The sequence below is a fragment of the Brevundimonas sp. GW821-FHT09G01 genome (assembly GCF_059416065.1).
On the sequence record NZ_JBWKOL010000007.1, the window covers coordinates 1 to 54,678 of the forward strand.

General features: G+C 67.9%; 56 protein-coding genes (1 of these 56 only partly in view). 26 read left to right on the forward strand and 30 right to left on the reverse strand.

Going from position 1 to position 54,678, the window contains the following annotated elements:
• Positions 1-450 (forward strand): hypothetical protein (locus AC07NB_RS13345; protein ID WP_494571904.1); only part of this gene is annotated, 450 nt, incomplete at its 5' end.
• A gap of 126 nt (positions 451-576) precedes the next feature.
• Positions 577-1,335, forward strand: a complete 759-nt coding sequence (locus tag AC07NB_RS13350; protein ID WP_492313593.1) for a DUF6065 family protein — start codon at positions 577-579, stop codon at positions 1,333-1,335.
• Here the strand turns inward: AC07NB_RS13350 and AC07NB_RS13355 are convergent, their stop codons facing one another.
• Entirely contained in the window at positions 1,336-1,863 is a 528-nt protein-coding gene (locus AC07NB_RS13355; RefSeq protein ID WP_494571905.1) for an EF-hand domain-containing protein, read from the reverse strand.
• Positions 1,864-2,032: 169 nt separating this feature from the next.
• Between AC07NB_RS13355 and AC07NB_RS13360 the strand changes: the two genes are divergently transcribed.
• From AC07NB_RS13360 to AC07NB_RS13380, 5 genes are all read left to right on the forward strand, one after another.
• Positions 2,033-2,995, forward strand: coding sequence for an ArsR/SmtB family transcription factor (locus AC07NB_RS13360; protein ID WP_494571906.1), 963 nt, complete (start codon positions 2,033-2,035; stop codon positions 2,993-2,995).
• Positions 2,992-3,942 (forward strand): methylenetetrahydrofolate reductase [NAD(P)H], encoded by a 951-nt coding sequence (metF, locus tag AC07NB_RS13365; protein WP_492312886.1) that lies wholly within the window; start codon positions 2,992-2,994, stop codon positions 3,940-3,942. Before AC07NB_RS13360 ends, metF begins: the two co-directional genes overlap by 4 nt.
• Before the next feature lie 112 nt (positions 3,943-4,054).
• Positions 4,055-5,134, forward strand: a complete 1,080-nt coding sequence (locus AC07NB_RS13370; RefSeq protein ID WP_494571907.1) for a homocysteine S-methyltransferase family protein — start codon at positions 4,055-4,057, stop codon at positions 5,132-5,134.
• On the forward strand, positions 5,134-7,800 hold the full coding sequence (gene metH / locus AC07NB_RS13375; protein WP_494571908.1) for a methionine synthase: 2,667 nt from the start codon (positions 5,134-5,136) through the stop codon (positions 7,798-7,800). The genes AC07NB_RS13370 and metH overlap by 1 nt, the downstream gene beginning before the upstream one ends.
• Complete coding sequence (locus tag AC07NB_RS13380) at positions 7,797-8,363, forward strand: hypothetical protein (protein WP_494571909.1); 567 nt, start codon at positions 7,797-7,799, stop codon at positions 8,361-8,363. Before metH ends, AC07NB_RS13380 begins: the two co-directional genes overlap by 4 nt.
• A 4-nt stretch (positions 8,364-8,367) precedes the next feature.
• On the opposite strand, the gene AC07NB_RS13385 is transcribed toward AC07NB_RS13380, so the two are convergent.
• Together AC07NB_RS13385 and AC07NB_RS13390 are read right to left on the reverse strand one after the other, a co-directional pair.
• Positions 8,368-8,946 carry a hypothetical protein gene (locus AC07NB_RS13385; RefSeq protein ID WP_494571910.1) on the reverse strand — a complete coding sequence of 193 codons (579 nt, stop codon included), beginning with the start codon at positions 8,944-8,946 and terminating at the stop codon, positions 8,368-8,370.
• Positions 8,947-9,098: 152 nt separating this feature from the next.
• Positions 9,099-11,972, reverse strand: a complete 2,874-nt coding sequence (locus AC07NB_RS13390; protein ID WP_494571911.1) for a TonB-dependent receptor plug domain-containing protein — start codon at positions 11,970-11,972, stop codon at positions 9,099-9,101.
• 420 nt (positions 11,973-12,392) lie between these two features.
• Here AC07NB_RS13390 and AC07NB_RS13395 point away from each other — a divergent pair, with 420 nt between their 5' ends.
• From AC07NB_RS13395 to AC07NB_RS13405, 3 genes are all read left to right on the forward strand, one after another.
• The gene (locus tag AC07NB_RS13395) at positions 12,393-12,788 is read left to right on the forward strand and encodes a hypothetical protein (protein WP_494571912.1); all 396 of its coding nucleotides are present in this window, start codon (positions 12,393-12,395) and stop codon (positions 12,786-12,788) included.
• Between the two features lie 2 nt (positions 12,789-12,790).
• A complete protein-coding gene (locus AC07NB_RS13400) occupies positions 12,791-13,204 on the forward strand; it encodes a protein tyrosine phosphatase family protein (RefSeq protein WP_291834875.1) in 414 nt (137 codons plus the stop codon).
• A 209-nt stretch (positions 13,205-13,413) separates the two neighbouring features.
• Entirely contained in the window at positions 13,414-14,319 is a 906-nt protein-coding gene (locus tag AC07NB_RS13405; protein ID WP_494571913.1) for an MBL fold metallo-hydrolase, read from the forward strand.
• On the opposite strand, the gene AC07NB_RS13410 is transcribed toward AC07NB_RS13405, so the two are convergent.
• The 4 genes from AC07NB_RS13410 to AC07NB_RS13425 all read right to left on the reverse strand — a co-directional run bounded on the left by AC07NB_RS13410 (position 14,227) and on the right by AC07NB_RS13425 (position 18,936).
• Positions 14,227-15,372 carry a M48 family metallopeptidase gene (locus AC07NB_RS13410; protein WP_494571914.1) on the reverse strand — a complete coding sequence of 382 codons (1,146 nt, stop codon included), beginning with the start codon at positions 15,370-15,372 and terminating at the stop codon, positions 14,227-14,229. The genes AC07NB_RS13405 and AC07NB_RS13410 overlap by 93 nt on opposite strands.
• Positions 15,373-15,374: 2 nt before the next feature.
• On the reverse strand, positions 15,375-16,493 hold the full coding sequence (locus AC07NB_RS13415) for a YjgN family protein (RefSeq protein WP_291834867.1): 1,119 nt from the start codon (positions 16,491-16,493) through the stop codon (positions 15,375-15,377).
• A gap of 114 nt (positions 16,494-16,607) precedes the next feature.
• Entirely contained in the window at positions 16,608-17,297 is a 690-nt protein-coding gene (locus AC07NB_RS13420; RefSeq protein WP_291834865.1) for a DUF1499 domain-containing protein, read from the reverse strand.
• A 4-nt stretch (positions 17,298-17,301) separates the two neighbouring features.
• Complete coding sequence (locus AC07NB_RS13425) at positions 17,302-18,936, reverse strand: long-chain-fatty-acid--CoA ligase (RefSeq protein ID WP_291834864.1); 1,635 nt, start codon at positions 18,934-18,936, stop codon at positions 17,302-17,304.
• A 147-nt stretch (positions 18,937-19,083) separates the two neighbouring features.
• Between AC07NB_RS13425 and udk the strand changes: the two genes are divergently transcribed.
• Positions 19,084-19,731 (forward strand): uridine kinase, encoded by a 648-nt coding sequence (udk, locus tag AC07NB_RS13430; RefSeq protein WP_494571915.1) that lies wholly within the window; start codon positions 19,084-19,086, stop codon positions 19,729-19,731.
• Between the two features lie 74 nt (positions 19,732-19,805).
• Positions 19,806-20,429 carry a TetR/AcrR family transcriptional regulator gene (locus tag AC07NB_RS13435; protein WP_494571916.1) on the forward strand — a complete coding sequence of 208 codons (624 nt, stop codon included), beginning with the start codon at positions 19,806-19,808 and terminating at the stop codon, positions 20,427-20,429.
• A 3-nt stretch (positions 20,430-20,432) separates the two neighbouring features.
• On the opposite strand, the gene pdxH is transcribed toward AC07NB_RS13435, so the two are convergent.
• Positions 20,433-21,107: a pyridoxamine 5'-phosphate oxidase gene (gene pdxH, locus AC07NB_RS13440; protein ID WP_494571917.1), complete on the reverse strand. Its 675-nt coding sequence runs from the start codon at positions 21,105-21,107 to the stop codon at positions 20,433-20,435.
• Positions 21,108-21,193: 86 nt separating this feature from the next.
• On the opposite strand from pdxH, the gene AC07NB_RS13445 reads away from it, so the two are divergent.
• The 4 genes from AC07NB_RS13445 (at position 21,194) to AC07NB_RS13460 (ending at position 25,011) form a co-directional block, all read left to right on the forward strand.
• Complete coding sequence (locus tag AC07NB_RS13445; protein WP_494571918.1) at positions 21,194-21,919, forward strand: DnaJ C-terminal domain-containing protein; 726 nt, start codon at positions 21,194-21,196, stop codon at positions 21,917-21,919.
• 9 nt (positions 21,920-21,928) lie between these two features.
• Positions 21,929-23,014 carry a chorismate synthase gene (gene aroC, locus AC07NB_RS13450; protein WP_494571919.1) on the forward strand — a complete coding sequence of 362 codons (1,086 nt, stop codon included), beginning with the start codon at positions 21,929-21,931 and terminating at the stop codon, positions 23,012-23,014.
• A 14-nt stretch (positions 23,015-23,028) separates the two neighbouring features.
• Positions 23,029-23,409 carry a hypothetical protein gene (locus AC07NB_RS13455; protein ID WP_494571920.1) on the forward strand — a complete coding sequence of 127 codons (381 nt, stop codon included), beginning with the start codon at positions 23,029-23,031 and terminating at the stop codon, positions 23,407-23,409.
• Positions 23,410-23,508: 99 nt separating this feature from the next.
• The gene (locus tag AC07NB_RS13460; RefSeq protein ID WP_494571921.1) at positions 23,509-25,011 is read left to right on the forward strand and encodes a calcium-binding protein; all 1,503 of its coding nucleotides are present in this window, start codon (positions 23,509-23,511) and stop codon (positions 25,009-25,011) included.
• 18 nt (positions 25,012-25,029) lie between these two features.
• On the opposite strand, the gene AC07NB_RS13465 is transcribed toward AC07NB_RS13460, so the two are convergent.
• From AC07NB_RS13465 to clpX, 3 genes are all read right to left on the reverse strand, one after another.
• Positions 25,030-25,416, reverse strand: a complete 387-nt coding sequence (locus AC07NB_RS13465) for a hypothetical protein (protein WP_492312870.1) — start codon at positions 25,414-25,416, stop codon at positions 25,030-25,032.
• An 82-nt stretch (positions 25,417-25,498) separates the two neighbouring features.
• Positions 25,499-27,892 (reverse strand): endopeptidase La, encoded by a 2,394-nt coding sequence (gene lon, locus AC07NB_RS13470; protein ID WP_492312869.1) that lies wholly within the window; start codon positions 27,890-27,892, stop codon positions 25,499-25,501.
• Positions 27,893-28,281: 389 nt separating this feature from the next.
• Positions 28,282-29,559 (reverse strand): ATP-dependent Clp protease ATP-binding subunit ClpX, encoded by a 1,278-nt coding sequence (gene clpX, locus AC07NB_RS13475; protein WP_492312868.1) that lies wholly within the window; start codon positions 29,557-29,559, stop codon positions 28,282-28,284.
• A gap of 241 nt (positions 29,560-29,800) precedes the next feature.
• Between clpX and AC07NB_RS13480 the strand changes: the two genes are divergently transcribed.
• Positions 29,801-30,397: an HAD-IB family hydrolase gene (locus AC07NB_RS13480; protein WP_494571922.1), complete on the forward strand. Its 597-nt coding sequence runs from the start codon at positions 29,801-29,803 to the stop codon at positions 30,395-30,397.
• Between the two features lie 3 nt (positions 30,398-30,400).
• Here AC07NB_RS13480 and AC07NB_RS13485 read toward each other — a convergent pair whose 3' ends face one another.
• The 5 genes from AC07NB_RS13485 to tig form a co-directional block, all read right to left on the reverse strand.
• Positions 30,401-30,718: a hypothetical protein gene (locus AC07NB_RS13485; RefSeq protein ID WP_492312866.1), complete on the reverse strand. Its 318-nt coding sequence runs from the start codon at positions 30,716-30,718 to the stop codon at positions 30,401-30,403.
• Positions 30,719-30,752: 34 nt separating this feature from the next.
• Complete coding sequence (locus AC07NB_RS13490) at positions 30,753-31,661, reverse strand: hypothetical protein (protein WP_494571923.1); 909 nt, start codon at positions 31,659-31,661, stop codon at positions 30,753-30,755.
• 111 nt (positions 31,662-31,772) lie between these two features.
• Positions 31,773-32,420 (reverse strand): ATP-dependent Clp protease proteolytic subunit, encoded by a 648-nt coding sequence (locus AC07NB_RS13495; RefSeq protein WP_494571924.1) that lies wholly within the window; start codon positions 32,418-32,420, stop codon positions 31,773-31,775.
• A gap of 105 nt (positions 32,421-32,525) precedes the next feature.
• A complete protein-coding gene (locus tag AC07NB_RS13500) occupies positions 32,526-33,479 on the reverse strand; it encodes a hypothetical protein (protein ID WP_494571925.1) in 954 nt (317 codons plus the stop codon).
• 192 nt (positions 33,480-33,671) lie between these two features.
• Complete coding sequence (gene tig, locus AC07NB_RS13505; protein WP_291834462.1) at positions 33,672-35,015, reverse strand: trigger factor; 1,344 nt, start codon at positions 35,013-35,015, stop codon at positions 33,672-33,674.
• A 184-nt stretch (positions 35,016-35,199) separates the two neighbouring features.
• Here tig and AC07NB_RS13510 point away from each other — a divergent pair, with 184 nt between their 5' ends.
• A complete protein-coding gene (locus AC07NB_RS13510) occupies positions 35,200-35,901 on the forward strand; it encodes an MBL fold metallo-hydrolase (protein ID WP_494571926.1) in 702 nt (233 codons plus the stop codon).
• On the opposite strand, the gene AC07NB_RS13515 is transcribed toward AC07NB_RS13510, so the two are convergent.
• The gene (locus AC07NB_RS13515) at positions 35,898-36,170 is read right to left on the reverse strand and encodes a hypothetical protein (protein ID WP_494571927.1); all 273 of its coding nucleotides are present in this window, start codon (positions 36,168-36,170) and stop codon (positions 35,898-35,900) included. The genes AC07NB_RS13510 and AC07NB_RS13515 overlap by 4 nt on opposite strands.
• Before the next feature lie 127 nt (positions 36,171-36,297).
• On the opposite strand from AC07NB_RS13515, the gene AC07NB_RS13520 reads away from it, so the two are divergent.
• Positions 36,298-36,489: a hypothetical protein gene (locus AC07NB_RS13520; protein ID WP_494571928.1), complete on the forward strand. Its 192-nt coding sequence runs from the start codon at positions 36,298-36,300 to the stop codon at positions 36,487-36,489.
• A 128-nt stretch (positions 36,490-36,617) separates the two neighbouring features.
• A complete protein-coding gene (locus AC07NB_RS13525; protein WP_291834454.1) occupies positions 36,618-36,839 on the forward strand; it encodes a con-10 family general stress protein in 222 nt (73 codons plus the stop codon).
• A gap of 70 nt (positions 36,840-36,909) precedes the next feature.
• Here the strand turns inward: AC07NB_RS13525 and egtB are convergent, their stop codons facing one another.
• From egtB to AC07NB_RS13545, 4 genes are all read right to left on the reverse strand, one after another.
• On the reverse strand, positions 36,910-39,066 hold the full coding sequence (egtB, locus tag AC07NB_RS13530; RefSeq protein WP_494571929.1) for an ergothioneine biosynthesis protein EgtB: 2,157 nt from the start codon (positions 39,064-39,066) through the stop codon (positions 36,910-36,912).
• 93 nt (positions 39,067-39,159) lie between these two features.
• Positions 39,160-40,173, reverse strand: coding sequence for a threonine aldolase family protein (locus tag AC07NB_RS13535; protein WP_494571930.1), 1,014 nt, complete (start codon positions 40,171-40,173; stop codon positions 39,160-39,162).
• Positions 40,174-40,176: 3 nt separating this feature from the next.
• Positions 40,177-41,154 carry a mechanosensitive ion channel family protein gene (locus AC07NB_RS13540; protein ID WP_291834445.1) on the reverse strand — a complete coding sequence of 326 codons (978 nt, stop codon included), beginning with the start codon at positions 41,152-41,154 and terminating at the stop codon, positions 40,177-40,179.
• A 50-nt stretch (positions 41,155-41,204) separates the two neighbouring features.
• Entirely contained in the window at positions 41,205-41,573 is a 369-nt protein-coding gene (locus AC07NB_RS13545; RefSeq protein ID WP_291834442.1) for a DoxX family protein, read from the reverse strand.
• Positions 41,574-41,680: 107 nt separating this feature from the next.
• Between AC07NB_RS13545 and AC07NB_RS13550 the strand changes: the two genes are divergently transcribed.
• Positions 41,681-42,118, forward strand: a complete 438-nt coding sequence (locus tag AC07NB_RS13550) for a MarR family winged helix-turn-helix transcriptional regulator (RefSeq protein ID WP_291834440.1) — start codon at positions 41,681-41,683, stop codon at positions 42,116-42,118.
• Between the two features lie 66 nt (positions 42,119-42,184).
• Here the strand turns inward: AC07NB_RS13550 and AC07NB_RS13555 are convergent, their stop codons facing one another.
• The 3 genes from AC07NB_RS13555 to AC07NB_RS13565 form a co-directional block, all read right to left on the reverse strand.
• Positions 42,185-42,628 (reverse strand): RcnB family protein, encoded by a 444-nt coding sequence (locus AC07NB_RS13555; protein WP_291834437.1) that lies wholly within the window; start codon positions 42,626-42,628, stop codon positions 42,185-42,187.
• 151 nt (positions 42,629-42,779) lie between these two features.
• On the reverse strand, positions 42,780-44,594 hold the full coding sequence (locus AC07NB_RS13560) for an ATP-binding protein (protein WP_494571931.1): 1,815 nt from the start codon (positions 44,592-44,594) through the stop codon (positions 42,780-42,782).
• Positions 44,595-44,704: 110 nt separating this feature from the next.
• Positions 44,705-45,001 carry a BolA family protein gene (locus AC07NB_RS13565; RefSeq protein WP_494571932.1) on the reverse strand — a complete coding sequence of 99 codons (297 nt, stop codon included), beginning with the start codon at positions 44,999-45,001 and terminating at the stop codon, positions 44,705-44,707.
• 45 nt (positions 45,002-45,046) lie between these two features.
• Here AC07NB_RS13565 and AC07NB_RS13570 point away from each other — a divergent pair, with 45 nt between their 5' ends.
• A complete protein-coding gene (locus tag AC07NB_RS13570; protein ID WP_291834429.1) occupies positions 45,047-45,718 on the forward strand; it encodes a J domain-containing protein in 672 nt (223 codons plus the stop codon).
• A 168-nt stretch (positions 45,719-45,886) separates the two neighbouring features.
• The gene (locus tag AC07NB_RS13575; RefSeq protein WP_291834425.1) at positions 45,887-46,315 is read left to right on the forward strand and encodes an organic hydroperoxide resistance protein; all 429 of its coding nucleotides are present in this window, start codon (positions 45,887-45,889) and stop codon (positions 46,313-46,315) included.
• On the opposite strand, the gene AC07NB_RS13580 is transcribed toward AC07NB_RS13575, so the two are convergent.
• The 4 genes from AC07NB_RS13580 to AC07NB_RS13595 are packed head-to-tail and all read right to left on the reverse strand — an operon-like array spanning position 46,312 to position 50,022.
• The gene (locus tag AC07NB_RS13580; RefSeq protein ID WP_494571933.1) at positions 46,312-47,439 is read right to left on the reverse strand and encodes an ABC transporter permease; all 1,128 of its coding nucleotides are present in this window, start codon (positions 47,437-47,439) and stop codon (positions 46,312-46,314) included. The two genes, AC07NB_RS13575 and AC07NB_RS13580, sit on opposite strands and share 4 nt — an antisense overlap.
• The gene (locus AC07NB_RS13585) at positions 47,439-48,425 is read right to left on the reverse strand and encodes an ABC transporter ATP-binding protein (RefSeq protein ID WP_494571934.1); all 987 of its coding nucleotides are present in this window, start codon (positions 48,423-48,425) and stop codon (positions 47,439-47,441) included. The genes AC07NB_RS13580 and AC07NB_RS13585 overlap by 1 nt, the downstream gene beginning before the upstream one ends.
• Positions 48,425-49,399, reverse strand: a complete 975-nt coding sequence (locus AC07NB_RS13590; protein ID WP_494571935.1) for an HlyD family secretion protein — start codon at positions 49,397-49,399, stop codon at positions 48,425-48,427. Before AC07NB_RS13590 ends, AC07NB_RS13585 begins: the two co-directional genes overlap by 1 nt.
• Positions 49,396-50,022, reverse strand: a complete 627-nt coding sequence (locus AC07NB_RS13595) for a TetR/AcrR family transcriptional regulator (RefSeq protein ID WP_494571936.1) — start codon at positions 50,020-50,022, stop codon at positions 49,396-49,398. The genes AC07NB_RS13590 and AC07NB_RS13595 overlap by 4 nt, the downstream gene beginning before the upstream one ends.
• A gap of 124 nt (positions 50,023-50,146) precedes the next feature.
• Between AC07NB_RS13595 and cobS the strand changes: the two genes are divergently transcribed.
• Positions 50,147-51,151: a cobaltochelatase subunit CobS gene (cobS, locus tag AC07NB_RS13600; RefSeq protein WP_494571937.1), complete on the forward strand. Its 1,005-nt coding sequence runs from the start codon at positions 50,147-50,149 to the stop codon at positions 51,149-51,151.
• Positions 51,152-51,155: 4 nt separating this feature from the next.
• Here cobS and AC07NB_RS13605 read toward each other — a convergent pair whose 3' ends face one another.
• Complete coding sequence (locus AC07NB_RS13605) at positions 51,156-52,298, reverse strand: PIN domain-containing protein (protein WP_494571938.1); 1,143 nt, start codon at positions 52,296-52,298, stop codon at positions 51,156-51,158.
• Positions 52,299-52,600: 302 nt separating this feature from the next.
• Between AC07NB_RS13605 and AC07NB_RS13610 the strand changes: the two genes are divergently transcribed.
• Positions 52,601-53,818 carry an erythromycin esterase family protein gene (locus tag AC07NB_RS13610; protein WP_494571939.1) on the forward strand — a complete coding sequence of 406 codons (1,218 nt, stop codon included), beginning with the start codon at positions 52,601-52,603 and terminating at the stop codon, positions 53,816-53,818.
• A gap of 3 nt (positions 53,819-53,821) precedes the next feature.
• Here the strand turns inward: AC07NB_RS13610 and AC07NB_RS13615 are convergent, their stop codons facing one another.
• The gene (locus AC07NB_RS13615) at positions 53,822-54,400 is read right to left on the reverse strand and encodes a DUF2239 family protein (protein ID WP_494571940.1); all 579 of its coding nucleotides are present in this window, start codon (positions 54,398-54,400) and stop codon (positions 53,822-53,824) included.
• A 190-nt stretch (positions 54,401-54,590) separates the two neighbouring features.
• On the opposite strand from AC07NB_RS13615, the gene AC07NB_RS13620 reads away from it, so the two are divergent.
• A protein-coding gene (locus tag AC07NB_RS13620) for a CsbD family protein (protein WP_291840743.1) crosses the window boundary here: on the forward strand, positions 54,591-54,678 show its start. Its footprint extends 221 nt past the window's final position; 88 of the gene's 309 nt are visible here — the first part of the coding sequence; the start codon lies at positions 54,591-54,593; its stop codon lies off the right edge, out of view.

Below are 54,678 nucleotides of genomic sequence, written 5' to 3' on the forward strand. Positions count from 1 at the left end.
GGCTGGCGGATCATCGACAACACCGCCGGCCGCGACGGCTCGATCCTGGCCACCAGCATCGAGGTCCTCGAGTTCGGCGACCGCTCCACCCGCGACCTGACCCCGCCCGCCGCCCCCGCCGACTTCGGCGACAAGGCCGGCGGCGCCGCTCTGACCCAGCCCGTCGCGCCGGTGGCGGATACCGCCAAGGCGATGGACGCCGGACCGCAAGTTCTGCCCCGCGACGACGACTTCATCCTCGTGGACGGCCCCGAGGTCCTGCCACCCGCCTCCTTCGACAAGGCGGACGGCGCCTTCCCCCTGGTCCAGCCGGACGACGGGCGCTCGGGGGCCTGGCTTCTGGACGTCCTGATGGAGGATCATGCGCCGGCGCTGCACGAGCCGGACGGGCACTGGATCGCCATCGACAACCCGACGGACACGCCCTTCCCCCGCGATTGGCTCTTCTGACGACGCGCGGGGCGTTCACGGGGCTGGCGGGCCGCCGGATTCTGCGATCAGATGGCCCCTTCGCCATCTGATGTGAGACCCGGCTTGAGCCAGCCTCTGATTGAACCCGCGGCGCCCGCCGCGCCCCTGCGTCTGGAGTGTTTCCCGACCAAGCCGAACCCGCCCCAGCTCGTACCGGGACGGCCGGAGCGCGACTGGATGGACAGCTTCGCCGCCCGCCATCCCTATCGCTGCCTGCCGCTGACCATGGCCAACACGACAGGCTGGGAGCTGCTGTGCCCGTTCGGTTTCGAGGCGGAGTGGAACGGCGGGCTGGACGCGGACTCGATCCGGTTTCGCCCGCTGGTCGAGGGATCGCCGCTGGATCACCTGGTGGTGTCCCACTTCACCCACGGGGTCATCACCTTCCATACGGGCTGGCTGTTCCGCACGCCGCCAGGCTGGGCGCTGCGGGCGTCCGGCAGTCCGAACCGGTTCAAGCACGGCCTGGCGCCGCTGGAGGGCCTGGTCGAGACTGACTGGCTCCCCTACCCCTTCACGATGAACTGGCGCTTCACCGCGCCCGGCCGGGTGCGGTTCGAGAAGGACGAGCCCTTCTGCTTCATCCAGCCGATCCAGCATCACCTCGTGGAGGCCTTTGAGCCGGTGGGCGCGCCCCTGTCGACCGACGGCGACCTGTCGCGCCAGTACGAGATGTGGAAGGAAGTCCGCGCCGACTTCAACAACCGCATGGCAGACGGCGACCCGGCGGCCATGAAGCAGGCGTGGCAGCGCTACTATTTCCGGGGCGAGTTCCCGGATGCGGCCGAGGCCCGCCCCGACGGGCACGTCAACAAGCGCCGTCTGGGCGCCTTGCCCGACTCCGGGACCGGCGAGCCGGGCTGATCAGCCGCCCGACGCGTCGGGCATCGGCATGGGCATCGGATTGGCCGGCGCCGGCATCGGGATGTTGAGCGGACGCTGCGGCGCGGGAGCCTGCGGGCGTTCCTCCTCGGACAACTGACCGTCGCCGTTCGCATCCATCCGGTCGAAAGCGCGCAGCGCCCCGGCCCCGAACTCCTCGCGGGTGACGCGGGCGTCGCGGTTGGCGTCGGATTGCGACACCAGGGCGCGCAGGCGGCCGCCGCCCATCGAGGCGACCGGCTCCTGGCTCAGGATCGTCAGCTCATTGCCGGTGACGGCGCCGTCGGCGTTGGCGTCCAGGCGCCCGAACACCCGGTCGGCCCACGGCTCCATCTCGGCGCGGGAATGCGGCAGGGCGCCCATGCCGCCGCCGGGACTGCCCTGGGGCCCTGCCCGCGGCGGCGCGGCCTGCGGCTCTTCAGCAGGCGGCGGCGGGTTCTGGGCGAAGGCTGCAGAGGCCGACAGGAGAAGAACGGCGGAAACCGCCGGCAGAATCTGACGAAGACGCATCGAAAGCTTCCGTACACGGGTGATCGACCGCGCCAGAGTGTGCCTGTCCCGTGCGTCTGGCCAGCGCATTTTTGTTGCAGGCTTGAAACACCGGCGCCCGGAACTGGCGGATGCTCGGCGCCCAGCTTTCCGCTTGCCAAATCATATAAGGATGTCCTTATATAAAGACATGTCGTTGAGCGCCGATCAGACCGTTGAAACCCTGCGCGCCGCGGGCGAACCGACCCGGCTGCGCGTCCTGTCCCTGCTGGCCGGGGAAGAGCTGTCGGTGATGGAACTGTCGCGCATCCTGGAGCAGAGCCAGCCGCGCGTGTCCCGGCACCTGAAGCTGATGGCCGACGCCGGCCTGATCGAGCGCTTCCCCGACGGCGCGCGGGTCTTCTACCGCCTGTCCTCCGATCCGCTGGCGCGCCGCCTGATCGACACCGTGCTGGACCTGCTGGACGAGACCGCCGGGGCCGACGACGACAGCCGGCTGGAAGAGGTTCGCCGCGACCGCGAAGCCGCCGCCAGCGCCTATTTCGAACGCGTCGCCCCCCAGTGGGATCGGATCCGCTCACTCTACGTCTGCGAAAGCGCCGTCGAGGCGGCCATCCTGCAAGCCGCCGGCGAGGGCCCGTTCGACCGGGTCGTGGACCTGGGCACCGGCTCGGGGCGCATGCTGACCCTGCTGGGCAAGAACGCCCGCATGTCGGTCGGCTTGGACCTCAGCCACAACATGCTCAACATCGCCCGCGCCAACGTCGCCAAGGCCGGGCTGGACAAGGTCGAGCTGCGCCACGGCGACATCTTCGCCACCCGGCTGCCCGAGCACAGCGCCGATCTGGTGCTGGTGCATCAGGTCCTGCACTACCTCGCCGATCCCGCCGCCGCCGTGGCCGAGGCGGCGCGGCTGGTCGCGCCGGGCGGCCGCCTGCTCATCGTCGACTTCGCCCCCCACCGGCTGGAGCATCTGCGCGAAGAGCACCAGCACCGACGGCTGGGCTTCGCGGATGAGGAGATGCACCGCTGGCTGACCGGCGCGGGCCTGCGCGCCAGCGCCCCGGTCGCCCTGCCCCCCGACACCGACGGCCTGACCGTCTCCATCTGGACCGGCGAACGCCCGGCCCTGGCCCAGGCGAACGCGGCATGACCAGCCCCGTCAGCCTGGCCGAGGCCCGCGCCCTGCTGCTCTCGCCGCTGGGACCCGTCGCCCGCGCCGGCCAGGACGCCTCGCGCCCCCGCGTCTCGTTCGAATTCTTCCCGCCCAAGAGCGATCAGGCGGAGGAAAGCCTGTGGAAGGCGATCCAGCGGCTGGCACCGCTGAACCCGGCCTTCGTCTCGGTCACCTACGGCGCCGGCGGCTCGACCCGCGAGCGGACGCACCGCACGGTCGAGCGGATCCTGACCGAGACCGATCTGCGGCCCGCCGCCCACCTGACCTGCGTCGACGCCGGCCGCGACGAGGTCGATGCGGTGATCGAGGGCTACAAGGCCGCCGGCGTACGCCACATCGTGGCCCTGCGCGGCGATCCGCCCGGCGGATCCGGCATTGGCGGCGTCTATCAGCCGCGCGCCGACGGCTACGCCAACGCCACCGAGCTGACCCGCGCCATCAGCCGCATCGGCGGCTTCGACATCACCGTCGGCGCCTATCCGGAACGCCATCCGGAAAGCCCGTCCATCGAGCACGACATCGAGGTGCTGAAGGCCAAGGTCGACGCCGGCGCCACCCGCGCGGTCAGCCAGTTCTTCTTCGACATGGACGCCTTCCTGCGCTTCCGCGACCGCGTCCGCGCGGCGGGCGTGACCATTCCCCTGATCCCCGGCATCATGCCGGTGTCCAATTTCGCCGGCCTGCAGCGCATGTGCGGCTCCTGCGGGACCTCGATCCCCGACTGGCTGGCGGCCCATTTCGACGGGCTGGACGACGATCCCGAGACCCGCAAGCTGATCGCGGCCTCCATCGCCGCCGAAACCTGCGCCCGACTGCAGGAAGAGGGCTTCCAGGACTTCCACTTCTACACCCTGAACCGCGCCGATCTGGTCTACGCCATCTGCCGGGTGCTGGGCGTGCGCGAACAGAGAGCCGACGCGTGACCGACCTGTTTTCCCTGTCCTGCACCGGCTGTCGCTGGATCACCGAGACCCTGGGCCGTCTGCTGCCGCTGAGCGCGATCCGCCCGCTGGCCGCCTACGGGAGTCGCCGGGCATGACCGCTCCCCTGACCCGCGCCGAACGCATCGCCGCCCTGCACGCCGCCGCGAAGGACCGCATCCTGGTGCTGGACGGCAGCTGGGGCGTGATGATCCAGCGCCGCGGGCTGGACGAGGCCGACTTCCTGGGCGAGCGCTTCGTCGGCCATCCAGGCCAGATGAAGGGCAATAACGACATCCTGTGCATCACCCGCCCGGACGTCATCACCGACCTGCACGACCAATATTACGCCGCCGGCGCCGACATCAGCGAGACCAACACCTTCTCCGCCACGGTCATCGCCCAGGAGGACTATCACCTCGACGCCGAGGCGGTGTGGGACATCAACCTGGAAGGGGCCAGGCTGGCCCGCGCCTCGGCCGACCGCTGGACCGAGAAGGAGCCGCACAAGCCGCGCTTCGTCGCCGGCGCCATCGGCCCGCTGAACAAGATGCTGTCGATGTCGTCGGACGTGAACGATCCCGGCGCGCGGCTGGTGACCTTCGACCAAGTCTATGAGGCCTATCGCCATCAGGTGAAGGCGCTACACCAGGGAGGGGTCGATCTCTATCTGATCGAGACCATCACCGACACGCTGAACTGCAAGGCCTGCATCAAGGCGATCAAGGACCTGGAGGACGAGGGTCTGGAGCCCCTGCCCATCTGGATCTCGGGCACCATCACCGACCGTTCGGGCCGCACCCTGTCAGGCCAGACGGCCGAGGGCTTCTGGAACAGCGTGCGCCACGCCAAGCCCTTCGCCATCGGCTTTAACTGCGCCCTGGGCGGCGAACTGATGCGGCCCTTCATCGCCGAACTGAGCCGCGTCGCCGACACCCTGGTCGCCGCCTACCCCAACGCCGGCCTGCCCAACGCCATGGGCCAGTACGACGAGCAGCCGCACGAAACCGCCCACTTCATCGAGGAATGGGCGCGGTCCGGGCTGGTCAACATCGTCGGCGGCTGCTGCGGCACCACGCCGGAGCATATCCAGCACGTCGCGCAGGAGGTGGCTGGCCTGCCGACGCGGGTGATCCCCGAGCGACCGGTGGCGATGCGGCTGTCGGGACTGGAACCGTTCGAATTGGCCTCCTGATGCGTCCCGTCTTCATCAACGTCGGCGAGCGAACCAACGTCACGGGCTCGGCCAAATTCCGCAAGCTGGTGGTCGAGGGCGACTATGGTGCGGCGTTGGACGTCGCGCGTCAGCAGGTCGAGGCCGGCGCCGCCATCATCGATATCAACATGGACGAGGGCCTTCTGGACGGCGCCGTGGCCATGCGGACCTTCCTCAACCTGATCGCCGCCGAGCCCGACATCGCCCGCGTGCCGGTGATGATCGACAGCTCCAAATGGGAGGTCATCGAGGCGGGGCTGAAGTGCGTCCAGGGCAAGCCGATCGTGAATTCGATCTCGATGAAGGCGGGCGAGGCCGAGTTCCGGGAACAGGCGGTGAAATGCCTGCGCTACGGCGCCGCCGTGGTGGTCATGGCCTTCGATGAGGTCGGCCAGGCCGACACCGCCGCGCGCAAGATCGAGATCTGCACCCGGGCCTACCGTATTCTGGTGGACGAGGTCGGCTTCCCGCCCGAGGACATCATCTTCGACCCCAACATCTTCGCCGTGGCGACCGGGATCGAGGAGCACGACAACTACGCTGTCGACTTCATCGAGGCGACGAAGGTCATCAAGGCCACCCTGCCCTATGCGCGGGTGTCCGGCGGGGTGTCGAACGTCTCGTTCAGCTTCCGCGGCAATGAGCCGGTGCGCCGGGCGATCCACTCGGTCTTCCTCTACCACGCCATCGCGGCGGGCATGGACATGGGCATCGTCAACGCCGGCGACCTGCCGGTCTACGACGATATCGACGCCGCCCTGCGCGAGGCGGTCGAGGACGTGATCCTGAACCGGCCGCAGCGGACCAATGTGTCCAACACCGAGCGGCTGGTGGACATGGCGCCCAACTACAAGGGCGAGAAGGGCGCGGCGCGCGTCGTCGACCTGAAATGGCGCGAGCAGCCCGTCGGCCAACGCATCGCCCACGCCCTGGTCCACGGCATCACCGAGTTCATCGAGGCCGACACCGAAGAGGCGCGGCTGGGCGTCGAACGCCCCCTGCACGTCATCGAAGGCCCGCTGATGGACGGGATGAACGTGGTCGGCGACCTGTTCGGCGCGGGCAAGATGTTCCTGCCGCAGGTGGTGAAGTCGGCCCGGGTGATGAAGCAGGCCGTGGCCTGGCTGGAACCCTTCATGGAGGCCGAAAAGACCGGCAAGCCCCGCCAGCAGGCGGGCCGCATCCTGATGGCGACGGTCAAGGGCGACGTCCACGACATCGGCAAGAACATCGTCGGCGTCGTCCTGCAGTGCAACAACTACGAGGTCATCGACCTGGGCGTCATGGTCCCGGCCGACCGCATCCTCGACGAGGCGGTGGCCAACAACTGTGACATCGTCGGCCTGTCGGGCCTGATCACGCCGAGCCTCGACGAGATGGTCTTCGTCGCCTCGGAAATGGAGCGGCGCGGCCTGTCGATCCCGCTGCTGATCGGCGGCGCGACGACCAGCCGGACTCATACGGCGGTGAAGATCGAGCCGGCCTATCATCGCGGCTCGACCACCTATGTCATCGACGCTTCGCGCGCCGTCGGCGTGGTCGCGGGTCTGCTCTCGCCGACCGATAAGGCGAAGAACGAGGCCGCCACCCGTGACGAATACATCCGTATCCGGGAACAGTTCGCCCGCGGCCAGGAGGTCAAGGCGCGCGCCGCCCTGCCCACCGCCCGCGCCAACCGTTTCCGGCCCCAGCCGACGACGCCCCTGCCCTCGCGCCCGTCCTTCCTCGGCGTGCGCGCCTTCGACAGCTGGGACCTGCAGGACCTGGCCGACCACATCGACTGGACACCCTTCTTCGCCAGCTGGGAGCTGATCGGCCGCTACCCGCTGATCCTGGAGGACGAGATCGTCGGCGAGGCGGCCAAGGACCTGTTCATGGACGCCCAGGCGATGCTGAAGCGCATCGTCCAGGAGAAGTGGTTCACCGCCAGGGGCGTGGTCGGCTTCTGGCCCGCCAATGCGCGCGGCGACGACATCGTGGTCTGGACCGACGACAGCCGCACCGTCGAGGCCGCCCGCTTCCACGGCTTGCGCCAGCAGATCGCCAAGACCAACGGCAAGCCGAACCTGTGCCTGTCCGACTTCGTGGCCGAGGACGGCGAGGACTTCCTCGGCGCCTTCGCGGTCACGGCGGGCCATGGCGAGCTGGAGAAGGCCGCGGAGTTCAAGGCCAGGGGCGACGACTATTCGGCCATCATGGCCACGGCCCTGGCCGACCGCCTGGCCGAGGCCTTCGCCGAACGGCTGCACAAGGAAGTGCGCACACAGCTGTGGGGTTACGTTCCGGACGAGCAGACCAGCGTCGATGACCTGATCGCCGAAACCTACCAGGGCATCCGCCCCGCCCCCGGCTATCCGGCCCAGCCTGATCACACCGAAAAGGCGACGCTGTTCAGCCTGTTGCAGGCGGAAACCAACGCGGGAATGCAGCTGACCGAGAGCTTCGCCATGACGCCGCCCGCTTCGGTGTCCGGTCTCTATTTCGGCCATGCCGAGAGCCACTACTTCGGCGTCGGCAAGATCGACCGCGACCAGATCGAGGACTACGCCCGCCGCAAGGGCTGGGACGTGGCGACCGCCGAACGCTGGCTCTCGCCGATCCTCAACTATGATCCCAACGCCATGGCGCGGACCGCGGCGGCGTGATGCGCTGGCTGGCGGCGCCGCTGGTGATCGCCGCCGTCGTCGGCCTGGTGGTCGGACTCTTCTTCGGCGCGGCGTTGCTGGCCGACCGGCTGGTTCCACCCCGCGCCCGGCAGACGGTTCGCAGCACCGGCTTGCAGGTGAGTTCCGGCCTGTTCGCCCTCGCGGCAGGCCTGATCTTCGGCGGACTGGGGTTCCTGGCCCGCGCCCATGAGCGGCCCGGCCAGCTCTGGCCCTGGCTCGGTCTTGTGGCCGCCTTGGTCGCGACGGGCCTCTACCTCTTCGCGGCCGGCGCGCGCGAGCGGATCCGCTGGAACCGCAAGGGGATCGAACAGACCCGGCTGCTGCTCCCGCCCCGCGCCTTCGCATGGACCGAGATCACCGGGCTTGAGCCGCGCGGCATGCGTCTGGGCCTGCGCGTCGGCGGTCGGCGCGTGGTCCTCTGCGACCTGGGCGCCGAGGGGATCGACGGCCTGCTGAAGGCGGCGGAACGGGAAGGCGTGCCCGGCGTCGCCCAAGTCCGCCTTCACCTGCCCCGGGATCGCGGGAACCGATCCCCGCGCTGATCCCCTACTCCAGCCCGACGTCGCGCGGCGTGGCCGGCGGGGTGGTGATATTCTCCCGGATGCGGCGGGCGGCGTGTTCACAGCGGCCCGGCAGGCCGAAGAACAGGCCGAAGGCCTGGCTGCGCGCCGCCTCGTTCTGGTCCATCAGCGGCGTCCATTTGGCCGCGGCCTCGGCGGCGGCGGCGCGGGCCGCGGCGCGCGTGGCGGCCGTCTGGCGCGGCTCGGCGGCCTGCAGCGCCGAACGGAAGTCGGACGCTTCCAGCTTGCCCAGACGGATGATGTCCTGATCCAGCGGATCGCGGTCGCTCAGGGTTTCGCCCAGGGCCACGTGCCCGTTCACCAGGGCCTCGCACCAGGCCACCAGTGGATAGTCCGACTGCGGCGCCCCGCGCGGCAGGTCGTTGCCGTAAGCCACGGCCTCCCGGAACCGCAGGGAATCGATCGTCTCGCCCGCCGCCGGCGCGGCGGTGACGATGGGCCCGTCATTGGCCTCGACGGGACGCGGGGCCGTAACCACAGGGCCATCCTGAGGCGCGGGCGGGGTCTGGATCAGGAACAGGGCGGCGAAAACGCTGGCGATCATGGAGTCAGGCATCTGGATGGCGACCGCGTGGGCCGGGATGTTACGGCAACGCCTGAAGCGCCCCGATGGTTTTTCTACGGCAAGCGCCGCGCAAAGAAAAAGGCGGCGGAGCCGAAGCCCCGCCGCCCAATCTTACGCACGTTCCGTAGGGTCTAGTACTTCAGACGAGCGCCGAAGAAGAAGTACCGGCCGTTCACGTCATACGTGTTCGGATCGGTGTTGCCGTCGTTCGCGTTGTCGAAGACGGGCGGATCTTCATCCAGCAGGTTCCGGACGCCGGCGAACATTTCGATGTTGTCCGTGGCCTGCCAGGTGCCGCTGATGTCGTGGTACCAGTAGGCGTCGATGCCCGAGTAACCACCATCGGCGAAGTCAGGGATGTTGCCCTGGTTGTCCAGAGCGTCGATGTACGTCCCCGAATAGGCCAGGCGGACCGGGCCGATGTCGTAGCCCAGAGCGATGTTGGCCTTGTACTCGGGCAGGGTGGCGCTGATGTTGTAGGCGCCGGCCGTTCCCTTGTACTCGATGCCGTCCAGCTCGTAGCTGTTCAGCCAGGTCAGGTTGAAGGCGATGTCGAGCTTGTCGCCCCAGACGCCGCCAGCCCACGGCACATTCCAGCCGTAACGCGTCGAGAAGTCGATGCCGCTGGTTTCCAGCGACGACACGTTGCCCAGGGGCGCGCGCGCCTTCAGGTTGCCGGCCGCGTCACGATAGATGAGCGGCAGGCCGATGCCCGCGTTGTTGCACTCGGCGATACCGGAGACCGGCGCCGGAGCGGAAGCCGAAGCCGCCGCACCCGCCGCGAAGCAGGCGCCGACGATGCCGGACACGCCACCGCTGATCGTGCCGATGTAGTCCTCGACCTTGATCTGGTAGTAGTCCAGCGACATCGACAGACCTTCAGCGAAGGTCGGTTGCCAAACGGCGCCGATCGTCACGGTGTCCGACTTCTCTTCCGACAGACCAGGGTTGCCGTAGAAGAACGACTCCGTCTGGGTGTTCAGAGCGACGAAGCTGCCGGCGACCGGATCGAAGCCCAGTTGAGCCGTGCAGAAGTTCCGAACGCCCGTGCTGAGCGTACGCGCGGCGCCCGTGCTCGGGTTGACGGTGGTGCAGGGGTCCAGAACGGCCGGGAAGCCCTGGTCGTTGGCCTGGAACAGTTCGAACACGTTCGGAGCCCGGCTGGCGCGCTGATAGAGGGCGCGCAGGCGCAGGCTGTCGACCGGCTCCCACGAACCGCCGAACTTGTAGGACCAAACGCCGCCGACGGTGCTGTAGTCCGAGTAGCGGGCGCCCAGTTCCAGTTCCAGCGACTGGGCGAAGGGAGCGTCACGAAGCAGCGGAATGGCGGCTTCGAAATAGACTTCCTTCGAGGACGAACTGCCTTGGACGGCCCGTTCGGCGTTGAAGCCGTAGATGTCGCCGGCGTTCTTGGCGTCATCCGGGGTGAAGCCCAGGCTGTCTTCGCGGTACTCGACACCGGCGGCGAAGCCCAGGGGGCCGGCCGGCAGTTCAAGCAGCGTTCCGGTCAGGTTGACCTGCACGTTGTTCCGCTCGAACACGCTGCGGTCCGTGAAGTTCAGGCGCACGAAGTTCGCGGCTTGCGGCGTGATCGTACCGGCGCCGAACAGGTTGATCGGCACGCAGGTCGGGAACAGCAGTTGGACAGCGGGGGCGCAGGTGGTCGCCGTGCCGCCGCCGGCCAGGGCGGCGTTCAGGCGCGAGCGCGAGACGTCGTTCTGGATGGAGGTGGTCAGCTCGGTGCGGCCGTAGCTGTACATGGCTTCCAGCTGCCAGTTGTCGCTCAGATCGGCCCGGATACCGGTGTTGATCTGATAGACGTCGGTGTTGTTCAGCTGGACGCGGGCGCCGACTTCGGCCATCCGGCGGTCGAAGTTCAGCGGCAGGGCCGGGTTCGGACGCGAGTTGGCGTAGGCCAGCAGCGCAGGGTTGTTCTGCACGAAGAAGTTGCTGACCGGGATGTTGATGCCGGTCGCCGGCGTCGGGGCCAGCTGCGAGTTGTTGCGGGTGTCGGTGTAGAAGACTTCCGCGAACGCCTCGACGTTATCGACGACGTCGTAGTGGCCCATCAGCGCGATGTTGAAGCGCTCCGACGGCGACTGCAGCAGGTTGACCGGAGCGAAGTCGTAACGGTCGCTGGTCGTCGGGTTGACGGCGGGGTCGCTGTTGTTGAACGGCCCAGGCACGCCCGGCGTGCGGAACGAACGACGGCAGGGATTGGCCGTCGGACAGCCGGCGGCCGTGTAGGGGTTGGTGCCTAGGTTGTTCAGGCCGCCGTAGATGCCGGTGCCGGAACCCGTGGCGTTGCTGCGTTGCGCCCAGGGACGATCTTCGTTCGGCAGGAAGCCGTCACGGTCGGCATAGCCGACGAAGCCGGTCACGTTGCCGCGGCCGTCAGCGACGTTGGCGCCGAAGGTCATCGAGGCGTCGAACTGCTCGCCGTCGCCGTAGCCCGAGATGCCGTACTGGGTGTTGAAGGCGAAGCCTTCGAAGTTCCGCTTGAAGATGAAGTTCACGACGCCGGCCAGGGCGTCGGAGCCGTAGGTGGCCGAGGCGCCGCCGGTGACCACTTCCACGCGTTCGATCAGAGCAGCGGGAATGCTGTTCAGGTCGACCGCGTTGCTCTTGTCATAGGGGACGAAGCGGTGGCCGTTGACCAGCACCAGCGTCCGGCTCGAGCCGAGGCCGCGCAGGTCGACCGTGGCCGAACCGTTGGACGGGTTGTTGGAGTTGGCGGACAGGCCGGGCACGACCTGCGGCAGCTGGTTCAGGATCTGCTCGACGTTGACGTCGCCGCGAGCCTGGATCTGCTCGGCGCTGACGGTCGAGATGGGGCTGTTGGCTACATAGTCCTGACGAACGATGCGCGAGCCGGTGACCACGACGTCATCGATGGTGCTCGGGCCCGGATCCTGCGCCATGGCCGGCGCAGCAAAGGCGAAGGCCGACGCCCCAGCGATGATCGTCGTCGCCAGAAGGCGGCGGCGGTTGTGTTGGAATTTCAAGTTAGTCTCCCCTTGAGACGCCACCACCTGCTTGGTGAAGGTGTCGTGGCTGCGTAAATATTGACCCTGCGGCACGCGAATGCCGCCCCAATCCTGCCGAGTTAGGCACCGACTCGCCTGACGCGCTAGAAAATTACACCACTGTAATGCCGACGTCAGCGGGGTGTCGCATTCTCGACACGATCTGACACAGCGACAATGGCTGGTCTGTTAAAGCAACTATGGCTGGTCCAAATGCACGCGGCCTGCGACAAGAACGACGCCACATCGTCCACTATGGAGGGATCTATGGTCGTCAGAGTCTCGAGCGCCGCGCTGGTCGTCCTAAGCTTCGCAATAGCGAGCCCTGCGAATGCTCAAGAGGCGGCGCCCGCCGGGTCGCCGGCGATCGCCAACCTGGCCGGCTGCCGGGCGATTACCGTGGCCAGCGAACGACTCAGCTGTTTTGACCGGACCGCGCTGGAGCTGGAAACCGCCCTGCGCAGCGGGGAGATTCTGGTGGTGGACCGCACCCAGGCGACGGCGGCGCGACGTCAGGCCTTCGGTACGACCGAAGCCCCCGCCGACATCCTGCAGCCTCCAAGGCAGGAGGACCGTATCGATTCGATCGAGACCACCCTGACCCGCGCCACCCAGTCCGGCGACGGACGCTGGACCTTCGTACTGGCCGACGGCGCGATCTGGCGTCAGGTCGACACGGACCGCGTCCGCTTCGACAACCGCGCCGGCGAGCCGGTCCGGGTCCGGCGCGGGGCCATGGGCAGCTATCTGCTGGTCGTCGGTCACAGCGGCGTCGTCCGCGTCCGGAGACAGTGATCATGGCCGACCCCAAGCCCCTGTCGCCTCGCGTCAGCGCAGCGTCACAGTTGCACACGGAAGACGTCGCCGCGCTGGCGGCGCAGGGCTTCGCCTCGATCATCAACAACCGTCCGGATGACGAGGAAGCCGGCCAGCCCTCATCGGCCGAGATCGAAGCGGCCGCCCTCGCGGCGGGGCTCAGCTATCTCCACGCGCCGATGCGCGGCATGCCGGATGAGCAAACCGCCGCGGCCGTGGCCGACCGTCTGAAATCTGATTCGGACCGCGGCGTGCGCACCCTGATGTTCTGCCGCTCCGGCATGCGCTCCACTGTCGCCTGGGCTATCGCCCAACGCCAGGAGGGCGCTGATCCCGACGATCTGCGCGACGCCGCCGCGGCCGCCGGATACGATCTCAGCCGCCTGCCGCTTTAGCGGACGACGGCGATGCGCGACGCATAGGGCGCCGGTTCAGGCGTGCACGAGGCGACCGCCAACTGCGCCGCCATGAGACACAGGAAGGCCCCGGCGATGGGCAGAAGCCGATTTGAGACAGCCAAAGCTATGGAAAGGGCCATATCGGGGACTCCGCGGAAGGTTTACGAAATCCTAACGCAAGCCCTGGGCCACGCCGGGAGAGCCGCTTGATCCCCTTCGTCCGGGAGTTTTCCTTCGAGTACGGCCGCAGCGACCGGGTCTCGCCGTTGATCCGAAGGGTCGTGGCGAACAACCCCGGGCCGTTCACCTTCACCGGCACAGGGACCTACATCGTCGGGCGGGACCAACCCGGCGCAGGCGTGGCGGTGATCGACCCGGGTCCGCTGGACGACGCCCACCTCAAGGCCCTGCTTGCTGCGGTCGAGGGCCAGACGGTCAGCCATGTGCTCGTCACCCACACCCACCGGGACCACGCCCCCCTCGCCCGCCCGTTCGCCGAGGCCGTCGGCGGCGCTCCGGTGCTGGCCGCCCGCCCGCCGCTGCGCACGATTCACGCCTCGTCGGCCCTGGACGAGGACGACGACGAGACCTTCGTCCCTGATGTAATCCTGACACGCGGCGAGCGGATCACGGGCGACGGCTGGACGCTGGAGGCCCTGGCCACGCCGGGGCACGCCTCCAACCACATGGCCTTCGTCCTGACAGAGGAGAACGCCCTGTTCAGCGGCGATCACGTCATGGGCTGGTCAACCACCGTGGTCGCCCCGCCCGACGGGGATATGACCGACTATATGGCCAGCCTGGACGCCGTGATCGCCCGGAATTTCGACATCCTGTGGCCGACGCACGGCGCGCCGGTGATGGAGCCCGCTCCCTTCCTGGCCGCCTATCGCGCCCACCGGCTGGAGCGCGAGGCGCAGGTCCTGGTGCGGCTGCGGGCGGGCGACCGGACTATCGCGGAGATGGTGCCGATCCTCTACGCCGCCGTGGACAGCCGGCTCTGGCCGGCGGCCTCCCTGTCAGTGTGGGCGCACCTCAATGCGCTGGTCCGCGACGGGCGCGTCGTCGCCCAGCCTCAGCCGTCGCTTCAGGCGGTCTACCGGATTCTCTGACTCCTCGACCGCGCAGGTCGCCTTCACCAGCCGCCACTCCTCGGGGCTGAGGGCGCTCCGACCCGGCCGGGCGGCGGCGCGCGCGGCGCGGGCGCGCCGTATGGAATCGGGATGGGTGGCCATGAACTCGGCGGCCTGATCCAGTTCGCTGGACCCGCCCTTGCCCGCCAGCCGCTCGAAGAAGGGCGCCATGCCCTCCGACGACAGGCCGTCGGCGTGAAGCAGGGCCTGCCCGCGGGCGTCGGCCTCGGCCTCGGCCGAACGGCTGTAGCTCAGCTCCGAGGCCTGCCCGGCCAGGATGACGGCCTGCTGGCCCGCGCCCGAGCCGCCGCCGACCACCAGGTCCAGCAGCATGCCGATGCCGAAATTGCGCCAGACGGCCTGCATCACGTGGCGCTTTTCCACGTGCGAGACTTCGTGAGCGATGACGGCCGAGAGCTCGTCCGGCGTTTCCGCCTGGCGGATCAGATCATCGGTGATCAGGATCCGCCCGCCCGGCATGGCCAGGGCGTTGACCATCGGGGCGTCCACCGCACGCACCCGGATATCGAACGGCGTGTCCGCTTCGGCGGCGATGCGATCGCCCAGCTGCGCCAGCACCCGCTGGCCGGCCGCCTCCTTGCAGGTCGGAAAGAGCTGGGACAGCTGGCCGTTGATGCTGTCGCCCATGCGCTCTTCCATGGAGATCGGCGTCGCGCGAGCGACGGGGCCGGACAGGGCGGGCACGCCCACGGTGACGAACAGGACCACGCCCGCCGCCGCCGCGGTCAGTCCACCGACCAGCCACCACTCCCTTTGGCGGCGCGACCGGACCTTCTCGGTCAGGCGGTCCCCGGCCAGCGGCGCCCATTCGCCGACCGGCAGAACCAGGCGCGCGTCCGGATCCCGTCGGTTCGAGACCCGGGCCTGATCGGCCTCGACCTCGACCGACAGGTCCGGCAGGCGCCAGATGAAGGCTTCGTCGCCGACCTGGATGTGCAGGACGTCGCCGTCCATCCTGACGTCCGCCGGATGGGATCTCGCCGTCTTCCCGTCGTAGAAGCGCGCGCTCAAGGTCAGATGGCCGAGAAGCCGAAGGCGTCGGCCAGACCTTCGCCACTGCCCGGACCGCGACCGGTCTGCTGCACCAGATCAAGCCGCGCCGTGCCTTCCGAGGTCAGTCGCGAGACCAGGAAGCGCGCCGTCCGCGCCTGCACCCACGGCATCAGGAACCCGAGGGTGATCAGCAGCATGAACAGGTTGGTGACCGTCAGCCACCACAGGGGCAGCGCCTTGACGTTCAGCCGGAACGTCGCGCCGTCCACGGACACCCCCGCCGCGACCGAGCGCATCATGGCGGCGTGATAGGGCGACCAGAGCAACAGGGCGAACGGCGCCAGGAGCAGCATCGCGGCATAGGTCATCAGAACAAAGGCGACGCCGGTTTCCGGCGGAGCGCCGCTGCCGGTCTGTTCGAACATGCCGGACGTCATCGCGACCGCCATGAAGACGAAGATCAGCACGAAATAGCCGACCAGGCTTCCGACCCAGCCGATGGCGAAGGGACCGTAGACGCCCTCGTTCTGGGCGCGTCCCATGCGGAAGCGCAGGCGGCGGTCGCCGAAGCGGACCTCGTCCCAGATCTTTTCGGCGAGCGCGCGTTCGGCCGTGGGCCAGAACCAGCCCATGGTGATGCCGCTCAGGAAGCCGGCGAAGATGAAATAGAGACCGTAGTTGGCGGCCGAGCCCTTCAGCTGGAAGCGCACCCCGCGCCAGGTCGTCCGGCTCGCCATGTAGCGGAACGCCGTATAGGTCCCGAAGCCCCAGAGCCAACCGAAGAAGACGTACATCGGAATGTAGGCGGCGAAGACCACCCATTGGCCGAGGAACTGCACCGCGAAGACGATCGCGAGGAACGGCAGGCCCAGCACGACCAGCGCCAGGATGAAGCCGATGAACAGCTCGACGCCGCGACCGGTGTACTCGAACGCCTCATCGTTCAGCCGGACGCCCTTCCAGACCCGCTGACGGACCTCGGTCTTCCCCCAGAAGCGGTAGAGGGTCAGGGTGATCAGGTTCAGCAGACCGTTCTTCAGGCTCAGGCCCAGGAACCGGCCGGGCTCAAGCGTCGTGGTGAAGGTCAGGGTCTCGGGCGTCCCTTCTTCGGGCGCGCCTTCGGCGATGATGTCGGTCAAGTCGTTGTCCCCCAAACTCTTCCCGCATCCGGCGTACCGAGCGACAGTCGCGGTGGCAACCGGGTCCGGGCGAGCTCGGCCGCGAACGTGGCGCCCTCGCCACGGCGGAAACGATCAGTCGATGCCGCGCAGGGCCGCGCTGATCTCGGTCACCAGCCGGCAGGCTTCGCCGCCGCGCGGACGGCCGTCGCGGGCGGCGACGCGGATGTCTGTGCGGCCGGGGCGGATGCGGATCACGGCGTCGAAGCCGGCCCCGAACCAGGTCGTGCGGCGGCTGCCGTCGGCCCGGGCGACACCGACCCGACCGAGGTTGAAACCGACCTCCTGCAGGGCCCAGGCGGCGTTCTGCGGGGCGACCTGGCTCATGACCGGAACCGCGCCGGGACAGGCCTCGACGCCCACCGCGGGACCAAGACCCGCGGGCCGGTCCGCGCGCCGGTCGCCGAACCCGGGGATGTCGGTCAGGTTGGTGCTGACGTTCTCGACCGGCCCGGCGGCCAGCCGCCCCTTCTGCCAGACGAAGACGCCCAGCGCGCCCACGCCCATGATCAGCCCCGCCAGCGCGACAAGGCCCAGGGCGCGGAGGTTCCGCAGCGCCAGGATCACAGCCAGCACGCCCGCGGCGGCGCCGACGAACGAGAGGATCCACGCCAGCTTCAGGGTCAGCAGGTCATAGCCGATCCCCATCGGCAGCAAGCCGACGCGTACGCCAATGGCGGCCAGCAAAACCAGCAGCGGCGTCGCGGCCGCGAGGCCCGTCAGGGCGTTGACCGCCCCCCTGCCCTTGATCGCGGCCCGCGCCATGACCTCAGCCTCCAGTGGTCGGGAGACGATAGTCCTTCAGCCGCTCGCGCACGACCTTCTTGTCGATCTTGCCGGTGGCGCCCAGCGGGATGTCGTCCACAAAGACCACGTCGTCCGGCATCCACCATTTGGCGATCTTGCCCTGCAGGAAGTCGAGGTGTTCCTGCTTGTCCTCGGACTCGCCGGGCCGCAGCTTGATCACCAGCACCGGACGCTCGTCCCACTTGGGGTGAGCCGCGCCGATGACGGCGGCCAGCTCGACCTTGGGATGCCCCATGGCGATGTTCTCGATCTCGATCGAGCTGATCCATTCGCCGCCGGACTTGATCACGTCCTTGGCGCGGTCGGTGATCTGCATGAAGCCCTGCTCGTCGATGGTCGAGACGTCGCCGGTGTCGAAATAGCCCTCGTTGTCGAGGATCTCGCCGCCCTCGCCCTTGAAGTAAGCGCCGGCGATGGTCGGCCCCTTGATCATCAGCCGGCCGTAGGTGTGCCCGTCGTGGGGCATTTCCTGACCGGCGTAGTTCTTCAGCTTCAGTTCGACGCCCAGCGGCGGCTGGCCCTGTTTGACCCGCCACTTCATCTGCTCGTCGTACGGCAGGGCGGCCAGTTCGGGCGTCATGTTGGACAGGGTGCCGATGGGCGAGGTCTCGGTCATGCCCCAGCCCTGCAGCACCTCGATGTTGAACTCGTCGTGGAAGGCGCGGATCAGGCTTTCCGGCACGGCCGAGCCCCCGATCAGCACCTTCTTGACCGTTGGGATCTTCAGATTGTTCTCGCGCAGGTGGGTCAGCAGCCCCTGCCACACCGTCGGCACGGCGGCCGAGAAGGTCACGCCCTCGCTCTCGATCAGCTCATAGATGGCCGCGCCGTCCATGCGCGCACCCGGCATGACCAGCTTGGTGCCGCCCGCCGGACCGGCGAAGGCGATGCCCCAGGCGTTGGCGTGGAACATCGGCACCACCGGCAGGATGACCTCGCTCGGCGACGCCCCCAGCACGGTCGATTGCATGCCCAGCAGCGTGTGGATGAAGTTCGAGCGATGCGAGTACAGCACGCCCTTCGGATTGCCGGTGGTGCCCGAGGTGTAGCAAAGGCCGCAGGCGGTGTTTTCCTCGAAGTCGCCCCAGACGACGTTCTCGGACGCGCCCGACAGCAGGGCTTCGTAGCATTCCGCGCCCGGCAGCTTCGTCGCCGGCATGGTCATCTCGTCGGTCAGCACCACCACCCGCTCCACGCTCGGGCAGTGCGGCAGCACGGCCTCCAGCAGGGGGATGAAGGTCAGATCGACGAAGATGATCTTATCCTCGGCGTGGTTGATGATATAGGCGAGCTGTTCGGGGAACAGGCGCGGGTTCAGGGTGTGGCACACCGCCCCCATGCCCATGATGCCGTACCAGACCTCCATGTGGCGGCCGGTGTTCCAGGCCAGGGTGGCGATGCGGTCGCCGACCTTCACGTCCCAGTCCTGCAGCACGCGGGTCACGCGGCGGGCGCGAGCATGGATCTCGGCATAGGTGGTGCGGACGATCGGACCCTCGACCGAGCGGGTCACGACCTCCCGATGACCGTGCCAATTGTTGGCGTGATCAATGATCTTGTCGACCGTCAGCGGCCAGTCCTGCATCAAACCAAGCATACGATCCCTCACACTCTGCATCCGCTATCCGGGACGCTTGAAGCCACGCTATCGGCGCGTCCGGGGATAAGCAACGTGACGCAGGGTCAACGACGGCGTCGAACCCCCGGGCTAGCCGCCGCCGTTTCCCCGCCCTAGAAGGCCGCCATGGCCATCCTTATCGCGATCACCGGCGGCTCCGGCTCGGGCAAGAGCACGCTGGCGGAAGCCCTGCTCGCCGCCCTGCCCGACGGCGCGGCGGTGCTGCTGCGCGAGGATTCCTACTACCGGGACGCCGCCGGCCTTCCGGACTTCGACCCGAACACCTTCGACTTCGACGACGTCGCCGCCCGCGACCACGCGCTGATGATCCGCGACCTGTCCGAGCTGAAGGCCGGACGCACGATCACCGCCCCGATCTATTCCTTCATCCACCACGGCCGCGAGCCGGGCGGCGAGCCGGTGCCGGCCGCCGAGGTCGTGATCGTGGAAGGCACCCATGTGCTGTGCACGCCGGGACTGGTCGACCTGTTCGACATCCGGGTGTTCGTCGACACCCCCGCAGACATCCGCTTCATCCGCCGCCTGCTGCGCGATCAGGCCGAGCGCGGACGGACAGCCGAGTCGGTCATCGCCCAGTATCTCGGCACCGTCCGTCCAGGCCATGAACGGCTGACCGAGCCATCGCGGCTCAACGCCGACTTCATCGTGGCCGACGCAACCGCCGCGGTTCGCCTTGAAGATCCACAAGTTGTGGTCCGCCTCGCCGCGCCGGTCCTGGCCCACCCCCTGCTGGCGCCGTTCGTCCGGACCTGACGGTCCCTGACAGGGGCCTTGCCGTCCGCCCGCGGAAGCGTCACTTTGTCGCTCACCAAGCGATGAATTCCAACATGCCACCTCCTTCCGGCGACACCCAGTTCCACGATCCCAAGCGGCAGGCCATCATCAGGTATGCGCGTGCGGCCTTCATATCCGTGGGCTACGCCGGGACCCGGATCGAGCCCATCGCGCGCGAGGCCGGGGTCTCCACCGCCACCCTCTACGCCCTGTTCGCCGGCAAGTCGGAGCTGTTCTCGGCGGTCATCGACGACGCTGCGGCCCAGTTCGCCTACCAGATGGCCGGCGTCCGCGCCTGCGACGGCGACGCCCGCACGCAGCTGACCAGTTTCGCGGAAGCCTACGCCTGTTTCATGGGCGACGGCTTCGTGCGCTCCATCTTCCGCCTGGTCCTGGCCGAGCGTCCCCGCTTCCGGGCGACGGCGATGCGCTTCTTTGAAAAGGGCCGCACCGAATTCGGCGCCACCCTGATCGGCATCCTGAAGGACCATCAGGCTCGCGGCGGCCTGAAGGACATCGAGAAGGCCTCATGGGCGGCGGGCGAGCTGATGGGGATGATCGAACACCCGGTCTTCTTCGTGCCGCTGGTCACGGGCGACGAGGTCCGGGCAAGCCGAACCAACGCCCAGATCGTCGCCCACGTCATCGACACCTTCATGGCGCGCTACGGCGCCTGACCGTCAGGGCTGCAGGCGGGACGTCCGCCACCCCTGCCCGTCCCGCGTGAACAGCAGGCGGTCATGCAGGCGGAACGGCCGATCGCGCCAGAACTCCACCGTCCGCGGGATCACCCGCCAGCCCGTCCAGCGTTCGGGCCGGGGCACGTCCTGCCCTTCGAAGCGCGCCGTCTCGCGGGCCACGGCCAGCTCCAGCGCCTCGCGGCTCTCCAGCGGCCGTGACTGGTCCGAGGCCCAGGCTCCGATGCGGCTCTCGCGCGCCCGGCTGGCGAAATAGGCGTCGGCTTCCGCGGCGCTGACCGGCTCGATACGCCCCCGCACCCGCACCTGCCGCCGCAGCGATTTCCAGTGGAACAGCAGGCCCGCCGCCGGATGCGCCGCCAGCGCCTCGCCCTTGGCGCTCTCGCGGTTGGAATAGAAGGTGAAGCCCCGCCCATCGACATCCTTCAGCAGCACCATCCGCGCGTCGGGATCACCCGAGGCGTCGACGGTGGCCAGCGCCATGGCGTTGGCGTCGTTCGGCTCATACCGCTTGGCGTCCTCCAGCCATTCGACGAACAGGCCGACGGGCTCGCTCCGCTGGAAGATGGTCTCGTCCCCGTTGGCGGCGAGCGCGGCGGCGTACTGGTCCGCATATTCTTCGCGGGTCGGGCTGGGCGGGATCACGGGTGCGGTCATGACCTCCAGATAGCCCCTCGCGCGTCCGAACGGGAGAGCCGTCACGGTTAAGCCGGTCTTCACCACGTTGGTGGCTTGGTGCGTATATGCGCGCTCGTCCCTCCTCCGAGGTCTCCTCGCTCAGCGAAGCCTGGACCCTGCTCGGCCTGACCGGCCCGGCCGAGGGTCCGGCGCTGACCACCGCCTTCCGCGCGGCGGTGAAGGCCGCCCGTCCGGACCAGACCGGCGGCGACGAGGCGCGCTTCCGAAAGGTGATCGCCGCCTGGCGGCTGGTGCAGAGCGCCCCTCCACAGGCCGCTCTCGCCGCGCCGGAAGCCCCTGAGCATGCCCGGACCATCATCGCCATCACGCCCCAGGACGCTCTCAACGGCGGGCCCATCACCGTCCACGCGGGCGACCGCACCCTGCGCGTCCAGGCGCCCGCCGGGATGCGTTCGGGCGAGCATCTGCGGCTCAAGGGCGGCGCGGCGGACGGCGCGGACCTGTATCTGCCGGTGCTGATCCGTGGGGCGGACGGCCTGAGCGTCATCGGCGACGACGTCTATATGAGCTGGCCCATTCCGCTGCGCCTGGTCGAGGACGGCGGGCGGCTGGAGATCGACACCCACGCCGGGCCGCGCTCAGCCTGGATCGTGGCGGGACAGGAACCGCTGCGCCTGCGCCTGAGGGGATTGGGCCTCCCGGCGCGCGGATCGCGGCCGCAGGGGCATCTTTTCGTGACCCTGACCCCGTCCGAAGACGCCCCCTCTGCGGCGGAAGACCTGCTGATCCGCTTCACCCGTGTCTGGACGCCGGACCGCTTGGCGGCTTAAGCCAGACGGATGTCGCACAACACCTTCGGCCATCTGTTTCGCGTGACCACCTGGGGCGAGAGCCACGGGCCGGCGATCGGCTGCGTCGTCGACGGTTGCCCGCCCAACATCCCGCTGACCGAGGCTGATCTCCAGCCGTGGCTGGACCGGCGCAAGCCCGGCGGCAGCCGCTTCGTCACCCAGCGGCAGGAGAGCGATACGGCCCGCATCCTGTCCGGCGTCTTCGATGACGGCGACGGCCAGGTCACGACCGGCACGCCCCTCTCGATCCTGATCGACAATGAGGACCAGCGGTCCAAGGACTACGGCGAGATCGCCCGCGCCTACCGCCCCGGCCATGCCGACTACGCCTATCAGGCCAAATACGGCGTCCGCGACCATCGCGGCGGCGGCCGGTCCTCGGCCCGCGAGACCGCCATGCGCGTCGCCGCCGGGGCCGTCGCCCGCAAGGTGCTGGGCGACGGCGTTCAGATCCGCGCCGGCGTGGTCCAGCTGGGTCCGCACCGCATCGCGCCCGAGGCCGTCGATTTCGACGCCGTCTACGACAACGCCCTGTTCGCCGCCTCCGCCGCGGTCGTCCCCGCCTGGGAAGCGTATCTGGACGGCGTGCGCAAGGCGGGCTCGTCCATCGGCGCCGTGGTCGCGCTGGAGGTCACCGGCGTCCCCGCCGGCTGGGGCGCGCCGATCTACGGCAAGCTGGACGCCGAACTGGCCGCCGCCCTGATGTCGATCAACGCCGTGAAGGGCGTCGAGATCGGCGCGGGCTTTGAAGCCGCCGAACTGTCAGGCGAGGAGAACGCCGACCAGATGCGTCTGGGCGAGGACGGCCGACCGGTCTTCCTGAGCAATCGCGCGGGCGGCGTCCTGGGCGGCATCTCGACCGGACAACCGCTGACGGCGCGCGTCGCCTTCAAGCCCACCTCCTCCATCCTGACCCTGCGCCAGACCGTCACTCGCGACGGGACCGAGACCGACCTGCGCACCAAGGGCCGCCACGACCCCTGCGTCGCCCTGCGCGGCGTCCCGGTCGTCGAAGCCATGGCCGCCTGCGTGCTGGCCGATGCGATGCTGCGGCACCGGGCACAGGTGGGGTGAACGGCGTGAGGCGGTTGCGGCTTTGGCTCGCGTTGAACCAGTCCCCCCTTACGCTCGCCCTCATCCTTCTGTTCGTAGGGATCATCGCGACCTTGCTGATCTGCATGATGCTCTGGGCGCTTCAGTCCCGCGGACCGGCTGAGCCGATACCTGGCGTGGCCAAGGCCTTCGGCATGCGTGAGCGCGATGAAGGCTCATACCGCGTCATGCTGGTCGAAACCGCCGACGGCACGGTGACCTTGCGCGCGCCGGTCCGGCGGGACTGCCGGGTCGGCGACCGGGTCGTTCTACGCCGGACCCAGACGCGGGTTGGCGCGATGTACGGCCTCGCGTCATGCGCCCGTGGAACGCCTTCGAACGACCCGGATCCGAAGCGCCCGCCGCGGGTGGGATGATCCGGCGACAGGGAGGCCCTCCGCCCGCTTCACGGAAGCGTGAGCGGCGGAACCGCCCCGGCTGCGCCTACCCTCCACCGCCTGGCTTGGAGCAGCAGAATGCCGACCTATTACGGAACCAGCGCGGCTGAACTGATCGAGGGATCGGCGGCCGACGACGTCATCTTCGGCCTGGGCGGCAATGACGTCATCAACGCCCTCGACGGGAACGACTGGATCTACTGGTACAATACCTCCGGCGCCGGGCACGGCCTGGACACCGTCAACGGCGGCGGCGGCGTTGACACCATGCGGCTGCAGTGGCTGACCCCCTTCACGGGCAATTTCGTGCATGTCGGCGGCGTCAACGGAACCACGGTCGTGGAACAGGGCAGCGGCGGCGTCGGCGACCCGCGGTTCGCGCTCAACTATTCCGTCAACGTCGAGAACCTGGACCTGATCTTCGGGCCGCAGGGCGTCGCGCATGTGACGGTGTTCCTCAACGCCCTGACCGGCACGGGGACGACCGGCCTGATCACGATCGACGGGCGCGGGCTGGAAGCGCTGACCGTGGTCACGACACAGGCGGTCAACAACCTGGCGATCTACGGGACGGAAAATGACGACAGGCTCACGGGCGGAGCCGGCGACGACCAGCTGTCAGGCGGCGATGGCGACGATATCCTGGATGGGGGCCGCGATGGCGCTGACACGCTCGTCGGCGGGTTGGGCGACGACACCTATGTGCTGACCGACTTCCGCGACAGCTTCGTCGAGGTGCCCGGAGAAGGCGTCGACAGCCTGATCGTGGGCCTGCGCGACTGGCGTCTGGCTGATCATCTGGAGAATCTGACGGTCGGCCTCGCCGGCGACAGCCAGGGCTTCGTCGGCATCGGCAACGCCGCGGACAATCGCATTTCCGGCGGCGGCGGCGCCGACTACCTCATCGGCCTGGACGGCGACGACCGGCTGAGCGGCGGCTTCGGCCTGGCCAACACCCTGCAGGGCGGGCTTGGAGACGACGTCTATGTCGTCGCGGAAGCCGGCGACACGATCGTCGAGTTCGACGGCGAGGGGAACGACACGGTCGAGACCTTCCTCACCAGCTACAGCCTCCGGGACAATGTGGAGAACCTGACGTTCGTGAGCGGGTCGGGGACCGGAACCGGGAACGCCGCAGCGAACAGACTGCAGGGCGCCGACGGAAACGACACGCTGTACGGATTGGACGGCGACGACGTCCTGCTGGGCGGCGCGGGCGACGACCTTCTCTTCGGCGGAGATGGATCAGACACCCTGATCGGCGGATCGGGCAATGACGAGATGACCGGCGGGGCCGGGGCCGACCTCTTCGTCTACGACGGCGGCATGGATGCGTCCCTCATCCGTGACTTCAACCATTCGACAGGCGACCGGATCGATGTGAGCACGGTCCTGGGCAACCTGGGGCCGTTGGGCGACGATCCCTTCGGCCGCGGGGTGCTGAGCCTGCAGGCGACGAACTGGGAAGCGGCCGCCGCGACGGCCGTGATGTACGATCCGGACGGGGCCGGCCCGGAGGCGGCCGAGTTGCTGCTGATCGTGCTCGGCAACGCCATCCAGCAGGACAGCTTCATCTTCTGAAGGCCGCCCGACGCGGACCTATTCCGGTCCGAAATCGCCGAGCGTCAGCATGCCGCTGATCAGGTTGCCTTCCTGAATTTCACTGCTGTTCGTGCTCCACTGGACATCGAACGACCTGGACGAACTGGTTGTGAAGTCGGCCGCGTTGGTTGTGAGCGCGACGGCTGTTCCGGCCGTCACGGCGTAAAGGGTGATCACCCCGCCCAGGGTGGTTCCCGAGGACAGATTCAGTTGAACGTTCATCGGGCTGACGACGATGCCGGTGACGCCGAGGATGCCCGCGAACGAAAGGTCCTGCTGGCCCCCAAAGGTGAACTGGCTACCGTGGATCTGGAAACTCAGGGTCACGTCGCTCGTGGCGGTCACCCCCGTGAGGTCGATCTTGATCTGTCCGTAGTCGCTCATCGCATCCCCCTGGGGTCAGTCTGAAAAAAGAAACGCCGCCCGGAAATATCCGGGCGGCGTCCCTGTCGTCATGTCGGCGGCGTCAGTGCGCCACCACCGCGGCCCCGTCGGCCGGCGGCTGGGCCGGCGGCAGGGGTTCAGCGTTCTCGTCCCACTCCACAGGCGTCAGCGTGCCGGTCAGGGCCCACTTCAACGCCTCGTCGGCGGTCTTGATCGGGACGATCTCCAGCGCGCCCTTCACATTGTCGGGCACGTCGGCGAGGTCCTTCTCGTTCTCTTCCGGGATCAGCACCGTCTTGATGCCCGAGCGGAGGGCCGCCAGCAGCTTCTCCTTCAGGCCGCCGATCGCGGTGACCCGGCCGCGCAGGGTGATCTCGCCGGTCATGGCGATGTCCTTGCGGATCGGGATGCCGGTCAGGACCGAGACCATGGCCACGGTCATGGCCACACCCGCCGAGGGACCGTCCTTGGGCGTCGCGCCGTCCGGCACGTGCACGTGGATGTCGGTCTTCTCGAACACCGGCGGCTTGACGCCGAAGGCCAGCGAGCGCGCCCGGACGTAGGAGGCGGCGGCGGAGATCGACTCCTTCATCACCTCCTTCAGGTTGCCGGTCACGGTCATGCGGCCGCGGCCCGGCATCTTGATCGCCTCGATGGTCAGGATGTCGCCGCCGAACTCGGTCCAGGCCAGGCCGGTGACGATGCCGACCTGATCCTCCTCGTCCGTCTCGCCGTAGCGGAACTTCCGAACGCCCGCGTATTCAGCCAGCTTGGCGTCATCCACGGTGATGGTCAGCGCCTTGTCCCGGGCCATTTCGCGCACGGCCTTGCGGGCCAGCCCGCCCAGGGCCCGTTCCAGCGAACGCACCCCGGCTTCCCGGGTGTAGTAGCGGATCAGGTCGCGGATGGTCGTTTCCGGCACGATGAACTCGGCCGGCTTCAGGCCGTTCTCCTCGGTCACCTTGGGCAGGACGTGCCGCTTGGCGATCTCGACCTTCTCGTCCTCGGTGTAGCCGGACACCCGGATGATCTCCATCCGGTCCATCAGCGGCTGCGGCATGTTCAGGCTGTTGGCCGTGGTCACGAACATGATGTTGGACAGGTCGTAGTCGACCTCGAGGTAGTGGTCCCCGAAGGTCGAGTTCTGGGCCGGATCCAGCACCTCCAGCAGGGCCGACGAGGGGTCGCCGCGCCAGTCCGCGCCCAGCTTGTCGATCTCGTCCAGCAGGATGAAGGCGTTGGTGGTCTTTGCCTTTTTCATCGACTGGATGATCTTACCGGGCATGGAGCCGATGTAGGTCCGGCGGTGGCCGCGGATTTCAGCCTCGTCGCGCACGCCGCCCAGCGACATGCGGACGTACTCACGACCGGTGGCTTTCGCGATCGACTTGGCCAGCGAGGTCTTGCCGACGCCGGGAGGTCCGACCAGGCACAGGATCGGGCCGCGCAGCGAACCGGTGCGCGCCTGGACGGCCAGATACTCGATGATCCGTTCCTTGACCTTCTCCAGGCCGTAGTGATCCTCCTCGAGGATGTCCTCGGCCTTCTGCAGGTCGATCGGCTTCTGCTTGGCCTTGCCCCACGGGATCGACAGCAGCCAGTCGAGGTAGTTCCGCACCACCGTGGACTCGGCCGACATCGGGCTCATGTTGCGCAGCTTCTTGACCTCGGCCTCGGCCTTGGTCCGCGCTTCCTTGGACAGGCGGGTCTTGCGGATCCGCTTCTCCAGCTCGAGGATTTCGTCGCGCTGGTCGTCGGTCTCGCCCAGCTCGCGCTGGATCGCCTTCATCTGCTCGTTCAGATAGTACTCGCGCTGGGTCTTCTCCATCTGGCGCTTCACGCGCGAGCGGATCTTCTTTTCGACCTGCAGGACGGAGATTTCGCCCTCCATCAGGCCGTAGACCTTTTCCAGCCGTTGCGGCACGGCGACGGTCTCCAGCAGACCCTGCTTGTCGCCGATCTTGACCGACAGGTGAGCCGCCACCGAGTCCGCCAGCTTGGACGGGTCGGTGATCTGGGGGATGGAGCTGAGGGCCTCGGGCGGCACCTTCTTGTTCAGCTTCACATAGTTTTCGAACTGCTCGATCACCGCGCGCAGCAGGGCTTCGGACTGCGAGGGCTCGCCCGCTTCGTCGGCGATCTCCACCGCCTCGGCCTCGAAATATTCGGTGCGGTCCGTGAAGCGGGTCAGGCGCGCCCGGCCCTTGCCCTCGACCAGCACCTTCACGGTGCCGTCGGGCAGCTTCAGCAGTTGCAGGACATTTGCGAGCACGCCGATGGGGTAGATGGCGTCGGCCGACGGATCGTCGTCGACGCTGTTCTTCTGGGTGGCCAGCAGGATCTGCTTTTCACCCTTCATGATCTCATCCAGCGCACGCACGGATTTCTCGCGTCCCACGAACAGGGGCACGACCATGTGCGGGAAGACGACGATGTCTCTCAGCGGCAGGACGGGAAGGGTCTTGGTCTCGGTCATGATGCTACTCCGGGGCCCTTGTTGATCTCGAGCCCGCCGCGCCGGCGGTCGGGACGCTGTGCCCCGCCGTTTCGACTCGGCCCGCCATTCGGCGGCCTTCGGGACAGTATGTGGTTTTGCGGACGCGCCATTCAAGCGTGACCACTGCAGGCGACTGGGGACCGTTCATTCGCGGCCAAGCTGCAAGGTTCATGCGGCGCCGAGGCCCGACGCGCGATCTCCCCGCGCCGGCGGGCCTGTGGGCCGCAAGATCGACCGCGAGGGACTGTGGCCGGCCCGCAACCGTTTCGCAGGGATCACATGTTTTCGTCCGCGGCGCCCCGACGAAAAGGGCCGCCCGCCGAATCCGGCGAGCGGCCCCTCTGGTCTTGGGCTCCGAAAGTCGCCGGTTAGGCGGCGCTGTCGGGCTGGGCGCTCTTCTTGCCCTTGGTCTCGGCGTAGATCAGCAGCGGCTGAGCCTTGCCCTCGATGACCTCGGCGTTGACGACGACTTCCTCGACGCCCTCGAAGGTCGGCAGCTCGAACATGGTCTCGAGCAGGATGCCTTCCAGGATCGAGCGCAGGCCGCGCGCGCCGGTCTTGCGGGTAATGGCCTTCTTGGCGACGGCGTTCAGGGCGTCGTCGGTGAAGGTCAGATCGACGTTTTCCATCTCGAACAGGCGCTTGTACTGCTTGACCAGGGCGTTCTTCGGCTCGGTCAGGATGGTGACCAGCGCCGGTTCGTCCAGGTCTTCAAGCGTCGCCAGAACCGGCAGACGGCCGATGAACTCGGGGATCAGGCCGAAACGCATCAGATCGTCCGGCTCGACGCCCTTGAGGATGTCGCCCGTGCGGCGCTCGTCGATTTCCTTGACCTTGGCGCCGAAGCCGATCGAGGCCCCCTCGCCCCGCGCCGCGATGACCTTTTCCAGGCCGGCGAAGGCGCCGCCGACGATGAACAGGATGTTGGCGGTGTCGACCTGCAGGAATTCCTGCTGGGGATGCTTGCGGCCGCCCTGCGGGGGCACGGAGGCGACGGTGCCTTCCATGATCTTCAGCAGGGCCTGCTGCACGCCTTCGCCCGACACGTCGCGGGTGATCGACGGGTTGTCCGACTTGCGCGAAATCTTGTCGATTTCATCGATGTAGACGATGCCGCGCTGGGCCCGTTCGACGTTGTAGTCGGAGGCCTGGAGCAGCTTCAGGATGATGTTCTCGACGTCTTCGCCCACGTAACCGGCTTCGGTCAGGGTGGTGGCGTCCGCCATCGTGAACGGCACGTCGATGATGCGCGCCAGCGTCTGGGCCAGCAGCGTCTTGCCGGAGCCGGTCGGCCCGATCAGCATGATGTTCGACTTGGCCAGCTCGACGTCGTTGTTCTTCGTCGCGTGGTTCAGGCGCTTGTAGTGGTTGTGAACCGCGACCGAGAGCACCTTCTTGGCGTGGCTCTGGCCGATGACGTAGTCGTCCAGGACCTCACGGATCTCCTTGGGCGAAGGCACACCGTCCTTGGCCTTGGAGAACGAGATTTTGTGCTCTTCACGGATGATGTCCATGCACAGCTCGACGCATTCATCACAGATGAACACGGTCGGGCCGGCGATGAGCTTGCGCACCTCGTGCTGGCTCTTGCCGCAGAACGAGCAGTAGAGCGTACTTTTGGCGTCGGTGCCGGCTGCCTTGGTCATAGACCCTTCTCACTCCCGCGGTTCACCCCGATATGAGGCGGAACGCGCTTCCTCCGCGTTTGATTCCCGAACATTGGGCGCAAAGGTCTTCAAAAATTGACAATCACCCATCCCCGCGCCCGCCACAACCCCGCGAAAGCGTGGCCATTGCCGGTTTTGGGACGTTCACTGTTGATGGGGATCACGGCGAATGTCTGACATGGGAACCCTTAAGGGATTTCGCCACACCGTTGCAAAAGGCGTGCCCATCGTCGCGTTCGATTTCGACGGCACTCTGACGATCCGCGACAGCTTCACCGCCTTCCTGCGCTGGCGCGCCGGTCCCGGGGCCTGGGCGCTGGGCCTGGTGAAGATGGCGCCCGCCGTGGCCACCTACGCCCGTGATCGCGACCGGGGACGGATCAAGGCCGCCTCGGTCCGGGAGTTCCTGAAGGGCGTCCCCCGCGCCGCGCTGGAAGCGGACGCCGAGCGTTTCGCCGAGCGGGTCTGGGCGGACTTCATGCGGCCCGACGCGCTCAAGGTCTGGAACGACTGGGGCGCGCGGGGCGCGCATCGCGTCATCGTGACCGCCAGCCCCGAGACCACGGTCGCCCCCTTCGCCCGCCGGCTGGGCGCGGACGCCCTTCTGGGCACCCTGCTGACCTTCGATGCACAGGATCTCGTCACCGGCGCCTTCGACACCCCCAATTGCCGGGGCGAGGAGAAAGTCCGCCGCCTGCGCGAAGCTTACGGCGACGACCTCCGCCTGACCGCCGCCTACGGCGACACCTCGGGCGACACCGAGATGATCGCCATCGCCGAAGAGAAGGGCTTCCGGGTCTTCACCGGTCGCCCCTGAGGATCAGCGTCCCTCGCCGTCCACGTCGAAGACCATGGCCTTGCCGCGCGACGTGGGCTCCCAGCCCGCCTCGATCACCGCCGTCACGGCGTTGCGGACGTAGTCGGTGTTCACGAATTGCTTCTCGGTGTCCGGGCGTCCGTTCGGGCGCAGCGGCGGCGGAAACTGCACGATGGCCTCGCGCTTGAAGTCCTGCAGCCGCAGGGTCACGGCGATGCCTTCCCAGACGCCGCCGTTCAACGGCCGGGGCTGGCGTCGGAGCTCCCAGTGATAGGTGTCGCCGTCGACCTGGACGGTCCCGCTATTGTCTCGAGTCTGCATGGCGGCGTGATAGCACAGGATAGACCCTCTCCGGCTACTCCGCGCTCGCGACGGTGCGGAGCCGTTCGACCATCCGCGCGGACTGAAGCTCAGGCTCGATCTTCAGGTCCCGCGACACGTCATAGAGGCCCCGGACATAGGCTTCGTCCCAGTCCGTCAGGCCACTGGCGACATGACCCGTCCGGAACAGGTTGAGGATGGTCGAGAAGTCGCCCAGCTCAGCCTGCATGTCGATCTGGGTGAAGCTGATCATCGTCAGATAGGCGATGAGGTTCTCGGCGCTGACATTGGCCACCCTGTCGGCGTCCAGGATGATGATCAGCCGCTGAAGGTCATCGCGAGTGTGCAGGTCGCGGTTCATGGCGGTGCGGATCTGGATCGGCGCCCTTCCTGGTCCGTTCGTGAGGACGCGTCCGCCGGTGAAGATGTCGAAATACGCCGGGCGGCTGATCGCCCACCAGCGAACAGGCACGTCGGCCGTGGTGAAATACTCCAGCTTTTCCCGGGACAGCGCGGCGCGGGCGATATTGGGCCGGAACTCCCGATACTCCTGTCGGACCCACTGCGCGGCGACCGCGCGGGAATCGACAGCGCCGATGATCATGATGTTGGGATCGCAGGGGCCGTCCTTGATCGGCACGTTCAGGGCTTCGCCCGCCTGGACCAGGCCGTCGGCGATCTGCTGGCCGGCCTCGCGCTGGAAATTATAGACGCCGATGCAGACCGGTCCGCGCCAGCGGGCCAGACCACGCGACGGAACCGGATTGGACGCCCCCTCCGTGAAGCGCCGGACCTGTTCCTCCAGCCGCCCTGTGACCACCACATCCTCAAGGGCCGTCGCCTCGGCCTGCGCGGGCGCGGGCTGCGGCGCCTCTTGCGCGGCGGCCGCCGTCGCCGCCAGCCCCATGGACAGGGCGAACATCACGCCAAGAGCCGTTCTCATCACCACCCCCTCCAGCTGACGACAGAGAACGCTAGTAGACGAACAGACACAAAACAACCGCCGGACGCGCCGGCGGTTGTCAGGTCTCTCAGACGGGCATCGCCGTGCGGATCAGGTCCCAGGCGTCTTCACGCCGTCGGCGTCTGCCTGTTCGCGGCGGTCGTAGACGTGGTCCACGATGCCCCAGGCCTTGGCTTCCTCGGCCGACATGAAGTGGTCGCGGTCCAGGGTCTTCTCGACTTCCTCATAGGTCCGGCCGGTGTGTTCGACATAGATCTCGTTGAGGCGCTTCTTGGTGTAGCGGATGTCGGCCGCGTGCAGCTCGATGTCCGAGGCCTGGCCGCGGAAACCGCCCGAAGGCTGGTGCACCATGACCCGCGCGTTCGGCAGGGCCACGCGCTGGCCGGCGGCGCCGGCGGTCAGGATCAGCGAGCCGGCCGAGGCGGCCATGCCCATGCACACCGTCGAAACCGGCGAGCGGATGTATTGCATGGTGTCGTAGATCGCGAGCGCCGAGGACACCTGTCCGCCGGGGCTGTTGATGTACATGCTGATTTCCTTCTTCGGGTTCTCCGATTCCAGGAACAGCAGCTGGGCGCAGATCAGCGAGGCCATGCCGTCCTCGAAGGGACCGGTCAGGAAGATGATCCGTTCGCGCAGCAGGCGCGAGAAGATGTCGAAGGCGCGCTCGCCCCGGCTGGATTGCTCGACCACCATCGGGACGAGGTTCATGTTCATCAGTTCGATCGGATCGCGCATTCAGGCCTTCTCGGATGCTTTTGGGCGCGACTCAGCGGCCGCCGTCCCTCTTGGACAGGATATCGTCTTGAGGAAGCGTTCACGCAAGGCGGGGACGACGCTTCGTCACTCCGCCTTGTCCTCGTCCTCGGCGGGAGCCGCCGCCTGGGCCCGGCGATCATGGGCCATGGCGTTGGACACGGAGCTGGCCTGGTGGCTGGGCCGCAGCTGGTTCAGTTCCGCGTCATACAGGGCGCTCAGATAGCTGCGGTCCCAGTCGGTCATGCCGTCGATGCCGGCGCCGCCGGGCTGCTCGAACAGGTTCAGCACCGAGTTGAAGCTGCCGGTCGCCGCGTCCGGATCGATCTGGGCCAGCGCGACCATGGCGATGTAGTCGCTGAGCTGGTTGAAGTTCAGCCCTTCGGCGCGGCCGAAATCGACGATCACGAACACTCGGTCGAGATTGTTCTGGACCTGGGTCCGCAGGCGCGACGAGGCGAAGATCGCCGTCATGCGCGGCTCGTCGTCCTGACCGGGAATGCGCACCACGGGGGCGCCGGTCTGGGAATCGACCGGCAGGGCGACGTGCCACCAGCGGACCGGCGCTTCCGACGCCACGAACTTCTCCAGGGCGACGGCGCCGCGGTCCGATCCGCTCCAGTTCGGACGGAAGGCGCGCGGGGTGGCGTCGACCAGCGCCTGGGCCAGAGCCGGCCCATCGGAGGTGCCGATGATCACCACGTTCGCCTTGCAACCTGGCTCGCCGGGCTCGAGCCCGACATCCATGGCCACCTGGGACACCCGATCGACCAGGTGCTGGGCGGCGGGGTTGCGGACATTGACGACGCCGACGCACACCCGGCGATCCCAGCGCGCGGGTCCACGCCCGGGCGAAGGCGCCGCGACCTCGTCGACGAAATTACGGATGGCGCGCTCCAGGCGCTGACGCTGGACGACGACGTCTTCCAGCTGAGTCGCCGGCGGCGGAACCTGCGCCGCCGGAACGGGAGCCGCGGGCGGCGCCGGGTCCTGCAGGATCAAGGATCCCGCGACAGCGAAAGACGCAAACAGAACGCTCATCACCCACTCCCCAGGCGCAAACACCGGGCCGCGACCCGCGTCACACGATTGTATTGCAAAGCTTCGCCGTCCTCCAGCGACCCCTGCGATCCCGCGGAATGATGGACCGGGACGACACGCGTCCCAAGAAAAAAGCCGCCGCTGCGTCGGCAGCGGCGGCTCTTCGAGATCAGGTGCGGCTCAAAGGCGAGATCAGATCTCGTCTTCTTCCTTGAGCAGCTCTTCCTTGGTGATCGGGGTGTCGGTCACGTCGGCGGTTCCGAAGATCAGGTCGCAGACCTTCTCCTCATAGATCGGGGCGCGCATCTGGGCGGCGGCGTTCGGGTTCTGGCGATAGAAGTCCAGCACCTGACGCTCCTGGCCCGGATAGTTGCGGGCCTCGTTCATGATGGCGTTGTTCAGTTCCTGGTCCGAGACCTGCACGTTGTTGGCGCGGCCGATCTCGGCGAGCACCAGACCCAGGCGCACGCGGCGCTCGGCGATCTTCTGGTACTCTTCCTTCAGCTTCTTGTCGGACTTCTTGGCGTCCTCTTCCGGCAGGCGGCCGGCGGCCTTGTCGGCCTCGACCTGCTGCCAGATGCCCTCGAACTCGGCTTCCACCATCTTCGGCGGCAGCGGGAAGCTGTGGGCCTTGTCCAGCTCGTCCAGCAGGGCGCGCTTCAGCTTGAAGCGGGCGGCGGCCGTGTACTGCTGGTTCAGGTTGTTGCGCAGCAGCTCCTTGAGCTTGTCCAGCGATTCCAGGCCGATGCGCTTAGCGAACTCTTCGTCGACCTTGGCTTCGGCCTCGGCCTTGATGGCCTTCACGGTGATGTCGAAGGTGGCCTTCTTACCGGCCAGGTGAGCGGCCTGATAATCCTCGGGGAAGGTGACCTCGATGGTCTTCTCTTCGCCGACCTTGGCGCCCTTCAGCTGCTCTTCGAAGCCCGGGATGAAGCGGTTCGAACCGATCACCAGGTCGGCGTCGGTGGCGGCGCCGCCTTCGAAGGGCTCGCCGTCCAGTTTGCCCAGGAAGTCGATGGTCAGCTGGTCGCCGTCGGCGGCCTTGACCGTCTTGCCCTTCTTGTCCTCGTAGGACTTGGCCTGGCCGGCCAGCTCCGTCAGAGCCTCGTCCAGATCGGCGTCCGACGCTTCATAGGTCGGGCGGGCCAGCTTCAGGGTCTTGGGATCGACCGGGGTGAAGTCCGGCATGACTTCCAGGGCCATTTCGTAGGCCAGGTCTTCCTGACCGGCGATGACCTTGTCCATGTCCGAGGTCAGCTTCATCTCGGCCGGAGCGGCCGGACGCACCTTGGCGTCGTCCAGGGCCTTCTGGCTGGAGCTGTTCAGCTGGTCGTTGATGATCTCGCCCATCAGGTCGCGGCCGAACGTCTTCTTGACGTGAGCCAGCGGCACCTTGCCCGGACGGAAGCCCTTCAGCTTCATCTGCGGCGCGACTTCCTTCAGGCGCGCGTCCAGCTTTTCGTTCAGCTCGGCGACGGGGATGGTCACCGCGATGACGCGGCTCAGGCCTTCGGAGGACTTTTCGACGACTTGCATGGTCGGGGTTCTGACGCTCTGTGGCGGCGCCAATGAGGCCGGCGCGCGCGGTGTGGGATAAAGCAGAAGGGCCGCCCTTTGGAGGCGGCGCCTTTGAAGCCCGCCCTTATGTCGATGACCGCCCCAAAGGTCAACGTGAGCCGGGGCGGTTTCGGTGGAGGCCCGGCGCGGCTATCTGTGCCGGATGAGCCAGTCCCCCTCCCCGATCGGCGTCGGCGTCGTTCCCGTCACCCCGCTGCAGCAGAACTGCACCATCGTCTGGTGCCGCAAGACGAAGAAGGCCGCGATCATCGATCCGGGCGCCTCCGTCGATGGCCTGCTGGCCGCCGTGAGACAGAACGGCCTGACCCTGGAGGCCATCTGGATCACCCACGGCCACCTCGACCACGCCGGCGGCGCCGCCGAGATGCAGGAGAAGACCGGGCTGGACATCATCGGCCCGCACGAGGCCGATCAGTTCTGGATCGACCAGATCCCGGCCAACGGCCTGATGTACGGCATTCCCGATGCGCGCAGCTTCACCCCGACCCGCTGGCTGGGCGACGGCGACACGCTGACGCTCGGCGAGACGACGTGGGAGGTCTACCACTGCCCCGGGCACACCCCCGGCCATGTCGTCTTCTTCAACCGCGAGGCCCGGTTCGCCCAGGTCGGCGATGTGCTGTTCCAGGGCTCCATCGGCCGCACCGACTTCCCACGCAGCGATCACGGCGCCCTGCTGGACGCCATCGTGACCAAGCTCTGGCCTCTCGGCGACGACGTGACCTTCGTCCCCGGACACGGCTCTTCCTCGACCTTCGGGGCCGAGCGGCGGAGCAATCCCTTCGTCTCGGACGAAGCCCTGAAGCGCGCGCCGATCGCCCGCCCGGCCAGCGGTCCCTCTTAGCGGGCGGCCAGCAGGCCGATCAGCAGGCCGATGCCCAGCGCATAGAGCGAATAGCGGATCGGCTCGTCCTCGACCGTGTGACGCAGGCGGCCGGCGCGGGCCCTGCCCCAGTCGCTCACCAGACGCGCGTCTTCCTTCAGGGCCTGCCGCAGCGGCCGGACGCCCAGCCGGCGCATCTCGTCCCGCTCAAGGATCTCCGCCGCCTCGCGGTCCAGGCGTGACGATGGCGTCTCCGGATCGTCGATGTCGTCGGCATAGGTCTCGGTCATGGGCGGGCTCCGGTTCCAGGAGGGCGTCAGGCCTTTTCAATCCGCCGCCCCCGAGGACGGTTCCGCGCACGCATCGTGATGAAACAGCCCCCGCGCGGCGGCGTTGGTTCAGGCGAAAGGAACCGCCATGACCCATGTAGAGCCCGAGAGCCCGGACATCGATCCTGGGGCCACGCCGCCCGAGACGCCCGCCCCCTCGCCGGACCTGGAACCGGAGATTCTTCCGCCCGATACGCCGGAGCCGGATATCGACCCCGGCGCCCTCCCCGAAGAAGCGCCCCAGCGGGATGTCGCCGCCCCCGCGCGTCGATTTGCCTGACCGGGGAGAAGGCCCGATCGGCAAGCCCCTTTGATTCGTTCGCATTTCCGTGACCGAAAGGCCGGAACCGGACGGGAGTCAGGGGGTTCTTTTTGCAACCGCCACCGTCGCCACGAAAGGAACTCCAGATGGCTCAAGGTCAGCCCACCCGAGCCTCCGGCGTGTCCAAGCGGGGCTTCGCCTCGATGGACCCGGAACGCCAGCGCGAGATCGCCCGCAAGGGCGGCGCCAGCGTGCCCAGCGAAAAACGCAGCTTCTCCCAAGACCGCAGCCTCGCCGCCCAGGCCGGCCGCAAGGGGGGCGAAGCGTCCCACGGGTCTCGGACGACGCGCACGCCCGACGCCGAATAGGCGTCTCTCCCGATAGATCTTCACAGGGGCGGCGCCGAACGCGCCGCCCTTTGTCGTTCCGGCGGCCGGTTCAGGCCTCCAGCAGGGCCAGAGCCACCGACGGCGCCGGGCCTTCGCGGAACTCGGCCACACGCCAGCCCGACGAGGCGGCGATGTCGCGCACCGAGGCTTCAGTGAATTTGCGCGAGTTCTCGGTGTGGACGGTCTCGCCGCGGGCGAAGACGACGCGCCGCCCGCCGATGTGGATCGCCATGTGCCGCGTCGCCTGCAGGTGCATTTCCATGCGCGAGGCCTCGGCGTTCCAGACGGCGCGGTGAGCGAAGGCGTCGACGTCGAAATCCGCGCCCAGTTCGCGATTGGCGCGGACGAGCAGGTTGCGGTTGAAGGCGGCGGTTACCCCCTGCGCATCGTCATAGGCAGCGACCAGCGTCGCCGGGTCCTTGACCAGATCCACCCCCAGCACGAACAGGGCGTCGTCCCCCAGCAGGCGCCGCGCGCCCTTCAGGAAGGCCACGGCCTCATCCGGCGTCAGATTGCCGATGGTCGATCCCGGGAAGAAGCCGACCTTGCGCCCCTGTCCCAGCCCCGCCGGCAGTTCGCCCAGGGCCAGGAAGTCGCCGACCACCGGAATGACCTCCAGCTTGGGATAGGCCTCGCGAATGCGGTCGGCGGCGGCGTCCAGCGCGTCGGGGCTGATGTCGATGGGCACATAGGCGGACAGCTCCGGAGCGGCGTCCAGCACGATGCGGGTCTTCTCGCTGGCGCCCGAGCCGAACTCGACCAGCACCGCGCCCGCGCCGAACCGGGGGGCCCAGTCCGGGGCGACAGTGCGCAACAGGCCCGCCTCCTGCCGCGTCGGATAGTATTCCGGCAGCCGGGTGATCTCTTCGAACAGGTCCGAACCCGCCCCGTCATAGAACCATTTCGGCGAGGTCCGTTTCGGCGAGGACGACAGGCCCGCGATCAGGTCGTCGCGGAAGGCCGCGTTCTCGTCATCCGACATCCGCGGTCCATCGTTGCGCGCATCCGACGCCAGCCGCAGGCCCGCGAAGGCCCAGCGCTGGTGCGGATAGAAGAAGTTTCGGTAGGTGACCCGGGCATGCCCGTCCGGCGTCGCGAAGCTGGATCCCCGCAGCACCGCCTGGTTGATCATGAACTTGCCGTTGTACTCGGACGCCGTTCCCTCGGTCGGCATGAAGCCCGGATAGGGAGAATAGGCGGACGCCGTCCACTGCCAGACCTCGCCGAAGGCGTTGGACAGCAGGTCCGGACGGGTTTCCACCGCATGTTCCCACTCCGCCTCGGTCGGCAGGCGGCGGCCGGACCAGCGCGCGAAGGCGTCGGCCTCGTACAGGCTGACATGACGGACAGGCGCGGCCGGATCGACCGCCTTGCGCCCCGTCAGCCCCATCATCGACCAGCCGTCCTCGCCCGGCGACCAGTACAGCGGAGCCGTCCAGCCCTCGGCCTTCACCGTGGCCCAGCCGTCCGCCAGCCACAGCTCCGGCCGCGCATAGCCGCCATCATCGATGAAGCGTATCCAGTCGCCGTTGGTCACCAGGTCGTTGGCCAGCGCATAGGGCTCCAGCCAGACGCGGTGCCGCGGCCCCTCGTTGTCGAAGGCGAAGTCATCGTCGTCGTGGCCGATCTCGACCAGGCCGCCGGCGAAGACCGTCTCCCCGCCCCGCGACGGCTCGACCGGGCCCGAGCGCGGCTCCTTGCCATAGGCGGCGGGCGCCAGGGGCGAATGGGACAGCAGGTTCAGCATATCCATCAGGAACAGCTCCTGATGCTGCTGGTCGTGATGCAGGCCCAGGGTGAACAGATAGCGGGACCGCGCGTCGGCCTCCTTCTGCCCCAGCCAGTCGACCATCCGACGGTCGATCTCGCGCCGGTAGGCCATCACCTCGTCCAGCGACGGGCGGGTCATCAACCCGCGCTCGGGCCGCGCCACCCGCTCGCCCAGCGCCTCGTAATAGCTGTTGAACAGGATTTGCCAGCGGTCGTCGACGGGCCGGTAGCCGGGCGTCTGCGCCAGGATCATCGCCTCGAAGAACCAGCTGGTGTGCGCCAGATGCCATTTGCCGGGGCTGCAGTCGGCCATCGACTGGGCGGACAGGTCCTCCGCCGACAGGCCCCGGGCCAATTCGGGCATCGCCGCCCGAACCGTCAGGAACAGGTCGACGTCGTCGTCAAGGTTCGGCCGGATCGGCGAATGCACGTTCATGCGGACTGGGCTCCCCCGCCGTGGACCCCGAACATGGGGCTGAGTCAGCCTAACTGCCAGCCCGCCGGAACCGTTCCTGTCAGCAGGCCGGCGTCAAAGCCCGCGCATGGCCTCGAGCAGCTCGTCGACCACCTCTTCCCGCGTCGCCCAGGAGCAGACGAAGCGCACCGAGCCGTCGTCGAAGCGGTAGCAGGCCCAGCCCAGGTCGTTCAGCCGCTGGTGCGCCTTGGGCGACATGCGCACGAAGACCGCATTGGCCTCGACCGGATGGGCCAGGGCGAAGCTGGTGTTTGACGAAACCCCGGCGGCCAGGCGCTCGGCCATCAGATTGGCGTGGGCGCCGCCGTCCTCCCAGGCCTTGCTCTCCAGCAGGCCGAGGAAGGGCCCGGCCAGGAAGCGGCCCTTGGAGGCCGTCTGTCCCGCCTGTTTCAGCCGATTGTCGATCCGCCGCGCCAGCGACTTGTCGAACATGACGATGGCTTCAGTGCAGTTGGCGCCCGCCTTCGCCCCGCCGAACACCAGGATGTCCACGCCCAGCCGGGCGATCTGGGTCAGGTCGAAACCCGCCGCCGCCGCATTGGCCAGCCGCGCCCCGTCCATGTGTACGCCATAGCCCTTGGCCTTCACCGGCTCGATCAGGTGGCGTAGTTCTTCCTCAGTGTAGACCGTGCCGTATTCGGTCGACTGGGTCAGGCTCAGCGCCGCGGCGGGCTGGCGGTGGCTGACCTCGGGCTCGTCCAGCGCCGCCTGCAGCGCCGCCAGCTCGATCTTGCCGGAAAAGCCCGGCAGGCCGACCAGGCCCACGCCCTGGCCGAAGAAGCCCGGCGCCCCGGTCTCATCCGTGCAGATATGGGCCGCATGGTGGGCCAGCACCGCCTCGTGCGGCCAGGCCAGCATCGACAGGGCGATGGAATTGGCGGCCGTGCCCGAGAAGACGAAGCGCACCTCGGCGTCCGCATCCAGCCTTTGCCGGATCTGGTCCGCGGCGCGGGCGGTGACGTCGTCCGCCCCATAGGCGCGGGCATAGCCCTCATTGGCCGCGATCAGCCCCTGCAGGGCCGCGGGCGCCATGCCGGCGGTGTTGTCCGAACCGAAGTCGTAACGCACGCCCTACCCCTCGCTGCCGTGGTCCGTGGCCGGCTGGCCCGGCGCCGGATCGCTGCTCTTGCCCCTGCGGACCCTCGGTGCGGGCGGCGCTTCGGGCTCGTCCTCGTCGCCATACGGCACAGCCACCTGATGGGGGAAGGGAATCTCGATGTTTGCGGCGTCCAGCGCCTCTTTCGCGGCCTGCAGCACGTCGGCCTTGGCCTGCCAGTAGTCGCCCGACTTGGTCCAGGCCTGCAGCGTCATCTCGACCGAACTGTCCCGCAGGGCTGTCACCCCCGCCCACGGCGCGGGATCGGCCAGCACATGCTCATGCGCCGCCGCCGCCCCGACCAGCGCCTCGCGGGCGGTGTTCAGGTTGTCGCCGTAGCCGACGCCGATCTTCAGCTCCATCCTCCGCGTCCGCTGGCCGGACAGGTTCAGGATGGTGTCGCCGAAGACCTTGGAGTTGGGCACCACGATCTTGACGTTGTTGGCGTCCGACATCTGGGTCAGGAACAGGTCCAGCCGCTGCACCGTGCCGACCCGCCCGCCCACGTCGATCAGGTCTCCGACGCGATAGGGCCGCAGGATCAGCAGCATGACGCCCGCCGCCACATTGGACAGCGTCCCTTGCAGCGCCAGGCCGACCGCCAGCGAGGCGGCGCCCAGCACGGCGATGATCGAGGTCGTCTGCACGCCCAGCCGCTGCAGCACGGCGATAAAGCCGATCAGGAAGACGATGACCCGCACCACCTGGACGGCGAAGCTGAGCACCGTCGGATCCTGGCGGAAGCCGCGCACCCGCCCCAGCCCCCTGCGCGTCATGCTCGACGCCCAACGCGAGGCGAAGATGGTGACGATGAAGATCAGGATGGCGATGGACAGGTTGATCGCGAAGTCGCCGGCCATGTCGGTCAGCTTGGCGATCATGGCGGCGTCGACCGCGGCGGCCTTCTGGCCCGCGGCCACCGCCTCGTTCAGGGGAGCGACGAGGTTGGTCATGGGCCGGGTCTAACGCCTGACCCGGCGATTGGAACCCTCCTCCGCGATTTTCAACCGCCGCAGGCGGCCAGAAGCAGCCCGCCGATCAGCGCGATATTGCCGGTGAAGGCGTTCTGCGAGGTCTGGCGCATCTCCGGGGGCTGACGCCAGAAATCCAGCAGGGTCAGGTTGGCCACCACGGTGAAGACGATCAGCGCCGCCGCCGCGAACGGGATCAGCACCCCGACGATCAGCAGGCCGCCCCCCGCGATCTGAAGCAGCGACCCCAGCGTCAGTAGAGTCGCCGGGAACGGCCAGCGCCGGCTGGCCAGCCATCCGGTCAGATGGCGGAAGTGGAAGAAGTGCTGGATCCCGGCCCAGGCGAACACGCCGCCCATCAGGATCAGGCCGAGGTGGGGATGGGGTTGGAAGTCGAACATGGGACCGTCTCCGTGTCTGAGGCTTGCCCGGCTCCGCCGGATGTGGCTCTCTGTCTTCGATATCTAATCGATAGATATCTAATCATTCGATGTCTACAAGTAATTTCATGTCGCCTGAAGACTCTCCGATCGGTCTCGTTCTGGCCAAGGCCGCCAAGGGCTGCGGACGCGCGTTCGAGGACGCCCTGGCCGCCGCCGGCGGCTCCACCCCGGTCTGGCTGATCCTGCTGGCGCTGGTGCAGGGGCCGCACAGGACCCAGACCGAAGTGGCTGCGGCCGTGGGGATCCAGGGCCCTACCCTGACCCATCATCTGAACAACATGGAGCGGGACGGCCTGATCGAACGCACCCGCCTGCCCGAGAACCGCCGGGTGCATCAGGTGTCGCTCACCTCCTCCGGCCGGGACCTGTTCAACCGGCTGCGTCAGGCGGCCATGACCCACGACGCCCGCGTCCGGGAGGGGTTCACGCCGGAGGAGCTGACCGTTCTTCGCGGCCTGCTGCTCCGACTCTCGGCCAACGTCCCGGACGTGCAGCTGCTCTAGGTCAGAATCGAAAACGCCCCGGAAGTCTCCTCCCGGGGCGTTTCAGTCAGCTCAGATCGTCAGGCTTTAGTTGAACAGGCCCGCGATGACGGCGGTGATCAGGCCGGTGGCGACGGCGGTCAGGACCACGTCATTGCCGCTGCGGACATACTGGTAGCCCGAAGGCGGCTGGCGCAGGCCGTAGCGGTTGTAGTCGCGGACCACATAGGCGCTGCCGCGATAGTTGGCGGGCATCCGCTGGCCATAGGCCCAGGCGCGGGTCTGATAGCCGCGCGGCGGGGTGTAGCGGCCCGCGCTGTAGCGGCGTTGCGACTGCTGCCAGCGGGCATAGGCGCGTTGGTCCTGACGGGCCTCGCGACGGTCGTCCCGGCGATCAGCCCGGTCATCGCGGCGGTCCTGGCGCTGTTCGTAGCGATCCTGGCCGCGCGACTGCGCTTCGGCGGCGGAGGCCATCCCGACCGAGCCCAGAGCCAGGGTGGCGGCGATTGCGGCGGTGAGAACCTTTTTCATGGTCGTGTCTCCAGTTGCGGCCGAAGGATTTCGACTTGCCCGCAATCTGGACCCCGGCCCTTGAGCCGGGTCTGAACAGCCGTGCTCACCCGAGGTTCAGCGGGCGGGCGGCTTTTGAACGCCAGTGTTTCAGCGCTGTTACGCGGCCGCCTTACGCGGCCTGGGCCTCTTGCACGGTCGACAGCGCCCGCACACCAGCACGCCCCGCGCTGACGCGGTTCATGACCATGGCCAGGGCGGCGAAGTCGATCGGCTTGTTCAGATAGGCGTCGGCGCCCGCGTCCAGGCCCGCCTGGTGATCCTCGGTGCGGGCCGAGGCCGACAGCACCACCACCGGCGTGTCGCAGTTCGGGCCGGTCCCGGCGCGGATGGCGCGGGTGGCGGTCAGACCGTCCATCACCGGCATGTTCACGTCCATGATGACCAGGTCGAAGCGCTGCTCGCCCGCGGCCTCGATGGCGATCTGGCCGTTCTCGGCGGTGGCCGAGGTATGGCCCGCCGACGACATCCAGGCCTCCAGGATCATCCGGTTCACCGGGTGATCCTCGACGATCAGCACGTTCAGGGCCTGGCCGCCCTCGATCTCGGCGACGATGGCCTCGGCCGCGTCTTCCTCGATCCAGCGAACCACTTCGGCCTCGACGCTGAAGGTGAAGGTCGAGCCCTCGCCCACGGTCGATTCCACGGTGATGTCGCCGCCCATGATGTTGGCCATGCGGCGCGAGATGGTCAGGCCCAGCCCGGTGCCGCCGAAGCGGCGCGTGGACGAGGCGTCGACCTGGGTGAAGGGCTGGAACAGGCGCTCCAGATCTTCCGGCGCGATGCCCGAGCCCGAGTCGCGGATCATGAAGTCGAAGCGCACGGCCTGGTCGCTCAGCCGTTCGCCGCGCACCGTATAGGTGATCGTCCCGGCGTCGGTGAACTTCACCGCATTGGACAGCAGGTTGTGGATCACCTGGCAGACGCGCAGCGGATCGCCGCGCACCACGGCCGGGACCTCGCCCTCGCGCACGGCCACGAAGTCCAGGCCCTTGGCTTCCGCCTGCGCCTGGAACGGACCGGTGACGCGCTTGTCCAGATCCTCGACGTTCACGTCGACGACCTCGAAGGTCATCTTGCCGGCCTCGATCTTGGTCATGTCGAGGATGTCGTTCAGCAGGCTCAGCAGGTTGTCGCCCGAGTTGCGGATGATCGACAGATATTCGCGCTGCGTCGGCTCCAGGCGGGTCGCCGCCAGCAGTTGGGCCGCGCCCAGCACCCCGTTCATCGGCGTGCGCAGCTCGTGCGAGATCACGCCCAGGAAGTTGGACTTGGCGTCATTGGCGGCGTTGGCCTTGTCGCGCGCCGATTCCAGCTCCTCGATCAGGTGAGCCTGATGCTCCTGGAAGGCGCGGATGCGCTCTTCCCGCAGCATGGTCATGGTGACCAGCACGAACAGGCCGGCCGCGGTGAACGGGATCACGGCCAGGAACTGCCAGAACTCGGGCGTGCCCCACAGGCTGCCGGCGATGATCAGCGCGGCGGCGCCGTAGGGCGAGGAAATCACGATGGCCTGACGCGGCGAGCTGCGAAGCTGCGCGAACACCAGCACATAGCCGGCGACCAGAAGGGTCATGCCCAGCGAGGGGCCGAAGGTGGCGCCCGAGAACCAGGCCAGCAGCGGCGCGGCGGCCCAGGCAGCGGTCGTGGCGGTGGCGACCGCCGGGAAGACCAGCCCCCAGCCGGCGCCGACGCGCTGGCTGATGCGCTTCTCGACCGCGCCGCGCAGGGCGCCGGCGGCCAGGGTGCCGACGAACCACAGGGTGGCGGCGGTCCAGCCGACCGTGGCCAGCAGGCCGATCGCCCAGCTGGCGATGATCAGGTAGCGCAGATACTGGGTTTGAAGGATGGCGCGCAGGGCCTGCGCGGCTTCCCCGGAGTCCGGATCGCTGCCGACGGGCTTCCCGATGCCGTCCGATTCAACCATTCCAGCCCCGCGATGCGATTGCACAACCCGGCGCGGACGCTACGGGGAACCCCCTAAGACGAAGTGAACGCTGACGCTTCTATGACAAACTCTGTTCGCTGATCTTAACCCTACGCGGCCTCGGCCGGCGTCAGGGCCTTGATCGAGAGCGCATGGACCGGACCGGCCAGCTCGTCGCGCAACAGGTCGTTCACCGCCCGCTGGCGCTGCACCCGTCCCTGCCCCTCGAAGGCCGCCGAGACCACCGTCAGATTGAAGTGGCTCTCGCCGCCGGGCTGCGCATCCATGCCGCCTTCGTGATGGTGACCGGCGTGCCGCCAGCTGTCGTCCTCGATCTCCAGACGCTCCGGAGACAGCCCGGCGGTCAGTTTCTGGCGGATAATCGTCGCGATCGGCCCTTCGGGCATCGTCAAGTCCTTGTTGCGGTCTAATTCAGCCCTACACTTCGGGCGATGTCGTCTGCCTTTCAATACACGCCGCGCTTCAAGGACATGCGCATCAAGCCGCCCAAGCCCGAAGAGGAGGCTGCGGAGGCTGATGTCCTGCATCTCAAGCCCGGCGAGAAGCCCTGCAACTGGCCGGACTGCCGCCAGGCCGCCACGGCCCGGGCGCCGAAGTCGCGCGAACGGCTGAACGATTTCTACGACTTCTGTCAGCGCCACGCGGGCGAGTACAACAAGGGCTGGAACTTCTATGCCGGCATGAGCGAGGGCGAGGTCCGCGCCGCTCAGGAAAATGAAGCCATGACGGGCGGCCGCCCGACCTGGGAGATGCAGGCCGGCAAGTTCACGCGCGAGGCCGCCGCCTTCGCCGCCAAGATGGGCACGTCCAACAACACCGGCGCCGGCTCATGGCGCGACAGCTTCGGCCTGTTCGGCCGCCGCACCAAGGAACAGGCAGGGCCCGAGGGCCAGGACGATCTGCGCCTCGGCAAGCTGGAACGGGCGGCCCTGTCCGACCTCGACCTGGACGCCCGCACCGACAAGAAGGCGGTCAAGGCGCGCTATCACGAGCTGCTGAAGCGCTTCCACCCCGACCTGAACCAGGGCGACCGCGGCGCCGAGGCCAAACTCCAGCGCGTGATCAAGGCCTACAAGACGCTGAAGAAGGCCGGGCTGGCCTAGGCTTGCCCGGCGCGCCGCCTTCCCCTGCGTGCGGGCTTCAGCGTTTAGTTATCGAGAAAAATGATTTCGCGACATCTTTCTGGCTGGACTCTCCACGCAGGCGCGCCTACCTAGTCGTTATCGCGATAACGAAGCCGCTCGCGACGGCCCTCACGATGGAGACCTGACATGCAAGTCCTCTACACCGCCCACGCCACCTCGACCGGAGGCGGCCGCGACGAAGGCCGCTCGACCACCGACGACGGCAAGATCGACGTCCTGCTGTCCCTGCCCGCCGAGATGGGCGGCAAGGGCGGCGCCGGGACCAATCCGGAACAGCTGTTCGCGGCCGGCTACGCCGCCTGCTACATGGGCGCCCTGCGCCTGGTCAGCGGCAAGGCGGGCACGCCGGTCGGACCGGACACCAAGATCAGCACCTCTGTCGGCATCGGTCCGAACACCCGCGGCGAAGGCTTCAACCTGGACATCGCCATCAAGGTCACCGACCACGGCCTCGACCAGGCCGTCATCGACGACCTGATCCAGAAGGCCCACCAGGTCTGCCCGTACTCGAACGCCACCCGCGGCAACGTCGACGTGGACCTGTCGGCGGCCTAATCGAGGGTGGTCCGGTAGCGCAGCATCGCCAGCGTCCCGACCACCATCACGAACAGCGTCAGGGCCAGCAGGCTGGGGCCTGCGTTCTCGATCCCGACGCCCTTCAGCAGCGATCCCCGCACCACCCGCAGGAAGTGGGTGACGGGGATCGCCTCGCCAATCGCCTGCGCCCAGCCCGGCATGCCCCGGAACGGGAACATGAAGCCCGACAGCAGGATCGACGGCAGCATGTAGAAGAAGCTCATCTGCATGGCCTGCAGCTGGGTCTTGGCCAGGGTCGAGATCAGGAAGCCCAGCGCCAGCGAGCCGACGATGAACAGGTTCAGCCCCAGGATCAGGGCGATCCAGCCGCCGCTCATCGGCACGGCGAACAGCACCCGCGCCATCACCAGGATCACCGCCGCCTGGATCAGTCCGACCAGGACATAGGGGCTCAGCTTGCCCACCATGACCTCGAGCGGCCGGACCGGCGTCGCCAGCAGGCTCTCCATCGTGCCCCGCTCGCGCTCCCGCGCCATGCCCAGCGAGGTCATCATCACCAGGGTCATCGACAGGATCACGCCCAGCAGGCCGGGCACGATGTTGAAGGCGGTGACGGCCTCGGGATTGTACCGGCGGTGCACCACCACCTCGAACGGCTGGGCGCCCGGCGCCCGGTCGGCCAGCGGCCCGGTCAGCTCGCGCGCCAGCGCCTGCTGCGGCAGGCTGGCGATCGCCGCCACCGCCCCGCTGGTCGCCGAGGGATCGGCGGCGTCGGCCTCGATCAGGATCTGGGCCCTGTCGCCCCGCACCACGCGCCGGGTGAAGTCGGCCGGGATCACCACCGCGAACTGCACCTCGCCCCGCGCCAGCGCCCGGTCCAGCTCGCTCTGGCTTCGCGCCTGCAGGGTGATCTCGAAATAGCCGCTGTTGTCCAGCGCGGTCAGGATCGAGCGCGAGAAGCCGCCGTTGTCCTGCACCAGCACCGCCGTCGGCAGGTTCCGGGGATCGTCATTGATCGCATAGCCGAACAGCAGCAGCTGCATGATCGGCAGGGCCAGGATCATGGCGTAGGTCAGCCGGTCCCGCGTCAGCTGGATGAACTCCTTGGCCATCACGGCCCAGGTGCGGGTCAGGGAGAACATCAAGCCGCCTCCCGCGCCTTCCCGGCCTCGATGTCGTGGATCATCTGGATGAAGACGTCCTCCAGCGTCGGCCGCGTCTCGGTCCATGTCAGCGGGGCCTTGCGCAGCGGCGCGATCGCCGCCTCAAGCGCCGCCCGGTCGCGGCCCGAGACATGCAGCACCGTGCCGAACGGCGCGACCATCTCCACCCCCGGCTTGCCCCGTAGCTCAGGCGCCAGGCGATCCGCGCCCGGCCCCTCGGCATGGAAGGTGATCAGGCCCGAGCCGTCGATCACCTCGTCCGCCGTCCCGCGCGCCAGGGTCCGGCCGCCCGCGATATAGGCGATCTCGTGACAGCGCTCGGCCTCGTCCATGTAGTGGGTCGAGACCAGCACCGTCATGCCGTCCGCCGCCAGGGCGTGGATCTCGTCCCAGAAGGTGCGCCGCGCCTCCGGATCGACCCCGGCCGTAGGCTCGTCCAGCAGCAGCAGGTCCGGCTGGTGCAGGGTCGCCGCCGCCAGCGCCAGCCGCTGCTTCCACCCGCCCGACAGCGTCCCGGCCAGCTGCGCCCGCCGCTCGACCAGCCCCAGCCGCTCCAGCGCCGCCTGCACCGTCGCCCGGCGGGTCTTCAGTTCGTGAATCCGGGCGGTGAAGGTCAGGTTCTGCTCGATCGACAGGTCTTCGTAGAGCGAGAATTTCTGGGTCATGTACCCGACCCGCGTCTTGATCTCGCGCGACTGCCGCATGACGTCGAAGCCCAGCACCGTCCCCTCGCCGCTGTCCGGGGTCAGCAGGCCGCACAGCATCCGCAGGGTCGTCGTCTTGCCCGCGCCGTTCGGCCCCAGGAAGCCGCAGATGCGCCCGCGCTCGACCGTGATGCCGAAGTCCCCCACCGCATGCAGTGACCCGAAGGACTTGTTCAGCCCCAGCACATCGATGACCGGGTCCTCGCCGCGTCGGGTCGAGAAGGCGGAGCCTTCTGAGCGCGGCGAAGAAATGGAGCTCATCAGTCCGCCTCCAGCGGCGTCACATCCACCGGCAGGCCAGGGTTCAGCGTCGCGGCGTTCGCCGGCAGGGCCTCCACCCGATAGACCAGCCGGTCGCGGCTGCCGCGGTTGTACAGGATCGGCGGGGTGAACTCGGGCCGAGCGCTGACCCAGGTGATCCGCGCCTGCCCTTCCCCGGCGCAGCCGTCGCAGCCGAAGCGCACGGTCCGCCCCGTGCGATAGCGGGCCATCTCGGCCTCCGGCACGAAGAAGACCAGCTTGACCTCCCGGTCCGGCAGCAGCGCCAGGATCGGCTGGTTGGCCGGGGCCCATTCGCCGGGACGGTAGAAGACCTGCTCGACCCGCGCCGCGGCGGGCGCGACCGGCGACAGCTGGCCCAGCCGGGCTTCGGCCTCGGCCAGGCCGCCCTCGGCCTGCACCGCCTGCTGGCGCGCCTGCGACACCGCGTCCTGGCGGGCGCCCAAGGTCGCCACCTCGCGCCGGCGACGGACGGCGGCGGTCTGGGCCCGGGCGGCGTCGCGGGCCGCCCGCACCTGATCCAGCCGCGCGGGCGCATAGATGCCCTGGCGCACCAGCGGCGCGATCCGGTTGTAGTCGGCGTCCGCCTGCCGCTCGCTGGCCAGGGCCGCCTGCAGCTCGGCGTCATAGACCGACAGCTCCTCGGCGCGCTGGCCCTTGCTCAGGTCCTCGACCCGCGCCTGCGCCGCGCCGACCCCGGCCGCCGCGCTGTCGGCCTGGGCCCGCTGCACCCGCGGGTCGATCAGGAAGGTTCGGCCGCCGGCTTCCACCCGCCCGCCCTCGCGGACATACAGCTGCCCCACCGCCCCCGAGACCGGGGCCGACAGGTACAGCCGCTCGCCCTCGACATAGCCGGTCAGGGTCCGCGCCGGCGCCGGGCGCAGGAACAGCTGCCAGCCCAGCGCCGCCAGGGCGACGAGGGCCAGGATGATCAGGACCGGGCGCAGACGCCTCATGGCCGCATTCCTCTCAGGATCGTGTCCAGGTGCTGGTCCGCCAGCTTGACCACATCGACCGGCGCCGCGCCGATCGGCTCGAAGGTCTCGCGCCAGACCATCGACAGGACCATCGGCCCCATCAGGCTGAAGGCGTACAGGCGCGGATCGCCAGGCCGGATTTCGCCGCGCTTCTGCGCCTCGACGATCAGGCCGCTCATCATCTGGATGCCCGGCTCGACCACCGTCTCGTGCCAGATGGTAGCCAGTTCGGGATGGTTGCGGCTCTCGGCGATGACCAGCTTGACCACGCCGGTGATGCGCCGGTCGGTGACCACGGTCCGGGCCAGCATGCCGATGCCCGTCCGGGCCGCCTGTTCGAAGCCGACCGCCCCGATCGCCATCGCCTTCACCCGCTCGATATTGGGCGAGATGGCGTCGCTGACCACGGCCCGGAAAAGGTCCGCCTTGGTCTCGAAATACAGGTACAGCGCGCCCTTCGACACGCCCGCGCGCTTCGCCACCTCCTCCAGCCGGGCGGAATGGAAGCCGCGCTCGGCGAACACCTCCAGCGCCGCGGCCAGGATCTCGGCCGGGCGGTCGGCGGGGCGGCGACGGAATTTGGGCTCGCCCAGAGGCAGCATGGCGACACCTTGGTAACTGACCGGTCAGTTATTAACTCCGCCGACACGGACTGTAAAGCATCGTTATTCCAACGCCTGCCCCGACGGACTGGACCATGCTGCGCGGGGCTTCTAAGGGTGGCGCATGACCTCCCCCCTCGACTCGACGCCCGATCCCCTGCTGACGCTGGAACCGCACCGCAACGCGACGGTCCGCGAGATCTTCGGCATCGACAGCGACATGTCCGTGCCGGTCTTCTCCGAGCGCGACAGCCACGTGCCCGAGATCGACGACGCCTACCGCTTCGATCCGCAGACGACCCTGGCCATCTGCGCCGGCTTCAGCTTCGACCGCCGCGTCATGGTCCAGGGCTACCACGGCACCGGCAAGTCGACGCACATCGAGCAGGTCGCCGCCCGCCTGAACTGGCCGCTGGTGCGCGTGAACCTGGACAGCCACGTCAGCCGCATCGACCTGGTCGGCAAGGACGCCATCGTCCTGAAGGACGGCAAGCAGATCACCGAGTTCCGCGAGGGCATGCTGCCCTGGGCCCTGCAGCGCCCCATCGCCCTGGTGTTCGACGAGTACGACGCCGGCCGCCCGGACGTGATGTTCGTCATCCAGCGCGTGCTGGAGGCCCAGGGCCGCCTGACCCTGCTGGACCAGAACCGCGTCATCCGCCCGAACCGCTGGTTCCGCCTGTTCTCGACCACCAACACCATCGGCCTGGGCGACACCTCGGGCCTGTACCACGGCACCCAGCAGATCAATCAGGGTCAGATGGACCGCTGGAACATCGTCACCACGCTCAACTACCTCGACCACGACGTCGAGACCGAGATCGTGGTCGCCAAGGCGCCCGAATACGCCACCGCCGAGGGCCGCCGCACCATCGCCGCCATGGTCCGCGTCGCCGACATGACCCGCAACGCCTTCATGAACGGCGACATCTCCACCGTCATGAGCCCCCGCACCGTCATCACCTGGGCCCAGAACACCGCCATCTTCAGCGGCGACATCGGCCTGGCCTTCCGCCTGACCTTCCTGAACAAGTGCGACGAGCTGGAACGCCCGACCATCGCCGAGTTCTACCAGCGGGCGTTCGGCGAGGACCTGCCGGAAGCGGCGACGCGGGTGAAGGTGGGGTAAGATACTAGTCTTTCCAGACCGTCTCTCGATAGACAATCCCATCAAGCGATGGTTTTGAAAGGCGCCCATTGACACTTAGAGTGCAAGACCAATTTACGTCAAAGTAATGAGAGCCATCTTTCGTGATTTCTTCCTGGTTTTCGATACTATCCAGCAATTCCGATAAAGACTTCTCACCAGCATTAACTTTGAAACGATTCGACAAAACATTTCCGGTTCCCGCCTGATCAGGATCCGAAACAACTCTTGTCGCAACTACAGCGCGATCCAGCTTAGAAGAGAAATGAAGTCTCTGACCGTCCTTGGACAAGAAAGTCGGAGGCTTTGTAATGTAGTTGTGAACTATCTTAGTCCTTGAGAATCCAGCAGGCTTGCTATTCATCTCACCAGAAAAATCTCTATCTATAGACCCAAGAACATCTTCGGTATAGTAAATACCAGACTTTGATTCTTTCACAAAAAACAGATCGTGCGCTTTAGGTAATATTTTCTCGAGATACTCCTCACTCAAGTGAGCAGCAATTGCGTTAAGTTGCGTCCTCACCTCATCTAGAGATTTCAGTACCAAAACGTTCTTAATTTTGGCGAATCTTTCTTCGCTAGCTTCGGCAAGGAGGCCGTCGGCTGTCAGAAAAAGAACGCGCTGAATAGATGGCGTTGAAGGCCGGGCAGCTACAGCTTGGGCAACAGCCTCTAGCACCACAGCATCTTTGAATCCCTTCTCCTTATCCGGCGAGAATGGCGGCAACTTATCGGCAGAACGCGTGACAATTGCCCCCCAATCGACCAAGCTTGCATCCAAGGTAGCAACTGTCGCCCCACAATCAGCAACCTGTCTGGCAACTGAAGCGTCTATGTGCATAGCGAGTACATCTGAGGTTAGACCCCAGTTCGCACCAGTAAGATTTTGAAGTTTGTCGACTTGAAGCGCAAGAGTCGATGCCTTGTTGATCATCTGCCGACGACGCTCCATCAAAACTATCTCAGGCACCAAAATCTCGTGCACGAGGCCGTACTTGGGAAGCTCTTCGGTCGCAAATAGACTGAAAGAATGATTGAAAAATCTATCGACATTCTCTGAATAGAGAACGTTCGCATCAACAACTATTGTCACCTTGGGCGAACGTGCGGGATTTGTTTTGGCCATGAGCTGTGCCTCCGTAAACGCAGCCTATATGATTCGCTCCATGGAGCTTCGCCGTAGGTGACAGGTAAAGGCGGCCGCTCTTTGCGATACCTTCATCCATTCCGCCACGCCCTTCGACCATCCCGTACACGCCCCCCGCACGTCCATCGGCCAGCTGTCCACCACCAGGCCGCACGCCATCCCAGTCACCTCCTCATCGGCGGGCTGAATCACTAGCCAATCCAAGCGCCGTGTGAACGGAAGCCTTGCCGTTCCGAACCTTCCGGGGGAACCTCGCGCGTCTCAGCCGTAGAGAGCGCCCCTTGTTCATCCGCGCCGCCATCGTCGCCGCCCTCCTCTGCGCCGCGCCCGCCGCCGCCGCGCAGACTCCCGACTACGCCCGGGTCCGCGCCGCCGAGGCCGCGCAGGCGGCGACGGCCCTCGCCGCCGCCACCCGGGACCTCTGCGGCCAGCGGATCGTGCTGCTGGGCGAGAACGGCTCCCACGGGGATGGCAAGACCGGCGCCTTCAAGGCCGATCTGGTGCGCAACCTGGTCGCCGAATGCGGCTTCGACGCGGTGGTGTTCGAGGCCAGCCTGTACGACTTCACCGCCCTGAACCGCGCCGTCCGCCGGGGCGACGCCACGCCCCGGATGCTGGCCTCGGCCATGGGCGGGCTGTGGAACCAGAACCGCGAGGTGCAGGACCTGATCGGCTTCCTGTTCGCCCAGGCCCGCGACGGCCGTGTCCTGCTGGCGGGCATGGACGACCAGCTGGGCTCGCGCGGGGCCTTCTACTCGCTGGAGACCATGCCACTGGAGCTGGCCGGCTTCCTGCCGCTGGGCCGCCGCGAGGACTGCGCCGTCCGTCTGAAGCAGCGCATCTGGTCCCGCTACACGGCGGCCGATCCCTATGACGACGCCAGCCGCGCGGCCCTGCGCGCCTGCCTGTCCGAGATCGACGCCGTGGTCGCCACCGCCCGTCTCGACGATCCCAAGGACCGGGCCGAGTACCGCGGCATGATCGCCGCGTTCGGCCGCACGCTGAACCACGACACCCTCGGCCAGACCCAGCGCATCCATGCCCGCGACCGCGACATGGCCCGCAATGTCGAGGCCCTGGTGGACGCCCTGCCCGCCGACGCGAAGGTCGTGGTCTGGACCGCCAACAGCCACGCCGCCCGCGACGCCAGTACTCATGAGCTGTTCGGCGACCAGTCCAACATGGGGCACCTGCTGGAGGTCCGGTTCGGGACCGACCTGTTCGCCGTCGGCGTCACGGCGGCGGGCGGCGCGTACCGCTACACCGTCCGGGAGGCCCGCCCGATCCCGGCCGCCGCGCCCGGCTCGCTGGAGGCTGCGGCGCTCGCCGGCTCATCGGCCGAGGTGGTCTGGATCGGGTCGGAGGCCCTGTCGGCCCTGTCGCCCATGGTGGGCTCGGCCTTCGACCACAACCGGCCGGTGACCGCGGAATGGGGCCGGGTCTTCGATGGCCTGGTGGTCTTCCGGACCGAGCGCCCGCCCTACCGCCTGGACGAGTAGGGCCTAGCGCCCCTCGCCGTTGCGCCAGCCGGCCTCGGCCATCCCCCGCACCGCCTCGCGCACATCCGCCGGCCAGCCCTCGACGGCGGCATCGAACGCCGTCCAGTCGCCCGCGAACAGCATGCGCGTGGCCTCCTCGTAGCCGGGCTTGTCGCCCGCCAGGGCGGTCATGAAGCGGTAGGTCGCGTCCTTGGCCCTGCGCGCCCGGTCCGGCCCCTCGGCCTCCTTCAGCGCCGCCTCGACCAGCTTGCGCAGGGCCACCGAAGCGCCGCCGGGCTGGGCCGCCAGCCAGTCCCAGTGGCGCGGCAGCAGGGTCACCTCGCGCGGGGTGACGCCCAGCCTGGGGCGGCCCGGGCCGCGCTTCTCAGGCTCCGGCGCAGGGCTCAGGCGGGCCAGGGCGTCGGCGGCCGAGCCGCGCAGGTCCAGGTCGATCACCCGGCCCGTGGCGGCGTCGAAGACCAGCACCGCCTCCCCCGCCCCGCTCGCCGCATGGATCGCCGCCAGCGCCTCGCCCAGCGGCCCGCGGGCGATCAGGGCGTCGCCGGCGAAGGCGAGGACCGGGGTGTCGGCGGGCAGGGTCATGGCGTCTCTTCTCAAGATGGTCTGATGGATTTACCCAGATCAAACTGGAAGATCAATATCATCCGGATATAATCATGAAGGACACGGCGCCGCACCCGCGTAATAAGGACGGCGCGCGGCGGAACCCCGCCCTCGTTTCCGCGCTGTTCCGGAACGCCTCCCCGGCTCCCGCATCACAGAGAAGATCCCCATGACCGACCAACGCATCGAAGGCGCCGCCACCGAGATCAAGGGCAAGGCCCAGTCCGGCCTCGGCCGCCTGACCGGCGACAGCAAGC

What these genes read in the sequence shown, in the direction of transcription:
- egtB (WP_494571929.1), bottom strand. Translation starts at nt 39,066, where the DNA reads ATGAACGTGCATTCGCCGATCCGGCCGAACCTTGACGACGACGTCGAC.
- lon (WP_492312869.1), bottom strand. Translation starts at nt 27,892, where the DNA reads ATGACCGAGACCAAGACCCTTCCCGTCCTGCCGCTGAGAGACATCGTC.
- AC07NB_RS13615 (WP_494571940.1), bottom strand. Translation starts at nt 54,400, where the DNA reads ATGACCCTGCCCGCCGACACCCCGGTCCTCGCCTTCGCCGGCGACGCC.
- AC07NB_RS13385 (WP_494571910.1), bottom strand. Translation starts at nt 8,946, where the DNA reads ATGATCGCCAGCGTTTTCGCCGCCCTGTTCCTGATCCAGACCCCGCCC.
- AC07NB_RS13565 (WP_494571932.1), bottom strand. Translation starts at nt 45,001, where the DNA reads ATGCCCGAAGGGCCGATCGCGACGATTATCCGCCAGAAACTGACCGCC.
- AC07NB_RS13545 (WP_291834442.1), bottom strand. Translation starts at nt 41,573, where the DNA reads ATGTTCGACTTCCAACCCCATCCCCACCTCGGCCTGATCCTGATGGGC.
- cobS (WP_494571937.1), top strand. Translation starts at nt 50,147, where the DNA reads ATGACCTCCCCCCTCGACTCGACGCCCGATCCCCTGCTGACGCTGGAA.
- AC07NB_RS13580 (WP_494571933.1), bottom strand. Translation starts at nt 47,439, where the DNA reads ATGTTCTCCCTGACCCGCACCTGGGCCGTGATGGCCAAGGAGTTCATC.
- AC07NB_RS13445 (WP_494571918.1), top strand. Translation starts at nt 21,194, where the DNA reads ATGCGCGCTCGTCCCTCCTCCGAGGTCTCCTCGCTCAGCGAAGCCTGG.
- clpX (WP_492312868.1), bottom strand. Translation starts at nt 29,559, where the DNA reads ATGACCAAGGCAGCCGGCACCGACGCCAAAAGTACGCTCTACTGCTCG.
- AC07NB_RS13560 (WP_494571931.1), bottom strand. Translation starts at nt 44,594, where the DNA reads ATGGTTGAATCGGACGGCATCGGGAAGCCCGTCGGCAGCGATCCGGAC.
- AC07NB_RS13370 (WP_494571907.1), top strand. Translation starts at nt 4,055, where the DNA reads ATGACCGCTCCCCTGACCCGCGCCGAACGCATCGCCGCCCTGCACGCC.
- AC07NB_RS13590 (WP_494571935.1), bottom strand. Translation starts at nt 49,399, where the DNA reads ATGAGGCGTCTGCGCCCGGTCCTGATCATCCTGGCCCTCGTCGCCCTG.
- AC07NB_RS13355 (WP_494571905.1), bottom strand. Translation starts at nt 1,863, where the DNA reads ATGCGTCTTCGTCAGATTCTGCCGGCGGTTTCCGCCGTTCTTCTCCTG.
- AC07NB_RS13540 (WP_291834445.1), bottom strand. Translation starts at nt 41,154, where the DNA reads ATGACCAACCTCGTCGCTCCCCTGAACGAGGCGGTGGCCGCGGGCCAG.
- udk (WP_494571915.1), top strand. Translation starts at nt 19,084, where the DNA reads ATGGCCATCCTTATCGCGATCACCGGCGGCTCCGGCTCGGGCAAGAGC.
- AC07NB_RS13425 (WP_291834864.1), bottom strand. Translation starts at nt 18,936, where the DNA reads ATGCTTGGTTTGATGCAGGACTGGCCGCTGACGGTCGACAAGATCATT.
- AC07NB_RS13460 (WP_494571921.1), top strand. Translation starts at nt 23,509, where the DNA reads ATGCCGACCTATTACGGAACCAGCGCGGCTGAACTGATCGAGGGATCG.
- AC07NB_RS13465 (WP_492312870.1), bottom strand. Translation starts at nt 25,416, where the DNA reads ATGAGCGACTACGGACAGATCAAGATCGACCTCACGGGGGTGACCGCC.
- AC07NB_RS13495 (WP_494571924.1), bottom strand. Translation starts at nt 32,420, where the DNA reads ATGCGCGATCCGATCGAACTGATGAACATGAACCTCGTCCCGATGGTG.
- AC07NB_RS13515 (WP_494571927.1), bottom strand. Translation starts at nt 36,170, where the DNA reads ATGACCGAGACCTATGCCGACGACATCGACGATCCGGAGACGCCATCG.
- AC07NB_RS13595 (WP_494571936.1), bottom strand. Translation starts at nt 50,022, where the DNA reads ATGCTGCCTCTGGGCGAGCCCAAATTCCGTCGCCGCCCCGCCGACCGC.
- AC07NB_RS13555 (WP_291834437.1), bottom strand. Translation starts at nt 42,628, where the DNA reads ATGAAAAAGGTTCTCACCGCCGCAATCGCCGCCACCCTGGCTCTGGGC.
- pdxH (WP_494571917.1), bottom strand. Translation starts at nt 21,107, where the DNA reads ATGACCGCACCCGTGATCCCGCCCAGCCCGACCCGCGAAGAATATGCG.
- AC07NB_RS13400 (WP_291834875.1), top strand. Translation starts at nt 12,791, where the DNA reads ATGGCCGACCCCAAGCCCCTGTCGCCTCGCGTCAGCGCAGCGTCACAG.
- AC07NB_RS13585 (WP_494571934.1), bottom strand. Translation starts at nt 48,425, where the DNA reads ATGAGCTCCATTTCTTCGCCGCGCTCAGAAGGCTCCGCCTTCTCGACC.
- tig (WP_291834462.1), bottom strand. Translation starts at nt 35,015, where the DNA reads ATGCAAGTCGTCGAAAAGTCCTCCGAAGGCCTGAGCCGCGTCATCGCG.
- AC07NB_RS13605 (WP_494571938.1), bottom strand. Translation starts at nt 52,298, where the DNA reads ATGGCCAAAACAAATCCCGCACGTTCGCCCAAGGTGACAATAGTTGTT.
- AC07NB_RS13575 (WP_291834425.1), top strand. Translation starts at nt 45,887, where the DNA reads ATGCAAGTCCTCTACACCGCCCACGCCACCTCGACCGGAGGCGGCCGC.
- AC07NB_RS13435 (WP_494571916.1), top strand. Translation starts at nt 19,806, where the DNA reads ATGCCACCTCCTTCCGGCGACACCCAGTTCCACGATCCCAAGCGGCAG.
- AC07NB_RS13420 (WP_291834865.1), bottom strand. Translation starts at nt 17,297, where the DNA reads ATGGCGCGGGCCGCGATCAAGGGCAGGGGGGCGGTCAACGCCCTGACG.
- metF (WP_492312886.1), top strand. Translation starts at nt 2,992, where the DNA reads ATGACCAGCCCCGTCAGCCTGGCCGAGGCCCGCGCCCTGCTGCTCTCG.
- AC07NB_RS13570 (WP_291834429.1), top strand. Translation starts at nt 45,047, where the DNA reads ATGTCGTCTGCCTTTCAATACACGCCGCGCTTCAAGGACATGCGCATC.
- AC07NB_RS13360 (WP_494571906.1), top strand. Translation starts at nt 2,033, where the DNA reads ATGTCGTTGAGCGCCGATCAGACCGTTGAAACCCTGCGCGCCGCGGGC.
- AC07NB_RS13500 (WP_494571925.1), bottom strand. Translation starts at nt 33,479, where the DNA reads ATGAGCGTTCTGTTTGCGTCTTTCGCTGTCGCGGGATCCTTGATCCTG.
- metH (WP_494571908.1), top strand. Translation starts at nt 5,134, where the DNA reads ATGCGTCCCGTCTTCATCAACGTCGGCGAGCGAACCAACGTCACGGGC.
- AC07NB_RS13525 (WP_291834454.1), top strand. Translation starts at nt 36,618, where the DNA reads ATGGCTCAAGGTCAGCCCACCCGAGCCTCCGGCGTGTCCAAGCGGGGC.
- AC07NB_RS13550 (WP_291834440.1), top strand. Translation starts at nt 41,681, where the DNA reads ATGTCGCCTGAAGACTCTCCGATCGGTCTCGTTCTGGCCAAGGCCGCC.
- AC07NB_RS13520 (WP_494571928.1), top strand. Translation starts at nt 36,298, where the DNA reads ATGACCCATGTAGAGCCCGAGAGCCCGGACATCGATCCTGGGGCCACG.
- AC07NB_RS13490 (WP_494571923.1), bottom strand. Translation starts at nt 31,661, where the DNA reads ATGAGAACGGCTCTTGGCGTGATGTTCGCCCTGTCCATGGGGCTGGCG.
- aroC (WP_494571919.1), top strand. Translation starts at nt 21,929, where the DNA reads ATGTCGCACAACACCTTCGGCCATCTGTTTCGCGTGACCACCTGGGGC.
- AC07NB_RS13485 (WP_492312866.1), bottom strand. Translation starts at nt 30,718, where the DNA reads ATGCAGACTCGAGACAATAGCGGGACCGTCCAGGTCGACGGCGACACC.
- AC07NB_RS13510 (WP_494571926.1), top strand. Translation starts at nt 35,200, where the DNA reads ATGAGCCAGTCCCCCTCCCCGATCGGCGTCGGCGTCGTTCCCGTCACC.